This window comes from Phenylobacterium sp. (genome assembly GCF_016793285.1).
In the GTDB taxonomy this organism is placed as follows: domain Bacteria; phylum Pseudomonadota; class Alphaproteobacteria; order Caulobacterales; family Caulobacteraceae; genus Phenylobacterium.
Window position 1 is genome coordinate 1 of record NZ_JAEUMO010000064.1, and the last position, 55,731, is coordinate 55,731.

A 55,731-nucleotide genomic window follows, 5' to 3' on the forward strand; every position below is an offset into this window, starting at 1 on the left:
TCTGCGCCGCAGACGATCTCGCCGCCGGCGCCGCCGCCGTCCGCGACAGGGCGCTTGCCGACTCCACCGCCTGGGACGTGACCGAGTCCCTGACGTCCGAGGTGGGCGCCCGCATGGTCGGCTCGCCCGCCATGACGCGGGCCAGGGACTGGGGCGTGGCCAAGCTGAAGGCCATGGGCTTCGAGAACATCAAGGTCGAGCCCTTCACCACGCCGGCGTGGTCGCGCGGGACGGAGTCCGCAGAGGTGGTCGGGCCCTGGCCGCAGAAGCTGGCGATCCTCGGCCTGGGTGGCTCGTCGCCCACGCCCGCCGGCGGGATCACGGCGCCGGTGGCCGTGTTCCGGAGCTACCAGGCGATGCTGGACCAGCCGCCGGGCTCGCTCGCCGGCAAGATCGCCGTCGTCACCCAGGCCATGGGGCGCACGCAGGACGGCTCCAGCTACGGCGCGGTCGGCATCCAGCGCCGCAGCGGCGCGGCTGAGGCGGCAAGGCGCGGCGCCGTCGGCTATCTCGTCCGCTCGCTCTCCACCGACGACACCCGCCTGCCGCACACCGGCGGCGGCGCGGCGGCGGGCATTCCCGCCGCCGCGCTCTCGCCGCCCGACGCGGAGTTGCTGGAGCGGCTCGCCGCCCGCGGCCAGCCGGTCAGCGTCAGGCTCGACATGCAGTCGTCGACCGACCCCGCCGCCCAGGCCTGGAACATCTCGGGCGAAATCCGCGGCCGGGAGAAGCCCGACGAGGTCCTGATCGTCGGCGGCCACCTCGACAGTTGGGATCCCGGCACGGGCGCGATCGACGACGCGGCCGGCATCGCCATCGCCGCGGCCTCGGCCAGGCTCGTGGGCCAGCAGGGCAAGCCGCGGCGCACGATCCGTGTCGTCATGTGGGGCTCGGAAGAGCAGGGCGGGTCGTCGGGCGCCTACCTGGCCGCGCACCGGGACGAGGTCGCGAGGATGATCGTGGCGGGCGAGAGCGACGGCGGCGCCGGACGCATCTGGAGCCTCAGCCTGCCCCGGGTCGGGGCCGACCATCCGGCCATGACCGCGTTCAGGGCGACCCTGCCCAGGCTGAACGTCACCGTCAGCCGCGCCGCGCCGTCCAGCGGCGGGGCCGACATCTCGGGCCTGATCGGCGTCGGCGTCCCGTTCGTCGACTTCAATCAGGACATGAGCCGCTACTTCGACCTGCACCATTCGGCCGACGACACGCTGGACAAGATCGACCCGGCGGCGCTGGCCCAGAACGTGGCGGTCTGGGCGGCCTTCCTCTACACGGTCGCCAATTCCGACATCGACTTCCGGGCCAGGCCCGCGACGGAGACCTCCCAGAAGTGAGCAACGCGAGCCAGCCCCTCTCCGGCCATCACGTCGCCGTCCTGCTGGGCGGCCTCTCCTCGGAGCGGGAGGTCAGCCTCGTCTCCGGCCGCGAGTGCGCCGACGCGCTGGAGCGCCTGGGCGCCCGGGTCAGCCGCGTCGACGCCGGGCGCGACCTGGCGCAGGTGCTGGCGGGGCTGAAGCCCGACGTCTGCTTCAATGCGCTGCACGGCGCGTGGGGCGAGGACGGCTGCGTCCAGGGCGTGCTCGAGACGCTGGGCGCGCCCTACACCCATTGCGGCGTGCTGGCGTCCGCGCTGGCCATGGACAAGGCCAAGGCCAAGGCGGTGCTGGCCGCGGCCGGCGTCGAGGTCCCCGGCGGCGGTCTCTTCAACCGCCACGCGGCCGCCCGCGACCACGTCATGGCGCCGCCCTACGTGGTGAAGCCGAACGCCGAGGGGTCTTCGGTCGGCGTCTTCCTGGTCTTCGACGGCGCCAACCGCCCGCCGCAGGAGATCGTGGCCCCCGACTGGACCTTCGGCGAGGAGGTCATGATCGAACCCTACATCCGCGGGCTGGAACTCGCCGTGGGCGTCATGGACGGCAAGGCCATGACCGTTACCGAAATCGTGCCGAAAACCGGCTTCTACGACTACGAGGCCAAGTACGGCGATGGCGGCTCGGAGCACATCGTGCCGGCCAGGATCCCGCCGCACGCCATTGAGAAGGCGAAGAAACTCTCGGAGATGGCCCACGCCGCGCTTGGTTGCCGGGGCGTTACCAGGTCGGACCTGCGTTATGACGACATTAACGATGTTCTGGTCCTTCTGGAGGTCAACACCCAGCCGGGGATGACGCCCACCTCGCTCGTACCCGAGCAGGCCGCGGCGGGCGGGGTGGATTTCGACCGGCTGGTGCTGTGGATCGTGGAGGACGCTTATGCCCGCGGCGGTGCGGGGGGGATCGCGAGTCGCGAGCCGGGGTAAGAGCCCCGCGGCTCCAGCCAAGGCCCAAGTCCAGGCGAAGGGCGGGAAGCGCGCCAAGGCGGAGGCCAACGGGGCGGCGAGGGTTTCTCCGAAGCAGATCTTGCTGATCGCCGCCGGCGTGCTCACCGCCGCGCTGGCGGCCACGCTCGCCACGGGCGGCCGCGGCCAGATGCTGGCGAGCGCCGTCGGGACGGGGATCGACGGCAAGTTCGGCGAGGCGGGTTTCCGCCTGAAGACCGTCCACGTGCAGGGCGCCTCGGCGCTGGCCACGGCCGACATCGTCAAGGCCGCCGCGATCTACAGGGACCAGCCGCTGCTGGGCCTCGACCTCGACGATCTCAGGACCCGCGTGGAGCACGTCGGCTGGGTGAAGGAAGCCCGGGTCGTGCGGCTGCTGCCCGACACCCTGATGATCGCCGTGAAGGAACGCCGCCAGCTCGCCGTCTGGCAGCACGGCGGCAGGAGCGAGGTCATCGACGACCAGGGCCAGGTGATCCGCGAGGCCGATCCCGCCCGCTTCACCAACCTGCCGCTCGTGGTCGGCGCCGGCGGCGCGCAGCATGCGGGCGAGGTCCTGCCGGTCATCGCCCAGCGGCCGAAGCTGATGGCCCGCCTCGAAGCGCTGATCCGCGTCGACGACCGTCGGTGGGACCTGCGGCTCAAGGACGGCTCGCTGATCCAGCTTCCCGCCGTGGAGGAGGAGGCCGCGCTCCTCCAGCTCGAACAGCTCGACCTGCGTTCGCGCATCCTCGAACTCGGCTTCGAGCGCATCGACCTGCGCAACCCCGACACGGTGGCGGTGCGACCGCGCGCCGCCGTCCCCACCGCGCCCGGCGTCCCCGTCGCCGAGGGCGTGTAACGTCCGCATCCAGTAGAGCCGCCGCCGATGTTGAAGTCCGCCGAACGTCCCGCCGAAGCCAAGGCCGCTCCCGCGAAGAAGGGCGAGAGGAAGGACGTCGCCCGGAAGGACGGGCGCGACGGCCTGAAGGCCGCGCTCGCGCCGCCCAAGATCATCGCCGCCGTCGACCTGGGCGCCGCCAAGGTGGCCTGCTTCATCATGAAGCCCGACGGCGTGCGGCGCGGTGACCGCACGCTCACCACCTGCGGCGTCGGCTACGTGCAGTCGCGGGGCATCCGCGGCGGCGCCATCGTCAACCTCGACGAGGCGTCGGCGGCCATCGCCCAGGCCGTCGAGCGCGCCGAGAACGTCGCCGGCGTGAACGTCCAGGGCGTCACCATCGCCACCGCCGGCGGCCAGCTCACCTCCAGCCGCGTGCAGGGCCGCGTCTCCATCGGCGCCCGCCCGATCGCCGACAACGACCTCGTCCGCGCCATCCAGAACGCCCTCAGCCAGATCAAGCTGCCGGGCCGCCGCGCCGTCCACATCCTGCCCATTGCCTGGGCCGTGGACGGGCAGGGCGGCGTGCGCGACCCGCGCGCCATGTTCGGCAAATGGCTGGGCGTCGAACTGCTCGTCGTCTCGGTGGCCGAGACCGTCTTCAACACCCTGGGCGCCTGCGTCGAGCGCGCCCACCTGCAGCTCGAAGGCGTCGTCGCCGCCCCCTTCGTCTCGGCCATGGCCGCGCTGGAAGAGGACGAGATGGACCTGGGATCGATCTGCATCGACATGGGCGGCGGCTCGACCTCGGCCTCGGTCTTCCGCGGCGGCTCCCTCGTCCACGTCGAGACCGTGCCGGTCGGCGGCCAGCATGTGACGCAGGACATCGCCCGCGGCCTTTCCACCTCCATCGCCGGCGCCGAGCGCATCAAGACCCTGCACGGCAGCGCCATCGCCTCGGCCAACGAGGACCGCGAGATGATCGAGGCCCCGCCTCGGGGAGACGACCCGGGCGCGGGCCCCGTCGTCGCTCCCCGCAGCCTGCTGAAGGGCATCATCGCCCCGCGCGTCGAGGAAACCCTCGAACTCCTGCGCGACCGCCTGAAGGCCGCCGGCGCCCCGGTGGAGCCCGGCGCGGGCATCGTGCTGACGGGCGGAGCCAGCCAGCTCGCCGGCGTCCGCGAAGTCGCCGTGCGTGTGTTCGACCGCCCCGTGCGTCTCGGCCGCCCGCGCCGCGTGCCGCACCTGGCCGACGCGGCGTCCGGTCCTGCGTTCACCGCCTGCGCCGGCATCCTGCACCGCGCCGCCTTCGGCCCGCGCGAGGCGGTCTCGACCAAGCAGCTCTCGTCGGCGAAGCTGCAACGCGCCCCGCTGGATCCCCGCGCCAACCCGGTCGCCAAGGCCGCCGCCTGGCTCCGCGACAACCTCTAGGCGGCTACGCCGGCGGCTTGATGAAGAGGCCCTGGCCCGTCGGCAGGGGGAACACGTTCAGGCCCCGCGCCTGGAACCACGCCATCTCGGCCCGGTACTGGGCGTGCGAGGTGCTCCAGCAGAAGTCGTCGAACACGATCACGCCGCCGGGCGACAGGCGGTCGTAGAGCGCGTCCAGCGCGCCGATCTCCGCGGCGGCGTTGTTCAGGTCGATGTGGATGAAGGCGATCCGCCCGGGACTGCCTTGCGCGAAGACGTCGGGCACCCGGCCCTTGATCACCCGGATGTTGCCATAGGTCGCGAAGCGGTCGCGCACCTCCTCGAAGGTGAAGCTCTCGCCGTAGACCGTCGCGGTCATGCCTTCGCGGCCCGGATCGCGCTGGTCGGCCGGCACGCCCTCGAAAGTGTCGTAGAGCCACCAGTTCCGGTCCCAGGTCGCGAAGTCGAGGTAGTCGGCGAGGAACTTGGTCGTGTGGCCCTTGTAGACGCCCAGTTCGACGTAGTCGCCCGGGATGGCCTTCGCCTGCTGGGCGGCGTTCAGCATCACCTGCAGGTTCCAGTGCCAGTTGAAGACGCCCGACGGCGCGATCGCCTCGTCCTGCGCGGCGAGCGTCATGAACTTCGCGTCGGCCGCGAACGGCGGGTTCTTGAACCAGGTGGCGATGCCCTCGCCGACGAAGGCCTGCGCGCCGGGGACGGACTCCAGCAACTGGAGCACCTCCAGCAGCTTCGGCCGGCGCGCGTTGGGGCGGTGGGTCATGCCCTGGCGGACCATCGGGCCCACCGCGCCCGGCTGGGCCCGGGCCAGCGCGCCGTAGAAGCCGCGCGCAAGGCCGAGGTTGCCGGCCTTGAACGCCGCGTCGCCCAGCATCGCCAGTTGTTCGGGCGTGGCGTCCTTGATCGTGATGTCGGCCATCGGCTGGCGGCGCCTTCGCGGTTCGTGGAGGCCGCACACCTATCCGCCTTCCAGCGGTGGCGCCATCCCGGCGGGATGGTCTATCTGCGCCGCATGGACCTCCTCCACATCCGCACCTCGGGCGGCGTCTTCGGCTTCGTCGGCCAGGTGCATGGCGACCGGCGCCGGCCGGCGCTGCTGGCGGTGAACGGAGCCTTCCCGGCGAAGGGTTACCTGCACGACCTCGTCGCCGCCTTTCCGGGCGCGAACGTGCTCGTCGCCTACACGCCCGGGATGGGGCCGCCGTGGAGTGCGCCGGGCGGGTCCGGCGCAGGCGGACTCACCGTACCCGACATGACACGCGGCCTGGGGGAGGCCGTCCAGCGCCTCGTCGGCGACGACCCGCTGGTGGTGTTCGCGGCCTCGACGGGCAACCTGATGGCGCTCGGCCTCACCCTGCCGGCCATCGTCCGCTTCGTCGCCGCCGAGCCCTTCTTCCGCACGGCGGGCCTCGCCCCCTTCATCGCCTTCGCCCGCCGCTATCTGGCCGACAGCCCGCCCGGCACGGGCCAGGAGGCCTATCTCGCCACCCTGTTCGGCATCCATGCCGACGGCCGCCTCGACGATCGGGACTACAGCCACCTCGCCGGCGGCATCCGCGTACCTGCCGACGTGATCGTCGGCAGCCGCCTCGACGCCTGGGACGGGGAGGGGACGCCTTGGCCGTCGCTCACCTCCGCCGAGGATCGCGGCCGGCTGCAGGCCAACCCGAACGTCACCTTGCATGTGGTGGGCGAAGGCACCGGCCACGACGTGGCCGTCGCCGGCGCCGGCAAGGCCCTGGCCCACCGGCTTCTCCACCGGGCCCTGCTCGACGCTGCGGAGCGGTGCTGACGGCTTGACGCACGCCACGGCCGGGTCGAGTCACTCCGACGCAGCGTTACTGTTGATTCGCGGGACGTTCCTTGGCGGGGCCCTGGAAAATCCTGTTCGGCAAAGCTCGATCAGCTTCCGACTCAATGTATGCGGTTAACGCTCGCTTAACGGTGTCGGCGCGTACTTAACGCATCGTTACCTCCGGGTGCGCCGGGCGAGGGGTGTCAGGCGCGCTAGACCGCAAAATTGGGGAAGGACGAAGCGTCCCATGACCATCTCTCTGTCCGCGCCGAAGGCCACGGAATTGAAACCGCGCATCGTCGTGTTCGGCATCGGCGGGGCCGGCGGCAACGCCGTCAACAACATGATCGAGGCCGGTCTGGAGGGCGTCGAGTTCGTAGTCGGCAACACCGACGCGCAGCAGCTCCAGTTTGCCAAGACCGAGCGGCGGATCCAGCTCGGCGTGCAGGTGACGCAGGGCCTCGGCGCCGGCGCGCACCCGGAAGTCGGCATGAGCGCGGCCGAGGAGAGCATCCCCGAGATCGGTGAGCACCTGGACGGCGCCCACATGGTCTTCATCACCGCCGGCATGGGCGGCGGCACCGGAACCGGCGCGGCCCCGATCATCGCCAAGTGCGCCCGCGAGCGCGGCATCCTGACGGTGGGCGTGGTGACCAAGCCTTTCCACTTCGAAGGCCGCCACCGGATGCGCCTGGCCGACGCCGGCATCAGCGAACTGCAACGCTACGTCGACACCCTGATCGTCATCCCGAACCAGAACCTGTTCCGCGTGGCGAACGAGCGGACCACCTTCGCCGAAGCCTTCGGGATGGCCGACCAGGTCCTGCACTCGGGCGTGCGCTCGATCACCGACCTGATGGTGCTGCCGGGCCTGATCAACCTCGACTTCGCCGACGTCCGCACCGTCATGACCGAGATGGGCAAGGCGATGATGGGCACGGGCGAGGCCACGGGCGAGGACCGCGCCCTGATGGCGGCGCAGAACGCCATCCAGAACCCGCTGCTGGACGAGGTCTCGCTGAAGGGCGCCAAGGCGGTGCTGGTGAACGTCACCGGCGGCCTCGACATGACCCTGCTGGAAGTCGACGAGGCGGCCAACGCCATCTCGGAGCAGGTCGATCCGGAAGCCAACATCATCTTCGGCGCCGCGTTCGACCCGACCCTCGAAGGCAAGGTCCGCGTCTCGGTCGTGGCGACGGGCATGGACGGCGCGTCCATCGCGGCCATCGAGCCCAAGATCGAGCGCCGCTCGCTGCAGGTCGAGCCCCTGCGCGCCGCGGTGACGCCGAAGGCCGAGCCGATCCTGGAAGACGCCCCGGTGCTGGAGCCGGCGGCCGCGGCCGCCGCCTTCGAGCATGAGCCGGCCCGCGAGGAAGAGCAGCCCGACATCTTCGCCGCCCCCCTGGCTGCGCAGGCGCCGCTCGCCGCCGACCCCGCCGCAGCGCCCGTGACCCGGATCGTCGATCCGGCCGCTGCCGAGCAGGGCGGCGCCGACGACGCGCCGCTGTTCGCCGAGCCGGCCTTCGAGCCGCGCAAGCCGCGCGGCGGGTTCCTGTCGATCTTCGGCGCACGCCCGCGCTACGACGCGCCCCCGGCGCCCGCGCCGGTGGCGCGCGAGGCGGCTGCGCCCGCGCCGCGTCCGGCGGCGACGCCGGCTCCCGTCCGTGGCGGCGCCCAGCCGCTGGAGGCGCAGGCGCCCGAGGATGTCGCGGACCAGAACGAGGATCTGGAGATTCCGTCCTTCCTGCGGCGGCTGGCCAACTAGCGCCGTTATCGAAGTCGGAAAAACTCCACGAAATCGTCACGCCGCGCCGCGGCGCAGACTGCTAGAACCTCCCGGAGCCCACCTCCGGGAGGTTTTCTCATGAACGCCAGCCGCATCATCTGGGTCTCGCCGCTCGCCGACGGCTGGGCGGTGCTGGCCGTGGGTCTCGAGCCCCTGGTCTTCCGCTCCGGCGCCCGCGCCGAGGCCCAGGCCAAGCGTCTGGCCACGGTGCTGTCCAGGCTGGGCCGGGCGGTGCAGGTGCGCATCCTCGACCGCGCGCGGAACCTGGTCGGGACGCAGCTCTATCCGGCGGTGTGAGGTGTTCGCTACACCGTGGTGAAAACCTGCATTCCAGAGTCGCCGGCGGCGGGGGCGGAATGGCGTAAAAGGTGTGGGAAATCAGATAGTTGACGGCGATTCCCGCACTGGAGCGACCCTCCGAAACACTGTGAAACACGAAGTGCTTTGCTGCGGTGCATCAAGCAGCTTAGCTGCGCGTTGGGGGCAAGGTGCGGTCGTGCGCCGCTGTATCGCAGGAAGGTCCGCCTTGGCCGCGTTCCAACACACCGTCAGGTCGCCGGCGCTGTTCGCCGGGATCGGCGTGCATACCGGAGAATACACCCGCGTCGCGGTGCGCCCGGCCGCCGTGGGCGCCGGCGTCGTCTTCGTGCGCACCGACGTCAAGGACCGCGACAACGTGGTGCCGGTTTCGGGCGAGGCGGTCTGCAAGACCCAGCTCGGCACCGTGATCGCCAACGACGCGGGCGTGACGGTCTCGACCATCGAGCACCTGATGGCCGCGCTCGCGATGCTGGGCGTCGACAACGCGGTGGTCGAGGTCGACGGGCCCGAGATGCCGATCATGGACGGCTCGTCCCTGCCGTTCGTCCGGGTCCTGGACCGCGCGGGCCTGCGCCCGCAGGAGGCGCCGCGCGCCTTCATCGAGATCCTCGAGACCGTCGAGGCGGTCGAAGGCGACAAGCGCGCGACGCTGTCGCCGGCCGACGGCTTCGAAGTGGCCTTCACCATCGAGTTCCCGACCGCCGCCATCGGCCGCCAGACGGTGGACCTGGCGATGGACGAGGCCGCGTTCCGCGAGGAACTGGCCGACTGCCGCACCTTCGGCTTCCTGCGCGACGTCGAGGCGCTGCGCGCCATGGGCCTGGCCCGCGGCGGCACGATGGAGAACTGCGTCGTCATCGACGGCGACGCGATCCTGAACCCCGAGGGCCTGCGCCGCCCCGACGAGTTCGTGCGCCACAAGGCGCTGGACGCCATCGGCGACCTCTACGTGCTGGGCGCGCCGGTGCTGGGCCGGTTCGAAGGCGTCTGCGCGGGGCACAGCCTGAACAACGCCCTGGTCCGCGCGCTGCTGGCGCGGCCCGAAGCCTGGCGCATGACCACGCTGGTCGAGGACCTGCGCGAAGCCGTCTGACCGAGGGCGTATTGCGAACCGTTCGCAATCGTCGTCTAATGCCGGCAGGGAGGACGCCTCCATGCCCGACGACGCCTCGACGCCCCACGCCACCGAACAGCTCGACGCGCTCTACCTGAAGCCGCATCCGTTCACGGTCGCCAAGGACATCGGCTGGATCGACCCCCATGGGCGCCGCTTCATCGGGCTCTCGCCGTTCGTGGCCCTGGCGACGGTCGGACCGGCGGGCGGCGTCGACGTCTCGCCGCGGGGCGGCGGGCCGGGCTTCGTGCGCGTGGCCGAGGACGGGCGGAGCCTGATGCTGCCCGACCGGCCGGGCAACAACCGCCTGGATTCCCTGCGCAACATCGCCGAGGGCGCGGGCCAGGTCGGGCTGATGTTCATGATCCCCGGCGTCGACGACATCTACCGCGTCAACGGCCCGGCGACCCTGGTGGTGGACGACGCGCTGGCCGCGACGTTCGAGGAGTTCGGCAAGGTCCCGAAGACCCTGCTGCGCGTCGAGGTGCGCGAGGCCTACCTGCACTGCCCGAAGGCCCTCATGCGCTCCGACCTCTGGGGCGACAGCCACCGGATCGACCGCGCCACCCTGCCGTCGCTGTCGGAGATGGTCTCGGACCAGCTCAAGCTGCCCAAGCCGGAAGCCACGCACGAGCAGCAGGTGGCGGGGCTGCGCCAGACGCTCTGACCCGGCCTGCGACCGCGCCGCCGTTTGCTCGCCACAAGTGGTGGTGTAGAAGCGACTCTCTCGCGTGGGGGCCCGCGCCGGTCTTGAGGTGAAGGTGTACTCGGTTCGCAAATCCACCACGGAATCCGGAACGGATCTCGAGGGCTCTCCGTCGTCGAAGCCGGCCTCTCCGAGCGGGAGAGCCGGGCGCGTCGTCCTGGTGGCCGCCGCCTGCGCCCTGGCCCTTTCCGCCTGCGCCAGCAACAAGAAGAGCAAGCCGCGGCTGGCCTACGAGGAGCGGCCGGTCGAACTGCTCTACGCCACCGGCGCCAACCGGCTGGACCGCCGCCAGTGGGCCCAGGCCGTCGCCTACTTCCAGGAGGTGGAGCGCCAGCACCCGTATTCGGAGTGGTCGCGCCGCTCGATCCTGATGCAGGCCTACGCCCACTACGAGTCGAACGACTACGCCGAGGCCATCGCCGACGCCGACCGCTTCATCCAGCTCTATCCGGGCAACCCGACGGCGGCCTACGCGCACTACATCAAGTCGATCTGCTACTTCGAGCAGATCGTCGACGTGAACCGCGACCAGGCGGCGACCGGCCAGGCGCTGGAAAGCCTGCGCGACGTGGTCCAGCGCTATCCGCGCACCGAGTACGCCTCGGACGCGCGCCTGAAGATCGACATGGTCAACGACCAGTTGGCCGGCAAGGACATGACCATCGGCCGCTGGTATCTGCGCCAGGGCGACACCCTGGCCGCGGTGAACCGCTTCAAGACGGTGGTCGACCGCTACCAGACCACGACGCACACGCCGGAGGCGCTCTATCGGCTGGTCGAGAGCTATCTCACCCTGGGCCTGCTCGAGGAAGCCCGGCGGAACGGCGCGGTGCTCGGCTACAACTACCCCGGCGACCCCTGGTACAACGACGCCTACAAGCTGCTGACGTCAAAGGGCCTGCGTCCCGCGGTGGAGCCCAAGGCGGGCGGGCGCGGGTTCATGCGGCTGCCCTTCAGCAAGGACAAGCAGCAGACGGTCCGGCCGCCGGGCGCCGTGCTCGCGCCCGAGAAGCCGGCCGACGCCGCCACGACGTCGACCGAGGCGGCCGCCACGACGCAAGCCGCGCCGGGCCCGACCGCGCCGGCCGAAACTGCGTCGGCCGAGGTCCCCAGGAAGAAAAAGGGCTTGCGGCTCCCCTTCACCCGGAAGGACTAGCCTCGGCGTTTCGGGGTCGTTTGGGGGCGTTTCGGGGGACACGATGCCTGTCTCCGGAACCCCGTCGGCAGCCGGTCGGGGAATATTGCGCCTGTCCCTCTATTTACGAGTCCGGCTCCTCCTTCCTGAAAGCGCGAGGGCGATGAATAGTGAGCTCAGGCTCATGAGGATCGAAACTCCTGACAAGACGGGGAATACGGGGACAGGAGCAATGTACCCGGAAGGTTTCGGGGCCTGGAATACGAGGACAGGAGCAAGGGGAATACGGGGGGAATACGGGGACAGGAGCAATGTACCCCGTCTTCGCCGACTTACAGCAGGTTTCGGGGACAGGATACCTATCCCCAGAAGGAAGGTGGCCGCCGTCCGGTTGCCCTCGGCCTCGTCGTGTCCCCGAAATGCCCGCCACGCCGTCGGGCGGGGTTCTATGGTTGGAGGAATACGGGGACAGGAGCAATGTACCCGGAAGGTTTCGGGGACAAGATACCTATCCCCATAACCCCATCGGCATCTGGTCGGGGAATATTGCTCCTGTCCCCGCATTCGCGCCCGAGAAGCCGGCCGACGCCGCCACGACGTCGACCGAGGCGGCCGCCACGACGCAAGCCGCGCCGGGCCCGACCGCGCCGGGCGAAACTGCGTCGGCCGAGGTCCCCAGGAAGAAAAAGGGCTTGCGGCTCCCCTTCACCCGGAAGGACTAGGCTCGGCGTTTCGGGGGCGTTTGGGGGCGTTTCGGGGACACGATGCCTGTCCCCGGAACCCCGCCGGCAGCCGGTCGGGGAATATTGCTCCCGTCCCTCTGTTTACTCTCAGCTTGAACGACTTCACCGGCATCGCGCGGGTGCTTCGGGGACACGATACCTTCCTAACCTTCCTGAACCTTCCTGGGGTACATTGCTCCTGTCCCCGTATTCCCGCGGGAGGCGCAAGCTGCGAAGCGGGTGCGCCGCCGGCGACGCGGTGCGAGCGGCGCGTGGCTTGGGACGGCCGGGGCCAACAGTTCTCGATAGCGGCCGCTCAGGCGGTCGCATCTCGGAAGCCGTAGGGTCGCCGGAGAGGCCTACCGGATGAATACGTGAATACGGTGAATACGGGGACAGGAGAAATATTCCCCGACCGGATGCCGATGGGGTTATGGGGATAGTTATCGTGTCCCCGAAACCTTCCTAACCTTCCTGGGGTACATTGCTCCTGTCCCCGTATTCCCCTCCGTATTCCCCTCTGGTCCTTGAACTGCGACCACTAGCTTCGACGCGAACGGCGACGCCGCAACGCCACACCATACGCAAATTAAACCGATCGCAGCGACGATAAGAGTGTTCCTGATCTTGCGCTTGCTCATGATCGAACCGTTCCTGTGCTCAGAATACGGGGACAGGAGCAATGTACCCCGTCTTCGCCGACTTACAGCAGGGAATACGGGGACAGGAGCAATGTACCCCAGGAAGGTTCAGGAAGGTTTCGCGGACACGATACCTATCCCCATAACCCCATCGGCATCCGGTCGGGGAGTGTTGCTCCTGTCCCCGCATTTCCCGACATCTCAGCTTCCCTTCCTGGAGCTCGCTGCCGAGAGTGCACAGGTCCCCAAAATGGCGCATGCGAGTGCGAACTGCGCCACGATCAATATATCAACCTCTACGCGCCCAGTGGCCGAAATAGCCAGTAGCCCTGAAAGACCAAATACCCAATAAGCGGAAACAGCCCCGCAAATATAAAGTGGCCATGATCTTAATGGGAGAATGGCGGATGCAATAAGTAAGAGTCCAACTAATACTACGTCCCACCCAGATTTCCCGGGCACATTCGCAAACCCTTCGGGAATATCTCCAGACACGAGCGACGTATCGGAAGACGATAGATATATGATGCCGATCGTAATCCCCGCCAAGCCGAGGATACTTCGGAAAATTCTCACTATGTTGAAGGTCGTATGGCTCATTTGGGTTATTCCGCATAACACCATGCAACGCAATGACTAGCAAGCAAACGGATTGTCCTCGGGGAATACGGGGACAGGAGCAATGTACCCGGAAGGTTTCGGGGACAAGATACCTATCCCCATATCCCCATCGGCATCCGGTCGGGGAATATTGCTCCTGTCCCCGTATTCGCCGGAAGGTTTCGGGGACAAGATACCTATCCCCATATCCCCATCGGCATCCGGTCGGGGAATATTGCTCCTGTCCCCGTATTCGCCGCCGTATTCGCCGCCGTATTCGCCGTATTCGGCGTCAGGCCGCGAGCGGACGATTTCTATATCCGACCCTATTGGGTATGACGACGGAACGAAGATCTACCGAGATTTGCGGAACCTCAATCATCTTTACCGGATAGTACTGAATATACGACAAAAATGACGCCCGACCCACAAACGATTGCCAAACCGAATGTAGCGAATCTAGAAAACGGATGCACGTCCGCGGCGCGCAAAGCAATGGCGCCAACAGCGTAGATCAATATCCATGGAAAAATTAGGACGTAAAAACTTCGAAGATTCAATTTGCCGTCAATGAATCCGGATTTCTTACGAAGGTAAAGTTTATATTCATGAAGTAACTTCATCTTGTTCGAATTTACCTCGGGCCGGGCCTGACGGCGCTCACCGGCGAGACCGGCGCCGGCAAGTCGATCATCCAGAATACGGGGACAGGAGCAATGCACCCCGTCTTCGCCCGCTTACAGCAGGGCCGGTTGCTGAATGGCCGGCGCCTGCGGCTTTCGTCCTGGCGCCCGACGGGCGATGGGTCGGCCCAGCAGGCGTTCCAGGTCGGCGACGAAATCGGCGGCGCCCAGCGGCCGCCCGGTCTGCTCGGCGGCCCGGAGCGCGGTGAACGCCGCCTCGTCGCCGTCGTTCTCGATCAGGTCAGCGAACCGATCGACCCGCTCCAGGACCGGCGCGACGGTGACCAGACCGTCATCCGCGCCGGCGAGATGCGCGCGGACGCTGGACCAGGCCCAGTCCTGCGCGCGCGCCACCAGCCGCGCACGGACCGGGTTCAGCGCCACGTAACGCACCGCCGTCAGCATGTGCGCCTCGTCCATCGCCACCGACGCGAAGCGGCCGTCGAACAGGTGGCCCCGCCACCGGCCGCGCGCGTTGACGAAGTTCGCCCAGCGTCGGTGCGCCTGGCCCAGGGCGCGCGCCATGCCGTCCGCGGTCGCCGGACACAGGATCAAATGGACGTGGTTGGGCATCAGGCAGTAGGCCCAGACCTCTACGGCCGCCTTGCGCGCCGCCTCGGCGAGCATGTCGAGATATATGTCCTGGTCGCCGTCCTCGAAGAAGATCGGCTCACGCCGGTTGCCGCGCGCCGTTACGTGATGCGGCAGGCCGGGGGCGACGATGCGGGCGAGGCGGGCCATCGTGCATGGGTTACCACGGCCCGAACGAAAAGGGAACATTGCTCCTGCCCCCCGCATTCCGGGTCGGGGAATATTGCTCCTGTCCCCGTATTGGTATCGTGTCCCCGAAATCGTTGGGGCCTTCAACGGGCGGCGATTCCCGGCGACATTGCTTGCGATGCTGATCGGTCTGCAGATCCGCGACGTGGTGCTGATCGAGGCCCTGGACCTGTCCATCGGGCCGGGCCTGACGGCGCTCACCGGCGAGACCGGCGCCGGCAAGTCGATCATCCTGGATGCGCTGGGCCTGGCCACCGGCGCGCGCGGCGACGCCGGGCTCGTGCGCCGGGGCGCCGCCCAGGCCGTGGCGACGGCGGCCTTCGCGCTCGCGCCGGATCACCCCGTCTGGGACCTGCTGGAGGAGAAGGGGCTGGCCTACGCGCGCGACGAGGACCTGGTCCTGCGCCGCACGCTTTCCGCCGACGGCCGCAGCCGCGCCTTCGTCAACGACCAGGCGACCGGCGTCGGGGTGCTCAAGGACCTGGGCGAGGCGCTGCTGGAGGTCCACGGCCAGCACGAGACCGTGGGCCTGCTCGACGCGCGCACGCACCGGCCGCTGCTGGACGGCTACGGCGACCTGCGCGCCCCGCTGGGCCGGACGGCCGCCGCCTGGGGCGCCTGGCGCGACGCGCGCGAGCGGGCGGAGGCGCTGAAGGCGGAGGTGGCGCGATCGGCCGCGGACGTCGAGGAGCTGACGTTCCGCCTGTCCGAACTCGACCGGCTCGATCCCCGGGAAGGTGAGGAGACCGAACTCGCCGAACAGCGGGCGGTGCTGGGCGCGGCCGAGAAGGCCCTGGCCGACATCGGCGTGGCGCGCGACGCCTTCGACGGGCTGGGCGGCAGGGTGGCGTCCGCCATCCGCGCCCTGGACCGGGCCCGCGAGCGCGCGGCGACCGCCGGCGCGGCGGCCGACGGTCCGGCGGCGATGCGCCTCGCCGCCGCGGCCGAGGCGCTGGACCGGGTGCTGGTCGAGGCCGGCGAGGCCGAGGCCGCCATCGACAACGCCGCCCGGGCCTTCGACTTCGAACCCGACCGGCTGGAGAAGGCCGAGGAGCGCCTGTTCGACCTGCGCGGCCTGGCGCGGAAGCTGAACGTGGCGGTCGAGGCGCTGCCGTCGCTGCGCGTGCGGTTCGCCGAGCGCCTGCGGGCGGTGGAGTCCGCCGAGGACACGCTGAAGGCCGCGGACGCCGAGGCGGCGACGGCGCGCGCGGCCTACCTCGCCGCCGCCGACGCGCTGAGCCGCGCCCGCAAGGCGGCGGGCGACCTGCTGGCGGCGGCGGTGATGAGCGAGCTCTCGCCGCTGAAGCTGGACAAGGCCCGCTTCCGCGTCGCCGTCGAGCCGCTCGCCGAGGCGCGCGCGGGGCCGGCGGGGCTGGACCGCGTCGCCTTCGAGATCTCCACCAACCCCGGCGCGCCGTTCGGCGACCTGGGCGCGATCGCGTCGGGCGGCGAGCTGGCGCGCTTCGCGCTGGCGCTGAAGGCCGCCCTGGCCGGGCGCGGGACCGGCCCGCAGCCGCTGATGATCTTCGACGAGGTGGACCAGGGCGTGGGCGGCGCCGTCGCCGACGCGGTGGGCCTGCGCCTGAAGCGCCTGGCGGCCCCGACGGACGGAAGGCCGGGGGCGCAGGTGCTGGTCGTCACCCACAGCCCGCAGGTGGCCGCCCGCGCCGAGGCGCACTGGCGCATCGCCAAGGCCGGCGACGACGCCAAGGGGGACGGGCGCGTCCGCACCGCCGTGGAAGTCCTCTCGCCCGCCGACCGCGAGGAAGAGATCGCCCGCATGCTGGCCGGCGCCCGGATCACCGACGCCGCCCGCGCCGCGGCCCGGGCGCTGATGGACGCTTGATCCTCGCAGAGATGTTCGCGTAATGTTCCTTCCTTTCCCGCGGCGTGGGAAAGGAAGGGGGCCGCGGGCGGCGTCGTCCTGAGGGCTGAGGGGCGGATTTGCGCCGGCCAGGCCCTGCCGCGGCCTTGCGCTTTCCACACCCCGCTCTTCGCCGGGCGGGAGAGGAAGGGTTCCGTGGGGCGGGGCGCGCGGCTAGACGTGGAGGCATGGCGCCGACTCCTGTCTCCGATCTCTCCGAAGCCGAAGCCGTCGCCGAGCTGACGGCGCTGGCCGACGAGATCGCGCGGCACGACATCGCCTATCATCAGAACGACGACCCCACGATCACCGACGCCGAGTACGACGCGCTGAAGCGGCGCAACGGTGAGATCGAGGCCCGTTTCCCGCATCTGGTGCGCGAGAACTCGCCGTCGCTGAAGGTGGGCGCGGCGCGGTCGGAGAAGTTCAGGGCGGTCGAGCACGGCGTGCCGATGCTCAGTCTCGACAACGCGTTCTCCGACGGCGACGCGGCCGAGTTCGACGCGCGCATCCGCCGCTTCCTGCGGCTGTCGCCGGACGAGACGGTGGGCTACACCGCCGAGCCGAAGATCGACGGGCTGTCCTGCTCGATCCGCTACGAGAACGGCGAGCTGGTCCGGGCCGCGACCCGGGGCGACGGGCGGGTGGGCGAGGACGTCACCGCCAACGTGCGCACCATCGGCGAGATCCCGCACCGGCTGGCGGGCGCCGGCTGGCCCGACGCGATCGAGGTCCGCGGCGAGATCTACCTGGGCCACGAGGAGTTCGCCGCGCTCAACAAGGCCGCCGCCGCGGCCGGCCAGAAGACCTACGCCAACCCGAGGAACGCCGCGGCCGGGTCGCTGCGCCAGATCGACCCGACGATCACCGCGGCGCGGCCGCTGCGCTTCTTCGCCTACGCCTGGGGCTACCACTCGCAGGCCTTCGCCGGGACCCAGTGGGAGGCGCTGGGGAAGCTGAAGGCCTGGGGCTTCCGGACCACGCCCGAGAGCTGCCGCGTCGAGAACGCCGCCGGCCTGCTGGCGGCCTACGCGAAGATGGAGGCGGCCCGGCCGCACCTCGGCTACGACATCGACGGCGTCGTCTACAAGGTCGACCGCCTGGACTGGCAGCAGCGGCTGGGCTTCGTCAGCCGCGCCCCACGCTGGGGCGTCGCGCGCAAGTTCCCGGCCGAGCAGGCGCGCACGATCCTGGAGGCCATCGACATCCAGGTGGGCCGCACGGGCGCGATCACGCCGGTGGCGCGGCTGCATCCGGTGACGGTCGGCGGCGTGGTGGTGGTCAACGCCACCCTGCACAACGCCGACGAGATCGCGCGCAAGGACATCCGGGTGGGCGACACCGTCGTGCTCCAGCGCGCCGGGGACGTGATCCCGCAGGTCGTGGAGGTGGTGCTGGAGGAACGGCCGCAGGACTCGCAGCCGTTCGCCTTCCCGACCCACTGCCCGTGCCCGCTGCACACCGACCTCGTGCGCGAGACCACGGCGGCGGGCGCCGAGACGGTGGTGCGCCGCTGCTCGGGCGAGTTCGCGTGCCCGTTCCAGAAGCTGGCGCACCTGCGCCACTTCGTGAGCCGCCGCGCCTTCGACATCGAGGGGCTGGGCGAGAAGCAGCTCACCCTCTTCGCCGAGAAGGGCTGGCTGAACGCCCCGGCCGACATCTTCCGGCTGAAGGCCCGCCGCGCCGAGATCCTGGAACAGGACCGGTTCGGCGAGACCAGCGTGACGAACCTGCTGGCCAGCATCGAGGACCGCCGCCGCATCGACCTCGACCGCTTCATCTACGGCCTGGGCATCCGCCATATCGGCGAGACGACCTCGACGGCGCTCGCCCGCCACTTCGAGACGGCGAAGGACTTCCGGGAGAAGGCCGAGCTGGCGGCAGGCCAGATGGGCGGCCCGATGTATGCCGAGCTCTCCGACCTCGACGGCCTGGGCCCGACGGCGGTGTCGGCGGTGCTGGCGTTCGCCCGCGGCGGACAGGGGCTGCTCGTCCCGCCGGACCTGTCGCTCGACAGTCGCCTGAAGCTCGCCGTGCCGAGGCTGAACTCGAAGGCGCGCGCGGCGCTGGAGGCGCGGTTCGGCGACTGGGCGAGCTTCGAGGCGGCCGCGCGGCAGGCGGCGGCCGAGACGCCCGGCGACGCCTTCCTGGAGGTGGCCTCGGTGGACGCCGTGGGCGTGGTGGCCGCGCGGATGATCGCGGAGTTCTTCGGCGAGGACCACAACCGCGCGCTGGTCGACGACCTGCTGGGCGAACTGACGGTCATCCCCGCGGAGAAGCCCAAGACCGACACCGCCGTCGCCGGCAAGACCGTCGTCTTCACCGGCAGCCTGGAGCGGATGACCCGCGACGAGGCCAAGGCGCAGGCCGAGCGGCTGGGGGCCAAGGTCTCGGGCTCGGTGTCGAAGAAGACCGACCTCGTGGTCGCGGGGCCCGGGGCGGGCTCGAAGCTGAAGGACGCCGAGAAGCACGGCGTGAAGGTCCTGACCGAGGACGAATGGCTCGCGCTGGCGGGCGGCTGAGATGGCGGGCGGGGTCAGCAACGAGCAGCGCCTGCTGATCGGCTACGACCGGCTGCGCAGCCACCTGCTGAACCTGGCCGAGCTGATCTTCCTGAGCGTCCTGGAGACCGAGCCGGAGAACCCGACGGCGCTGCGGCTGCTGGGCGTCACCCGCTGCAAGCTCGGGCGGAGCGGGGAGGGCGCCGCGCTGCTGCGCGCCGCGGCCGAGCGCGCGCCGGGCGTCGAGGCGATCTGGAGCGACCTCGCCGCGGCGCTCCGGGACCACGGCGATCCGGCCGCGGCCGCCGAGGCCTACGACCGCGCCGTCGCGCTCCGCGACCCGGCCGCCTCGCCGCCGTTCCCGCTGGACGCCCTGGCGTTCGCCCACGAGCGGGCGACGCACGCCTTCGAGGCCTTCGACTACCCCTACGCCGCCACGATCCGCTACGGCGCGGGCCGCCCGGCGCACCCGGGGCTGGCGGCGATCGTCGGCGCGGGGCGCGAGCGCTACGCCATGCTGCTGCGCGAGCTGGGGGGCCTCCAGGCCGACCTCGCCGCCATCCCGCTCGGCGGCACGGTGGAGGGGCTGGGCCCCTTCTGGCTGAACGCCTGGTTCTCGAACCTCGACGCCATGGCCCTGATCGCGATGCTGCGGCGGCTGAACCCCGCCCGGATGGTCGAGATCGGCTCGGGCATGTCGACCAAGTTCGCGCGCCATGCGATCCGCACCTACGGCCTGCGCACCCGCGTCACCTCCATCGACCCCCAGCCGCGCGCCGACATCGACAAGCTGTGCGACGCGGTGATCCGCCGGCCGCTGGAACGCTGCGCGCCCGAGCTGTTCGACGCCCTGGAGCCCGGCGACCTGCTGTTCCTCGACAGCTCGCACAGGTCCTTCCAGAACTCGGACGTCACGGTCTTCTTCCTGGAGATCCTGCCGCGCCTGAAGCCCGGCGTGGTCGTCCACGTCCACGACATCTACCTGCCCGACGACTACATCGCCGGCCATGTCCATCGGATGTGGAACGAGCAGTACCTGCTGGCCACGGCGCTGCTGTTCGGCGCCGACCGGTTCGAGATCCTGTTCCCGTCCTGGTTCGTCGGCCAGGATCCGGACCTGCGCGCCCTGGCCCGGGCCGAGATCTGCAAGGGCCCGCTCGCCGGCCTCGACCCTTATGGCGCCTCGTTCTGGCTGACGAAGACGGGTTAGCGGCGCGCCTTCAGTTCGTCGCAGGCGGCCGGCTCCCGGGTCCAGGCCAGGCTGGCGATCTTCCAGGCGCCGCGGTCCTTCACCAGGGTGAAGACGTCGATACCGCAGTGGGTGGTCTTGCCGTCGAGCCGGAACTCGTAGGGCGTGGACAGGGTGGCGAGCATGTCGCCGCGCACGCTGACGCGGGGCGACCACATCCGCTCGTCGAGGCCGGGGCGCAGGTTCCGGGCGAAGTCCTCGACGCTGAAGCGGCTGGTCCCGGGCGATCCGTCGGCGGCCAGTTCGACGGCGGTGAACAGGGTCCCGGGGAGGACGACCTGGGCGAGGGCCGCGCGGTCCTCCCTCGCCATCGCGTCGAAGAACCGCTGGACCGCCTCGGTCACGGCGACCTCTCGCGGATCGGGCGCCGGCGCGGCGGCCATCGCCAACGCGGCGATCAGTCCGATGGGCATGGCCTCTCCTTCAGCCCGGCGCGCGGGCGGTGACGATCCAGGTGGCGGAGTCGAGCTTCAGCCCGTCGGGACCGACGTGCGGCGCGAGCGCCTCGCGGACGGCGCCGATGACGGCGTCGGCCTTGTCGGGGTGCTGGCGCAGCATCGCGCCCAGCGGGCCGACCTTGAGGGCGAGGTCCAGGCTGGCGTCGAGGTCGCCGCCGCCGATCTTCTCGGCGTGCGGCGCGATCGCGATGTCGGTGAAGCCGGCGGCCTCCAGGATGCCGCGCAGCCGCCCGGCGTCCGCGAAGGCGAAGGGGCCCGGCGCGGTCGGATCGGCCGGCGCGTCCGGCGGCGGCAGGTGGGCCAGGGCCGCCTGCATCGGCAGCGTCATGATCGGGTTCTCCGCCGGCGTGCGCCAGCAGACGAAGGCCAGGCGCCCGCCGGACTTCAGCGCGTGGCGCAGGTTGGTGAAGGCCGCGGTCGGGTCGGCGAAGAACATCACGCCGAAGCGCGAGAAGACCCCGTCGAAGCTGCCCGGCGCGAAGCCGTGGGTCTGGGCGTCGGCCTGGACGAAGTGGACGCCGGGCGCGCCCTCGCGGCGGCGGCGCGCGGCATCCAGGAGCGTCGCGGAGATGTCGACGCCGGTGACCTCGCCGCCGGGGGTGACCCGGCGCGCCAGCTCGAACACCGTCTCGCCGGCGCCGCAGCCGACGTCGAGGATGTCCTCGCCGGGCCGCGGGTCCAGCGCCGCCATGGCCGCGCGGCCCAGCGGTGCGAGCTGGCGGTCCAGCGGGCGTTGCAGCGCGGCCCAGGTGGGGCCGGCGCCGCTGTTCCAGTATTCGGCCTGCGCCGCGTTGGGTTCGCTCATCACAGGGCCGCCGTGACGTCGGCGAGCCAGGCGCGCACCTGCGGCTCGACCAGGGGCCCGACCGTCTCGCGGACCCGCGCGTGGTAGCCGTCGAGCTGGGCGCGCTCGTCGGGGGTGAGCATCGCGGCCACGATCAGGCGGCGGTCGATGGGGGCCAGCGTCAGGGTCTCGAAGCCGTGCATCGGACGTTCGCCGCCGGGGATGGGGGTCGCTTCGGTCACGACCTGCAGGTTCTCGATGCGGATGCCATAGCCGCCCTCCTTGTAGTAGCCGGGTTCGTTCGAGAGAATCATACCGGCGCGGAGCGCCACGTTGTTCGGCGCCTTGGCGATGCGCTGCGGGCCCTCGTGGACTCCCAGGTAGCTGCCGACGCCGTGGCCCGTGCCGTGGTCGTAGTCGAGCCCGTGCATCCAGAGCGCGGCGCGGGCGAGAACGTCGAGGGCCGAGCCGGTCGTGCCCGCCGGGAAGCGGATCGCCGCCAGCGCCAGGTGGCCCTTCAGCACCAGCGTGAAGCGCTCGCGCATCTCGTCCGAGGGCTCGCCGATGGCCACGGTACGGGTCACGTCGGTGGTGCCGTCGAGATACTGCGCGCCCGAGTCGATCAGCAGCAGCGAGCCCTTCTCGGTGCGCCGGTTGAGCCGTTGCGTCGGCCGGTAGTGGACGATGGCGCCGTTGGAGGCGGCGCCGGCGATGGTGTCGAACGACAGGTCCTTCAGCGCGCCGGTGGCCTCGCGGAAGGCTTCCAGGCGGCTGACCGCCTCGATCTCGTCGGGCGGGTCGGCCTGGCCTTCGGTGGCCACCCAGTGGAGGAAGCGGGTCAGCGCCGCGCCGTCGCGGACGTGGGCCTGGCGCGCGCCCTCGATCTCGACGGCGTTCTTGCAGGCGCGGGGAAGCGCGCAGGGATCGTCCGCGCGGATCACGCTCGCGCCCGCCCTGGCCAGGGTGTCGAAGTACCAGGCCGACGACTGCGCCGGGTCGATCAGGACGCTGCGGCCCCTGAGCTCGGCGAGCGCCGCCGGCATCTCGTCCGGGGTCTCGAGCCGCACCTGGTTGCCCAGCCAGGCGGGCAGGTCGGGCGTGACCTTGGCCGGGTCGAGGAAGAGCCGCGCCGTGCCGTCCTTGGCCAGGATCGCCTGGCCGATGGGGAGCGGCGAGCGGATGACGTCGCCGCCGCGGACGTTGAACAGCCAGGCAATGGAGGAGGGGGCCGTCAGCACCGCCGCGTCCGCGCCCCTGTCGGCCAGCGCCTGGCCGATGCGCGCGCGCTTGGCGCCGGAGTCCTCGCCGGAGAACCCGGCCGGGTGCGGCACGACGGGCGCCTGCGGCTGCGGCGGGCGCGAGCGGCCCCAGGCGCGGTCCAGCGGGTTGTCGTTCACGCCCACCAGCTCGGCGCCGGCCTTGGCGGCGGCCTCCTTCAGGCGGGTCAGGGCGTCGGGGCTGTGCAGGCGCGGGTCGTAGCCGATCTTCTGGCCGGCGCCCGTCGCGCTCTCCAGGTAGGCCGGCACGCCGCCCTCCACCAGGTCGCGGATCTCGAAGACGCCGGCGTCGACCTGGTCGCGGACCTGCAGGGTGTAGCGGCCGTCCACGAAGACGGCGGCCTTGTCCTGCAGGATGACCGCCGCGCCGGCCGAGCCGGTGAAGCCGGTCGCCCAGGCCAGCCGGTCGTTGGCGGCGGGCAGGTACTCGTTCTGGTGCTCGTCCTCGTGCGGCACAAGGAAGCCGTCGAGGCCCTGCCGCGCCATCGCCTCGCGGATCAGCGGGACGTGGCGGGGACCGAAGGAGGGATCGGTGCTTTCATCGAAGGTCTGACGCATGGCGAGCGATGTAAGCCGTCCCGCGCGCCAGGGCAAAGGGCGGCTGCGGGCTTATTTGATCCGGGTAAAATTGACAGCGCGCCGTGGCCGCTGTAGAGGGCCGCGCCATGGACAGGCAATCCCGCCGCGAACGCGTGCGCGACTTCAAGGAGAGGAAGACCGCCGCCGGCGTCTACGCGGTGCGCTGCGCGCCCAGCGGGCAGGTGTGGGTGGGCGGCTCGCGCAACATCGACCCGCAGCGGAACTCGATCTGGTTCTCCCTGAAGCAGGGCGCGCACATGAACCGCGCCATGCAGGCGGCGTGGACCGCGCACGGCGAGGGCGCCTTCGCCTACGAGGTGCTGGAACGCATCGAGCCCGGGGAGATGACGCCGCTCGGCCTCGCCGACCTCACCAGGACCCGAGAGCGCCACTGGATCGCGGCGCTGGGGGCGCAGAAGGCGGTAGGCTAGAGCCGGCGGCGCTCAGGCGCGGCGCAGCACCAGCGTGGCCCAGGCGTCGCGGTGCAGGCGGCGCACGAGCCGGAAACCCTTCGACGTGTAGGCGGCCAGCACGCGGCGCTCCTGCGTCCGCAGCAGGCCCGACAGGATCGCGATGCCGCCCGGCTTCAGCGCCAGCCCGATGTCTTGCGACAGCGCCACCAGCGGCGGCGCCAGGATGTTGGCGAAGGCGAGGTCGTAGGGGCCGTCGTCGCGGACCAGGCTGTGGTTCAGGCCCGAGGCGTGGACGAAGCGGGCGCCGGACCGGTTCAGCGCCGCGTTCTCGTTGGCGATGCGGACGGATGGCGCGTCGATGTCGGTGCCGAGCGCGATGCGCGAGCCGGTGCGCGCCGCCGCGATCGCCAGGACGCCGGTGCCGCAGCCCACGTCGAGGACGCGCTCGAACCGCCGGGCCTTCAGGAGGTCGTGGAACGCCTGCAGGCAGCCGACCGTGGTGCCGTGGTGGCCGGTGCCGAAGGCGGCGCCCGCTTCGATCCGCAGATTGACGGTGCTGGCCGGCGCCAGGCCGCGGTCGTGCGCGCCGTAGACGAAGAAGCGGCCCGCGCGCACCGGCGGCAGGCCGGAAAGCGCCATGGCCAGCCAGTCGGCGTCGGCCAGCTTCTCGATGACGACGCGCAGGCTGGGCCAGCCCTTCAGCGCCGCGCCGATGGCCGCCTGCTCGTCGGCGTCGGTGGGGAAGGCGTCGATGCGCCAGACGTCGCGGTCCTCGTCCTCCTCCAGGATGGAGAAGGTCAGCGCCTCGGTGGCCGGGTCGGCTTCGAGGGCCGCCGCGGCGGCTTCGGCGTCGGCGCGGGGGCCGCGGGCGATGATCTGGACGGCCTCGTCGCTCATGGGCGCGAGGCTCTAGCGGCTGCGACCGCGAAAGGCGAGGGGGATCAGCCGCCCATCGCCGGTTCGCCATCGACGTCGGCCGGCGGCGGCGGCGGCGGCGGGGCCGGGACGTTGGCCTCGTACTCGGCGTTGCCGCTCATCGACGGATAGCGCGGCGCGGGCCGCGGCTCGTCGACGTAGGTCGCGCGGGTCACCTCCGGGGGCGCCTCGTTCTCGTAGGCCATGACGTCGCCCGCATGCTCATCGACGGCGGCCGCCTCTTCGACGGCGGGCTCCTCGTGGGGGCGGGTCCAGTCGGAGCCGATCACGTAGTCCGGAACGTGGCCGGCGTAGGCGGCGAGGCCCGGGTCGGCGACGGCGACCACCTTCCGCGGCCCCGCGTCGCCCATCAGCATCTGCGGTCCGGCCGCATCGTGCGCGTCGAGATCGGGCCTGAACGCCGCGCCCATCAGGAGACCGGCGGCGGCGGCGACCGCGAGGCCCGCGCCGATGCGCTTCAGGTCGGTATGCGTGAACAGCCTCTCCATGATCGGCAAAGCGCGCCACGCGGCGATTGGTTTCAGCGCGGCCGGCTCAGAGCCACTTGGCGCGCTTGAACGTCAGGAACAGCGCCAGGCAGGTGATCGCCACGAAGCCCAGCACGGCGAAGTAGCCGTACTTCCAGTGGAGTTCGGGCAGGTACTCGAAGTTCATGCCGTAGATGCCGGCCACGGCCGTCGGGACGGCCAGGATCCCGGCCCAGGCGGCGAGCTGGCGCGTGATGACGCCCTGGCGCTGGCTCTCGAACAGGTTGGCGACCTCGAACACCGACGACAGCACGTCGCGCAACTGCTCGGTGGCGTTGGCCACCCGGCGTACATGGTCGCCCACGTCGCGGAAGTAGGGCCGCACCATCGGGTCCATGAACGGCAGGTGCAGGTGCTCCAGCCGGGCGCAGACCTCCTCCATCGGCCCGAGCACGCGGCGGAACCGCACGAGCGACTGGCGCAGGTTGAAGATGTGGGTCACGTCCTCGCGGCTGAGGAAGGCGTCCAGCGCCCGGCGCTCCATCTGGAGCACGTCCTCCTCGATGGCCTCGACGATGGGCTGGTAGCTGTCGACGATGAAGTCCAGCACCGAATAGAGGACGTAGGCGATGCCGTGGTTCAGCAGCGCCGGCGCGCCTTCCAGATGCCGGCGCACCTCGGTGTAGCCCTTCTCCGAACCCTTGCGGATGGTGATGACGGTGTTGCGGCAGAGGAAGATGCAGGTCTCGCCGTAGATGATCTCCTCGCCGTCCAGGCGCGCCGTCCGGGCGGCGACGAAGACCTGGTCGCCGTAGACGCTGACCTTCGGAAGCGGGTGCTCGCAGAGCACGTCCTCGATGATCAGCGGATGGAGGTTGAACCGCTCCTGCAGGATCGCGAGCTCGTCCCCGGACGGGTCGACCAGCCCGATCCAGGCGAACTGGTTCGCCTGCACGATCCGGTCCTCCGGCTCGTGCAGCCGCAGGTGCCGGAGCCGGTGCCCCTCGGCGTAGACCCTGGCCGCCGCGATCGCCACGCCCGAACGCTCCCCCTGAACTCGCGGGGATGAGACGCCAAGGCGGGCGGGATGGCAACCGATCGAGAATCCAAAACAAGGAACGTCATGGCCGGGCCTGTCCCGGCCATCCAGAGACGCCGATGGCGACGCAAGAGGCTCGGCTGCCGGCGCCTTCCGATCCGGAGGTCGGCGCGTCTGGATGGCCGGGACAGGCCCGGCCATGACGTCCTTATCTGGGCAGGGTTGGCGGTTGCAGGTGGGATAGCGGCCCCTCGGCACGGAAGAACCCGGGAAACAGATCGTCCCACTTCGGGTTCTCGGCTTCGATCAGATACACCTTCCACTCGCGTGGATACTTCTTCAGCGACTTCTCGCGTTGGATGGCGGCCTGGATGGTGTCGTGCGGCGCCCACCAAACGAGGCGCTTCACAGAATAGCGCTTGGTGAAGCCTCCAAGCAGGCCTTCCCGGTGCTGGTGGACGCGCTGAAGCAGGTCCGATGTGACGCCAATGTACAGCGTGCCATGCTGGCGGCTCGCCATGATGTACACCGCGTTTGGCCCGGTGGGCTTCACCCCTGCTTTTCGACGAAGCTGTCGATGACCTTCTTCTCGCCGGCCTTGTCGAAGGCGACGGTCAGCTTGTTGCCCTCGACGCCGCGGACGTCGCCGTAGCCGAACTTCATGTGGAAGACGCGGTCGCCGCGCCTGAAGTCGCTGCCGGCCGAGCTGTCGGAGGTGGCGACGAGGCGGCCGTCGCCCTCGATCGTCTGCTGCCGGCCCGGATGGCTGCCGCGGTACTGGTTGGCCTGGGCGCGGCGCCAACCGGGAGACTCATAGCCGCCGCCGAAGTTGGGGTCGGCGTCCCAGCGGCTGCCGTGCTGCTGCATGCCCGGACCGCCGCCGTAGTAGCCGGTCTCGGACGACGCCTCGACGTTGGCGTTCGGCAGCTCGTCGACGAAGCGGCTGGGAAGCTGCGACGTCCAGCGGCCGTAGACCTGACGGTTGGCGGCGAAGCTGATCCGCGCCTCCTCGCGGGCGCGGGTGATGCCCACGTAGGCCAGCCGGCGCTCCTCCTCGAGCCCCTTCTCGCCCTTCTCGTCCATCGAACGCTGCGAGGGAAAGACGCCTTCCTCCCAGCCGGGCAGAAAGACCAGCGGCCATTCCAGCCCCTTGGCCTGGTGCAGCGTCATGATCTGCACGCTGTCGGCGCTCGGCCCCCGCTCCAGCTCCATCACCAGCGAGACGTGCTCGAGGTAGGCTTCGAGCGTCTCGTAGCCGCTCATCGACTGGACCAGTTCCTTGAGGTTCTCGAGCCGGCCCTGCGCCTGCGGGGACTTATCCAGCTTGAGCATGTCGGTGTAGCCGCTCTCCTCCAGCACCGCCTCCATGATCCGGGCGTGGTGGACCTGGCCGGCCTGGCCGCGCCAGCGGTCGAGGTCGCGCAGGAAGTTGGAGAGCGCCGTGCGCGTGCGGGCCGGCAGTTCGTCGGTCAGCACGAGCTGGCGCGCCGCCACGGTCGCGGTGACCCCGTTCAACCGGGCGATCTGGAGGAGCTTCTGGACGGTGGTGTCGCCGATGCCGCGCTTGGGCTGGTTCACGATCCGCTCGAAGGCGAGGTCGTCGTCGGGCGACTGGATCAGGCGCAGGTAGGCGATGGCGTCGCGGATCTCGGCGCGCTCGAAGAAGCGCGGGCCGCCGATCACCACGTAGGGGATCTGGAGCATCACGAACCGCTCTTCGAAGGCCCGCATCTGGTGGGCGGCGCGCACCAGGATGGCCATGTCGGCATAGCGGCGCGGATCGCCCTTCGACGTGCCGCGCCTGGCCCGCTCGATCTCGTCGGCGATCAGGCGGCTCTCGCCTTCGCCGTCCCAGACGCCGCGCACCACGACCTTCTCGCCGCCCTCGGCCTCGGTCCACAGCGTCTTGCCCAGGCGGCTCTTGTTGGTGGCGATCAGGCCCGAGGCGGCGGCCAGGATGTGGCTGGTCGAGCGGTAGTTGCGCTCCAGCCGCACCACCTTGGCGCCCGGGAAGTCGCGCTCGAAGCGCAGGATGTTGTCCACCTCGGCGCCGCGCCAGCCGTAGATCGACTGGTCGTCGTCGCCCACGCAGCAGAGGTTCTGGCTCTTCTGCGCCAGCAGCCGCAGCCACAGGTACTGGGCGACGTTGGTGTCCTGGTACTCGTCGACCAGGAGGTACTTGAAGCGGTCGTGGTACTCGGCCAGCACGTCGGGCTGGCTGACGAAGATCGTCAGATTGTGCAGCAGGAGGTCGCCGAAGTCGCAGGCGTTCAGGATGCGCAGGCGCTCCTGGTAGAGCCGGTACAGCGCCTGCCCACGACCGTTGGCGAACTGCTGGCTCTCCGCGGGCGGCAACTGGTCCGGACGCCAGCCGCGGTTCTTCCAGTGGTCGATCAGGCCCGCCAGCATCTTCGCCGGCCAGCGCTTGGAATCGACGTTCTCGGCCTCCAGCACCTGCCTGAGCAGGCGCTCCTGATCGTCGGTGTCGAGGATGGTGTAGTTCGACTTCAGCCCCACCAGCTCGGCGTGGCGGCGCAGGATCTGGGCGGCCACCGAGTGGAACGTGCCCAGCCACCGCAGGCCCTCGGCCGACGGGCCGATGATGGCGGTGATCCGCTCGCGCATCTCGCGCGCGGCCTTGTTGGTGAAGGTGACGACCAGAAGCTCCCACGGCCGCGCCCGGCCGATGGTCAGGATGTGCGCCAGCCGCGTGGTCAGCACCTTGGTCTTGCCCGTGCCGGCGCCCGCCAGGACGAGCACGGGCCCCTCGATCGCCTCGACCGCGTCGCGCTGCTCGGGGTTCAACCCATCAAGATAGTTCGCCGGCCGCGCATCGGCGCGGGCCAAGTCGCTGATACGGGGGGCGGGCTGTAGTGAATCAGACACTCTTCGTTCCTACCGGAGTAGAACGAATGTAGCACGCGCGAGCCCGGATTTAAGGCCTGAGTGGGACCGACGTCAGACCTTCGTGAAGACGATGACGAAGGCCTTTTCCAGAAGCCGGCGCTCGACGGCGTGCTGCCCGCCGGCGGCCGCGCCGTCTGCGCCGACGGCCCAGCCGCTCCATTTCTCCAGCACGAGGTCTTCGAACTGGGGCTGCGGCGCTGCGGCCTCGGCGTAGCCCTTCGCCGTCCAGTACTTCCTGGCCGCGACAACGTCCGCTGCGGTCGCGCATGCGGCGATCTTGATGACTTTGGCCATGGGTCCTCCTAGGGGCAGGTCGCGGCGAGCGCCTTTGCCACGTCGATGTTGTCGGCGAGGTAGTCCTGTCGATCGCCGAGGGTCTTCAGGCCCTGGAGCTTCGCCTCCACGGCCGGTCCGATGGGGGATGCCGGCGCGGCCTTCGCCGTGCCGATGGCGGCGGTCCACGCCGCGTCGGTCGCCGCGGCGCAGGTGGTCGCCTTGGCGAGGACCAATCGCTCGGAGTCGAGCATGGCGAGCGCGGACGTCTCAATGGCGGCCTTGTTCTCGGCCGAGAGCTTTCCGAGGGCGGTGTCGAGGTCGCCCGCCGCCGCAGCGACGGCCGTCGCCTGAGCTTTGGTCGCCGCATCGCTGTCCACCTTGAGGACGGTGACCAGGGCCTCGTTCTGCGTGACGCTGACCGCGGCGGCGCCTGTCGCGAAGAACTGCGCGATGCCCGCGCCCGCCTTCACCTCCGTGCCGGTCGCCCCGCTGTTGAACTTCGCGCCCAGGCTCGCGAACACCGAATAGGCGTCCTTCCGGGTGCTCGATCCCTGCGGAACCTCGGACTGGAAGAGCTGTCCGTCCCCCGCCGGCTCGCCGTCGCCCTGGCCCGCCTCCGGATTCACCCGCGGCGCCGCCTTCAGCGGCATCCAGACGCCCTCCCAGCGCTTGTAGCCGATCGACACGGCCGGAGCGCCGCCCTGCGAGGGCGCCGCCGACGCGTCCGCGCCGATCACGGTGCCGGTCCCGAAGACGAGGACGTCGTTGTGGGCCTGGCAGCCGGCCAGTCCTAGCGCGGCGACTGCGGCGAGTCCGAGATGGCGCATGCTTTTCCCTCCTTCACGATATCGAGCTGCAGCACCTGCTGGAGCGAAGCCTCGGTCGGGGCGACGATCACCAGCCGGCAATCCGCGGGAACATCGAGGCGCCGAGTGCGGCGGACGCCCACGCCTACGCTCTGCACCGGCGCGCCGCCTTCGGCCCACGCGCCCAGGGTCAGGGTCCGTTGCAGCCGGACGGCATCGTGGGCCGATGCGTCGAGTTGCGCGGGAGTCACCAGCCGCACCTCCCGTCGGTCGATGATCTGGACAGCGCAGCCGCTGCAGACCAGCGTGACGAGAAGGGCGCCAATTGCTCTCAAAGCGTGTGGATCCCCCATTTCCCTACTCCAAGATGTAGGGCGAACCGCGTTCCGTCAAGCCGCGGGACGACGAGGCTAGAGGATGGGGGCCTGGGCGTGCTTCAGCGCCGCCACGCGGCAGGCGCTGGCCAGGGGGCGGTCGCCGCGGCCGCGGTCGATGGAGACGATGAGGGCGGCGAAGCTGGAGCCGCGCTCCGCGGCCATGCTGTCCAGCACCGCCCAGAACTCCGGCTCCAGCGCGATCGAGGTCGCGTGGCCCGAGAGCAGGACGGAGCGTTTCTTCAGGCCGGCCATGGACCGTCCGTTTACGCATTGTAGCTAGACGAAAATAGCCCCTTGCAAAAAGATGACGGGGTCGTCATTTTATCCGAACAGTGTTCACATCAACCTGAGAGCATCCTCCCCGATGACCCTCGTCGCCGACGCCCAGACCGATTTCCGCCCCGCCGACGGGCCGCGCTGGAACTCCACGAAGATGCAGTGGGGCCATGCCTGGCGCTCGCTGCAGAAGCTGCTCGCCGACAAGGAAGACACCCGGCAGGTGTTCGAGATCATGCGCGCGCTCAACGGCCAGTCGACGGCCAGGGGCTACCAGAAGCTGCTGGAGACCCCGGAGGGCGGCCGCCTGGCCTACCGACGCGAGGAGTTCGCGGCGAAGCTGATGGACGACGCCTGGCTCGACAGCCTGCTCGAGGGCAGCGTCGGCGCCGCCTACCGGCACTTCATCCGCTCGGAGGACCTGTCGGCCGAGGGCCTCGCCGACGTCTCCCGCGAAGGCGGGGAGGGCATCGACGAGCAGCACCCCTACGCCTGGTTCGGCCGCCGCACCCGCGACGTCCACGACATCTGGCACATCCTGTCGGGTTATCATCGCGACGCCCTGGGGGAGGCCTGCCTCGTGGCCTTCTCCTACGCCCAGACCAAGGGCCTGGGCTGGGCGCTGATCGCGTTCGGCGCGGCGTCGCGCTCGCGCGGCACGGGCTATCCGGCGATCAAGGCGATCTGGCAGGGCTACAAGCGCGGCAAGGCCGCGACGTGGCTGCTGGGCCAGGACTACGAGCGCCTGATGGCCGAGCCGCTGGACGCCGCGAGGCTGCGCCTGGGCATCACGCCGGCCACGATTTACGACTCGATCCCGGCCGAGGTTCGCAACGGCGTCCTGCCGCAAGCGTAACCTCCCCCGCGAAGCGGCGGGCGGTCCCCTCCCGCCATCGCTGCCGCGATGGGGGAGGTCACTCGCGCTTCTTGCCTTCGAGCTCGCGGCGGGCGCGTTCCGCCTCGAGCTTCGAGGCCGTCTTCTCGAGCTTCGTCCGGCCGAACGCGACGCGGTTCTCCGCGGCCTGCGCCTTGCCGGCCGCCTTCGCCTTGGCCTTGCGCGCCCGGTTGAAGTTGATCGGCTCGGCCATGGAAACCTTCGCCTGCGCCCCCCGTTACCTCGCCCCACCCTATGACGAGGAGATGAGCATGATCCAGGCTTCGGAGATCCGCGAGCACATGGAAGTCGTCGGTTCCGACGGCGGGCATGTCGGCAAGGTCGACCACGTCCACGGCGCCGACATCGAACTGGCCAAGTTCGACATGGGCTCGGGCTTCAAGCACCACATGATCCCGATCACATGGGTCGACCACATCGAAGACGACAAGGTCTGCCTCAACCGGACGAAGGACGCGGCCAAGGCCGGCTGGCGCGAGAAGCACTAGCGGAGCGGCCCGCGGGTCTGCCATGAGAGCCTGACCCGCGTCCGGAGCCCCCGGCCGCAAGAGGGTTGGGGGTGCGCCGGTTTGAAGGTCCTGGTTTCGATGGCGGCGGCGCTCTCGGTCGCCGCGACGCCCGCGGTCTCCGCGCCGGCGCGGGCGGGCACGGCCGGGCCGGGCAAGGTGGCGGCGGGCAAGGTCTGCGCCGACTGCGTGAAGGCCACGATGCAGCGGCTGGTCGCGCCCGACATGAAGGGCCGCGCCTGCGGGACGACCGAGGAGAACGCCGCCGCGCGATATCTCGCCGACCGGCTGAAGGCCTACCGCGCGAAGGGCGCCGCGCCCGGCGGGGGATTCCTCCAGGCCGTCCGGTTCCGCACCCCCACCTACGCGGCGCCGCCGAGCCTCGCGGTCGGCGGCCTGACCCTGACCCAGGGCCGCGAGATCGTCGCGCTGGACCCGGGCGAGGCGGCGGCGGGCCCGTTGGCGCTCGTCGGTCTCGCCGCGCCGGAAGCCGCCGCCGGCAAGATCGCCGTCTATGACGCCCCCTACGATCCGAAGGCGGTCGCCGCCTTCGTGCGGGCCGGCGCCGCGGCGGTGGTCGTGCCGGCGCCCGACCGGATCCTGCGCGCCTGGGACCAACTGGCGGCCCGCGCGCCCGGCGGCGTCGAGATCGTCGGCGCCGAGAGCGTCGGCGTCGGGCAGCCGCCGTCGCCCCGCCAGGTCGTGATCTTCGCGCGGCCGGAGACCCTCGCGCAGCTCAGGGGTCTGGAGGGCCGGCCCGCCCGGTTCGCGGCGCCCCGCGGCCAGCCGGTGCTCGAGACCAGCTACAACGTCCTGGGCGTGATCCCCGGGACCGCCCCCGACGCCGACCGCCAGGCGGTCCTGCTCAGCGCCCACTACGACCACGTCGGGGTCCGGAACGGCGTCGTCTATCCCGGCGCCAACGACGACGCCTCGGGCACGGCGGCGGTGCTGGAGTTCGCCCGCCTGCTCGGCGCGCGCAAGGCGCCGAAGCGCACCGTCCACTTCGCGCTCTTCGGCTGCGAGGAGGCGGGCGGCCACGGCGCGAAGGTGTTCCTCGCCCATCCGCCCACGCCGCTCGCCGACCTGGTCGCGAACCTCGAGTTCGAGATGATCGGCGTGCCCGATCCGGCCGACCGGACGCGGCTGATGCTGACCGGCTGGGAGCGCACGAACCTGGGCCCCGCGCTCCGGGACCACGGCGCCTCGATCGGGCCCGACCGCTATCCGGAGGAGAACTTCTTCCAGAGGTCCGACAATTACGAGCTCGCGAAGAAGGGCGTGGTCGCCCAGACCATCAGCGCCTGGCCCGTGCCGCCGACCTACCACCAGCCCACGGACGATCTCGACCACGTCGACCTGACCTTCATGGCCGAGGTGATCCAGTCGCTGGCCGAGCCGGTGAAATGGCTGCTGAACAGCGACTTCCGGCCCGAGTGGACGCCGGGCGGAAAGCCCTGAGGCGCTATTTCACGTTGGCGCAGAAGCGCTGGATGCGCTGGCAGGCGTCCTCGAGCACGCTGTTGGCGGTCGCGTAGCTGATGCGGAAGTGCGGCGAGAGGCCGAACGCGGCGCCATGCACCACGGCCACGCCCTCGGTCTCCAGCAGTTCGGCCGCGAAGTCGGCGTCCGACGCGATCACCTTGCCGCTGGGCGCCGTCCTGCCGATCAGCTCCTGGCACGACGGATAGACGTAGAAGGCGCCCTCGGGCGTCGGGCACCGGATGCCGCGGGCCTGGTTCAGCATCGCGACCACGAGATCGCGCCGCTGCTCGAACAGCCTGGCGTTCGGCTTGATGAACGCCTGCGTGCCGTTCAGCGCCTCGACCGCGGCGTACTGCGAGATCGACGCCGGGTTCGACGTGGTCTGGCTCATCACCTTGCGCATGGCGTTGATCAGCGGCTCCGGCCCGGCGGCGTAGCCGATGCGCCAGCCGGTCATCGCGTAGGCCTTCGAGACGCCGTTCATCGTGAGCGTGCGGTCGTAGAGCCCCGGCTCCACCTGGGCGATGGTCGAGAACTCGAAGTCGCCGAACACCAGGTGCTCGTACATGTCGTCGGTGAGGATCCAGACCTGCGGATGCTTCAGCAGCACGTCGGCCAGCGCCTTCAGCTCGGCGCGCGTGTAGGCCGCGCCCGACGGGTTCGACGGCGAGTTCAGGATGATCCACCTGGTCTTCGGCGTGATCGCGCGTTCGAGGTCGGCCGGCCGGACCTTGAAGTTCGTCTCGGCGCTCGTCGCCAACGCCACGGGCGCGCCGCCGGCCAGCAGCACGATGTCCCAGTAGCTCACCCAGTAGGGCGTGGGCACGATCACCTCGTCGCCGGGGTTCAGCGTGGCGAGCAGCGCGTTCCAGATCACCGGCTTGCCGCCCGGCGAGACGTTCACCTGGCTGGGCTTGTAGCTGAGGCCGTTCTCACGGCTGAACTTGGCGCAGACAGCCTCCTTCAGCTCCGGGATGCCGTCGACGTTGGTGTACTTGGTCTTGCCGTCGCGGATCGCCTTGATGGCGGCGTCCTTGATGTTGTCGGGCGTGTCGAAGTCGGGCTCGCCGGCGGCCAGGCCGATGACGTCCTTGCCCTGGGCTTTCAGCTCGCGGGCCTTCGCGTCGGCCGCGAGGGTCGCGGACGGCTTCACGCGGGCAAGCGCGGCGGATTCCAGGGACATGACTTGCGGGCTCCCGACTGAGGTTGGACGGGCGCGGACATACCCCTTTGCTGCGCCGCATTCAAACCGCCGGTTCCGCGAAGGTGGCCTTGGGCCGCGCTGACGGCGTCGGGGGCGCCTCGCGCTTGACCGCCGCGGCCGAACACGCGACCCCTCGGCGCGCCATGCGCCGGCTCCTCGCCTTCCTGTCGAACATGGACGCCCAGGCGTGGCGGACGCTGGCGGTGTCGTTCGTGCTGTTCGGCGGGGTGGGCGTGGTGTTCGTCTTCGGGGCGCAGGCGCTGGGGATCGATTCGGAGCGCACGCTGGAAGGCTGGCTGGCGGCCGCGCGGGGGCCCTGGTCGCTGCCGGTGGCGGTGGCGGCGTTCGCGGTCCTGGCCTTCATCGGCACGCCGCAGATCGTGCTGATCGCCGCGGCGGTGGTGGCGTTCGGGCCGTGGGCCGGGGCGGCCTATAGCTGGGTCGGCACGATGGTCTCGGCGCTGGTGGGCTTCTACCTGGGCCGCGGCGCCGGCGCGCGGGTGCTGGAGCGGTTCCAGGGCGAGGGCGTCCGGCGGTTCATGACGCTCGTCGGCCGGAACGGCTTCCTGGCCAGCCTGATCGTGCGCCTGGTGCCGTCCGCGCCCTTCATCGTGGTCAACATGGCGGCCGGCGTCACCCCGATGCAGGCGCGCGACTTCGTGGCCGGAACCGGCATCGGCATCGTGCCCAAGATCGCGCTCACCGCCTTCGCCGGGGCCTCGATCGTGCAGCTCATGCGCGGCGAGATCGGCCGCCACTGGGTCGAACTGGCGGCGGTCGCGGTCCTGTGGCTGGCGCTCGGCTGGTACGCCCGCCGCTGGCTGGCGCGGCGGGCTGACAAGGACGGGGGCCAGGACTAGATTCGGCGCATGACGAAGCACCTCACCATCGCGTTGTCGGACGCCGAGGCGGAACATCTGCGGGAGGCTGCGGCGCGCGAAGACGTCTCGGTCGGCGACATCGTCTCGCGGCTCGTCCAGCAGCAGATCGACTACGACGCCTGGGTGCGCCGCAAGGTCCAGAACGCGATCGATGAACTCGAACGCGGCGAAGGGGTCCCGCACGAGGGTGTGGTCGCGAGGATGGACGAGCTGCGCGCGGAGTTGCTCGCGAAGAAGGCCGCGGCCGGGTGAGGGTCACCTGGGCTCCGCGAGCCCGCGACGATCTCGAGGACATCCTGCGTTACATCGCCCAGGACGATGTCGCCGCTGCATTCCGCCAGACGCGTCGCATCGAGAGCGCTGTCGAGAATCTGGCCCGCCATCCCGCCATGGGAAGGGGCGGACGCAAGCCCGGCTGGAGGGAGCTGGTCGTCGCGGCGACCCCCTACGTCGTGATGTGTCGGGTGCTGGACGACGGTGTGGAGATCACCGCCGTCGTGCATGGCGCGCGCGCCTGGCCTCCGGACGGAGGCGCCGCGTGATGAACGGGGTCCCCAGCCCGCCGGCGCGCCGCGAAGGCGTGCGCGCGCTGACCCGCGGTCGCGCAAGGTTCTTGCCCGGCTCGCGGTCCGAGGCGGCTCCCAGCGCATCAAGCTTGCGGCGAAGCGCCCCTTTCGGTAGAGACGGCGCCATGCGCACGCGGCTCGACAGCCTGCTTCTTCTCTCGCTGGGGCTTAGCCGCCCCTGGGCGCCTCTCTAGGCACGCGCTTCCTCGCGGCCGGGCGACCAGGGGTCATTCCGCACCTTCGCCCAGCACAGAACACCGCGAGTAAGACCATGACCGACCCCGTTTCCCCGACCGCCGCCGCCGAGCGCGACCGCGTCATCATCTTCGACACCACCATGCGCGACGGCGAGCAGTCGCCCGGCGCCTCGATGAGCCACGACGAGAAGCTCGAACTGGCCAAGATCCTGGAAGACATGCGCGTCGACGTGATCGAGGCCGGCTTCCCGATCGCCTCGAACGGCGACTTCGAGGCCGTCCGCGCCATCTCCGAGATCGTGACCGAGAGCGTCGTCTGCGGCCTGGCGCGCGCCGGCATGGCCGACATCGAGCGCTGCGCCGAGGCGGTGAAGAAGGCCAGGCGCGGCCGCATCCACACCTTCCTGTCCACCAGCCCGAGCCACCGCGACCACATCCTGCACGCCAGCCAGGAAGACATCCTGGAGATGATCACCAAGTCGGTGACCCACGCGCGCAACCTGTGCGGCGACGTGGAGTGGTCGGCCCAGGACGCGACGCGGACCGAGCAGGACTTCCTGCGCCGCTGCGTCGACGCCGCCATCAAGGCCGGCGCCCAGACGATCAACCTGCCCGACACGGTCGGCTACAGCTATCCGTCGGAATACGCCGACATGTTCCGCGACATCATCGAGAACGTGGACGGCGCCGACCGGGTGATCTTCTCCACCCACTGCCACAACGACCTGGGCCTGGCGGTGGCCAACTCCATCGCCGGCGTCCAGGGCGGCGCGCGGCAGGTCGAGTGCGCGATCAACGGCATCGGCGAGCGGGCCGGCAACGCGGCGCTGGAAGAGATCGTAATGGCGCTGAAGGTCCGTGGCGACCACCTGCGCTTCATGACCGGCATCGAGACCCAGCACATCACCCGCGCCAGCCGCTATGTCTCGGCGATCACCGGCTTCCCGGTGCAGTTCAACAAGGCCATCGTCGGCAAGAACGCCTTCGCCCACGAGAGCGGCATCCACCAGGACGGGATGCTGAAGGACCGCGGCACCTACGAGATCATGCAGCCCGAGGACGTCGGGCAGGGCGGCTCGAACCTGGTGATGGGCAAGCACTCGGGCCGCCACGCCTTCCGCGAGAAGCTGAAGGACCTGGGCTACGAGCTGGGCCAGAACGCGCTGAACGAGGCCTTCCAGCGCTTCAAGGACCTGGCCGACAAGAAGAAGCACGTCTTCGACGACGACATCATCGCGCTGGTCGACGACGCCCTGGCGAGCAGCGCCGACAAGGTCCAGGTCAAGCACCTGCGCGTCATCGCCGGCACCGAGGGGCCGCAGGAAGCCTTCCTGACGGTGACCATCGAAGGCGAGGAGAAGAGCGCCAACGCCCAGGGGGACGGCCCGGTGGACGCGGTGTTCAACGCCATCCACGCGGTGGTGCCGCACGACGCCATCCTGCGTCTCTTCCAGGTGCATGCGGTCACCGAGGGCACCGACGCCCAGGCGCAGGTCTCGGTGCGTCTCGAGGAGGACGGCCGGATCGCCACGGGTTCCGCGGCCGACACCGACACGCTGACGGCGTCGGCCAAGGCCTACGTCAACGCGCTGAACAACCTCTTCGCCCGCAAGGAGAAGAGCGCGCCGGGCAAGGTGGCGAGCGGGTTCTGACGCACCGACCCTAGGAACGTCGTGGCCGGGCTTGTCCCGGCCATCCGGAAACACCGGTCGTAGAGTGGGAGGGCGGCGCCCGCCGCCCAGGGCGTTCCTGCGCCGCCAGCGTGTCTGGATGGCCGGGCGCCCGGCCATGACGATCAGAGAGTGGGGCGCAATGCTCTGGATCTTCCTCACAGCGGCCGCGGCGCCGCTGCAGGTGGCGCGCAACGCGTTGCAGCGCGGGCTGGTGGGCGACGCCGGGCCGTGGGGCGCGACGCTGGTGCGCTTCCTGTTCGGCCTGCCGTTCTCGATCGCCATGTTCGCGATCGTGGCGGCGCTGACGCCCGATGCGCGCCCCGACCCCTCGCTGCGCTTCTGGCTCGGCGTCTCGGCCGGCGCGGCGGCGCAGATCGCGGCGACCGGCTGCCTGCTGCTGGCCATGCACCGGGCGGGCTTCGCGGTGGCGACCGTGATGCAGCAGTCGTCGCTGCCGCTGGGCGCGCTCCTGGGCTGGGTGGCGTTGGGCGACCGGCTGCATCCCGCCGCCTGGGTTGGCGTGGCGGTCGCCACGAGCGGTCTCGTCATCCTCTCTTGGCCCAAGCGCGCCGACCTGCGCGGCAGCCTGGCCGGCGCGACCCTGGGCCTGGCCTCGGGGGCCGCCTTCGCCGTCGCGCTGAACGGCTATCGGCAGGCGGGCCTGGCGCTCGAGCCGGCGCACCCGATCTACGCGGCGCTGGCCGGCGTGGTGGTGGCGCAGACCCTGCAGTCGGTGGGGCTGGGCGGCGCGCTCGCGGTCCTGCGGCCCAGGACCTGGGGGGCGGTCGGCGCGTCGTGGAAGGCGTCGCTGGGCGCGGGGCTGTTCGGTTCGGCGGCGTCGGCCTGCTGGTTCGGCGCGCTGGCGCTCGCGCCGGCGGGGCTCGTGCGCGCCGTGGGGGTGATCGAGACGCCGATCGCCGCGGCGGTCGGCCGCCGGCTCTTCCGCGAGCGGCTCTCGGCGCGGCAGTGGCTGGGCGGGGCGCTCACCAGCGTCGGCGTGGTCTTGACCGCGCTGGCCTGACGCGGCTGCCATGTGGCCATGATCGACCGTCGCACCCTCGTCGCCGCCGGGCTGGCCTCGGCCAGCGGCGCCGCCTCCGCCGCCGCCACCGCCCGCTGGCGCGCCTGCGCGCCCATCCCCTGGCCGGTGCAGGAAGTCTACGGCACCGCCTGGCGCGGGCTGGCGGTGGTCGCCGGCGGCATGGCCCCGGGCGTCGCGGGCTCGCGCGGCATCAACCCGCAGGACCGCGTGGGGCTCTACGACCCGCGCACGGACGCCTGGCGCGAGGGGCCGCGGTTGCCGTTCGCACGGCACCATCCGGCGCTGGCCACGGCCCGCGGCCGCGTCCATCTGTTCGGCGGCTACAAGGTGGCCGAGGGCGGCTGGATGGGCCTGACCGACGCCCTGGTCCTGGACGGCGACGGCTGGAAGCCGCTCCCGCCGATGCCGAAGCTCCAGTGCGAGACGGTGGCCGTGACCCTGGGCGAGCGCATCCACATCGCCAGCGGCCGCGCGCCGAAGGGCGGGCGAAACCTCGAATGGCCCGACCAGGGCGACATCGACCTGCACCAGGTGTTCGACGCCCGTGCCGGCAAGTGGGAGACGGCGCGCCCGTGCCCACAGGCCCGCAACAGCGCGACCGGCGCGGCGCTGGGCGGCCGGTTCTACCTGGCGGGCGGCCGGCAGGTCGGCGGCGGCAACTCGGCCCGGCTCGACGCCTACGACCCGAAGACCGACCGCTGGACGACGCTCAGGCCCATGCCCCGGCCCGCCGGCGGCCTGGCCGGCGCGGCGCTGGGCGGCAGGCTCTACGTCTTCGGCGGCGAGGGCGGGCCGGGCGTGATCCCCAGCGCCTGGTCCTACGACCCGAAGACCGACCGGTGGACCGCCGAGCCCGACATGGCCACCCCGCGCCACGGCCTGGCCGGCGTGGGAGTCGGCGGCCGCGTCCTGGCCCTGGGCGGCGGCGTCAAGGAAAGCGGCGGGCAGGTCACGGCGACGGTCGAGGCGCTGGCGCCGGGCTGACTCACATCATCCCCGCTCATCTCAAGCATGCGGGGGATGAGCGGGGATCGGGGATTAGAGCGGCTGGCCGCAGGCGGTCTGGGGGAGGGCGAAACGCGGGTCCTTCAGGAAGCCGGCGTCGGTGAGGCTGTCGAGGAACGCGCTCAGGTCGGCGATCTCGGCGCCGGTCGGGGCGTTCGGGTCGGCGGCGGCGAAATGGCGGCGGATCGCGTCGCGCAGGCTGGCGGCCGAGCCGTCGTGCAGGTAGGGGCCGCTCACCGCGACATTGCGCAGTCCGGGCGTGCGGAAGCGGGCCGTGTCGGCCGGCCGGCCGCTGACCTCGGCGAGGCCCTTGTCGTCCGTCGCGGCCTGTCCGGCGAGCGCGTGGTGGGCGCTGTCGCTGAACGCCGGTCCGCTGTGGCAGGCGGCGCACTTCAGCCGTTCGCCCTCGAAGAGGGCCCAGCCGCGCCGGGCGCCGGCCGACATCGCGCTGGCGTCGCCCGCGACGCTGCGGTCGTAGGGCGTGTCGAAGGCCAGCATCGTGCGCTGGAAGGCGGCGAGCGCCCTGGCGACGGCGGCCATCCCGATCTCGCCGCCGGCTTCGGGGAACGCCTCGGCGAACATCCGGCGATAGCACGCGTCCTTGGCGAGGCGGCGGACCAGTTCGGCCTCCTGGCCCTTCATCCCCATCTCGACCGGCGTCTCGCCCAGCAGGGGGATCAGCATCTGGCGCTCGAGGTCCGTCGCGCGCGGGTCGGCCCAGGTCAGCGGGTTGAGGTAGCCGACGCCGGCCAGGCTCATGATGTTGCGCCGGCCGGGCACGCCATGCACGCCGGGCCGGGTGCGGTTGGTGTCGGTGAAGCCGTGCCGCTGCTCGTGGCAGGTGGCGCACGAGATGGTGCCGTCGACGGAGAGGTCGGCGTCGTAGAACAGCCGGCGGCCCAGCTCGACCTTCGCCGCGCTCATCGGGTTGTCGGCCGGGACCGGCGGCGGCGCGACGCCCGGCGGCAGGCGCCAGTCGAAGGGCTCGGGCGCGGCGGCAAGGCCGCCCAGCATCACGCCGGCCGCGACCGCACAGGCCGCCGCGCAGACACGGATCGCACCCCCGATCATCGGCTCAGGGATTGGCGGCGACCATGATCCCGATCTTCGGTTCGGCGTTGGCCGAGATCTGGATCAGGTATCGGCCGGGCTGCATCGGGAACTGGACCATCTTGCGCAGGGTCGTACAGGCCGGCCCGCGGCCGTGGGCGCTCGACACCAGCGCCTTGCCGTCGCGGACCACGTCGATCCAGGCGGCGGTGGAGAGCGCCACCGTGTAGGTCCCCGCCTTGCGGATATCGACGCTGAAGAGACCGCCGTGGCTGACGCTGCCGCCGGGCTTTTCGGGCCGAAGCGCGAACTTCACGTCGCCGGTGGACGGCAGGGCGGCGTCGGCGGCCTGTCCCACCTTCAGCGCGGCCTTGCCGGCGTCGGCGGCGCTGGCCGCCGCGGCGAGCGCCGCGGGATGCGTCCAGCCCGTCAGATGGGCCGGGATCGGCTTTGCGTCGGCGGGGCAGGCGGGCTCGGCGTCCTGCGCGGCGGCGGGCGCGGCGAGGGCGAGGACGAGGGCGATGGGAACGAGAACAAGGCGCATGGCGGCTCCGCGAAGCGAACGGCAGCCAGAATACATAACGCCCGCGCGCTACTCCACAGCCAGGATCACATGCGGCGCCTTCACGAGCGCGGTGACCTCGTCGCCGACGGCGAGGTCCAGGGCGTCGGCGCTGTCGAGGGTGACCGTGGCGACCAGGGTCTTGCCGCCGCCGATGTCGAGGCCGATCTCGCTGTTCACCGCCCCGTCCTCGCGCGCGGTCACCACGCCCGGGATCTGGTTGCGCGCCGAGGTGCGCAGGTTCTCGCCCTTGGCCAGGATCACGAAGCTGGCCTTGATGAGCGCGATGGCCGGCTTGCCCACCTCGAGCCCCAGATCCTCGATGCTCTGCCGCGTGAGGATCGCGGTGATCGAGACGCCGCCTTGTTCGCCGTTCGGGGCCAGGCTCAGCGTCACCTCGCCGTTCACCGCGCCCGGCGTGATGTCGCTAATGGTGCCGCGAAGGGCGTTACGCGCGCTGGTCCGCATGCCGAGACTCCAGAACAGGTCCGCCGCGGGTTCGCCGGAAAGGCTGGCGTCCAGCTTGGCCAGCGCCGCGTCCAGTTCCTCCTGCACCCGCCGGAAGGCGGTGACAACCGCCCGCCCGCGCGGTGTCACCAGGGCCGCGCCGCCGGCCCTGCCGCCGGGCGCGGCTTCGATGATCGGCGTGTCGAACAGGTTGTTGAGCGCCTGCACCACGTCCCAGGCGCCCTTGTAGGAGAGGCCGAGCTTCCTGGCCGCGGCGCTGATCGAGCCCAGCTCGGCCACCGCCTCGATGAGGGCTACCCGTTCGAGGCCGACGCGGGCCAGCGCGCCTCTCCGCAGGACCAGGGAGGCGCTCAGGTCGTCGGCCATGGTGGGGTCCTCCGCGGTCAGTACCTCGCGCGCAGGCTCAGATAGAACGAGCGGCCCGCCTCGGGGAAGCCGTCGGTGAGCTGGTAGTCCTGGTCGCCCAGGTTCTGCACCGCGGCGGTCACCGTGAAGTTGTCGCTGACGGCATAGTCGGCCGAGAGGTTCACGATGAGGTACGAGCCGGTCTTGTACCAGGCCAGCGGCGTCGTGGTGGTGACCGTCCAGCGCTGGTCGGCGTACTCGACGTTGGGCCGGATGGTCAGCTTCTCGATGGGCCGCCAGTTGGCGTAGGCGAACAGCTTCCAGTCCGGCACGCCCTGTGGCCGGAACGCCGCGTTGGTCGGGTCGGTCAGCTTGCGGTGCATGTAGGTGAGGTTGCCGCCGAGGTCGAAGGCGTCGTTGACCGCCACCGCCGCGCTGGCCTCGAACCCGTAGTACTCGCCGTCGGCCGCGTTCCTGGTCTGGTTGACGTTGCCGAAGCCCGGCACCGCGACCGGGATCTGGATCAGGGCGTTCTTCAGGTCGGAGTAGAAGACCGCGCCGGTCAGCTTCATGCCCGCGACCGGCTCCGCGTCGAGGCCGACCTCGACGTTGGTCGCGCGCTCTTCCTTGACGTCAGGGTTCGGGATCGCCGTGCCCATCCGCGAGCTGAAGCGCTCGAACACGGTCGGGAAGCGGGCCCGGCTGGAGACGCTGGCGTGCAGCCTGGTGGTGTCGTCCAGGCGGTAGAGCACCGCGGCCTGCGCGTTGAAGGCCTGGTTGTCCTCGAGCGGATAGTTCACCGGCAGGAAGCTGATGACCGAGTTGGCGATCGTCGTGCCGGTGACCAGCACGTTCACGTCGTTGGCGGTCTTCAGGTCGGTCCAGTCGTAGGAGGCGCCGACCACCACCTCGAGGGCGTCGGACAGGCTCGTCGAATACTCGCCGGCCACCGAGTAGGTGTACTCGTTGTTGGTCTGCCGCGGCTCGGAGTAGGGCGCGTTCGCCGACGGGTTGATGGGGGTCGGCGGCGTGCGGACGAAGCCGTCCTGCCGCTCGTGGTGGACGTCCTGGCGCGCGTAGAAGACCCCCTTCAGCCGGCTCGTGTCGCCGATCGACCAGTCGAGCTCGACGTTCCCGCCGGCCGCATGGTCGTTGTAGTAGCTGTCGAAGGCCCGTGGCAGCGTCTGGGTGCTCTGGGTGTTGGCGTCGAACGACGAGAGCAGGTTGTCGAAGGTGTTGCGGTAGAGCCGCGTCTTCAGGGTCAACTGGTCGGTGAGCCGGGTGCGGCTCAGGAACGCCAGGCTGTCGATGTCCCAGTAGGGCCAGCTCCAGAAGCGCGTGTTGGCGGTGTCGCGCACGCTGTAGGGCGCGTTCTTCTCGCCTTCGCTCCGGGTGTAGTTGATCGAGTATTCGTCGGTGTCGTTCGGCTGCCACCCGGCCTTCAGGTTGATCCGCCAGTCCTGCGACTGCGAGTTGCCCCGCGGGCCGCCGTCTTCGAGCGTCGTCGGCTTGAACTTCTTCGAGAGCGTGAAGTGGTCGCGGTCGTTGAAGGCGCCGGACGCCTGCCAGTAGAAGCCGTTCTCGAACCGGCCCCCCAGGCGGCCCGAGACCAGGAACGCCTCGTTCGCGACGCGGCGGTTGAAGAAGGACGCGACCTGCGCGTCGGCCTCGACCGGGCGGCTGGGCTTGACGGTGACCAGGTTGATCGCGCCGCCCAGCCCGCCGGGGCCGTCCAGCACCGAGACGTAGCCCTTCGACACCTGCACCTCGGCGAGGTCGGCGGTCAGGAAGCGGGCGAAGTCGATGCGGTTGTCGGCCGGCAGGAACACCCGCACGCCGTCGATCGACAGCGTGGTCTGGAAGCGGTCGAAGCCGCGCACGTAGACGAGGCGCTCGTTGCGCGAGCCGCCGGTGTTCGACGCGTTGGTCCCGGGCACGAGCGCCAGGGCCTGGTCGACCGTCTGCTTGTTGTACGTCCTGAGCGTCTCGCCGGTGACCACCGCGCCGCCGATGGTCTCGCCCGCGGCGGTCTTGGCCGTCACGACCAGCTCGCCCAGGGTGTAGACGTCGGCGTCCGCATCGGCCGCATGCGCCTGGGCCGCGCCGACCGCGAGTCCGGCCGTCGCCATCAAAAGAGTTCTGTAGATCATCCCCGACCTCGTTATGTATCTTCGCTACATAACGGCGCCTGGGCCGTTCCTCCAAGGCGCGAAATGAGGAATGAAGGGCTATGCCGACGTCCGCGCGCCGTTCCGTCCTGACCGCACTGGCCGTGGGCGCCGTGCTGGCGCTCTCGGCGACCGCGGCGGCCGCCGCCGAGGTGAAAGTCGCCGTGGCCGCCAACTTCACCGAGCCGGCGAGGGAGATCGCCGCGCGGTTCAAGGCCCGCACCGGTCACGATGCGATCCTAGGCTTCGGCTCCTCGGGCCAGTTCTTCGCCCAGATCGCCAACGGCGCGCCTTACGAGGTGTTCCTGTCGGCCGACGTCGAGCGGCCGCAGAAGGCCGAGGCCGACGGCTTAGCGGTGGCGGGCAGCCGCTTTACCTACGCCACCGGCCGGCTGGTCCTCTATTCCACGACGCGGGGTCTGGTGGACGCCAGCGGCGCGGTGCTGAAGACCGACCGGTTCCGCAAGCTCGCCATCGCCGATCCGAAGACCGCGCCGTATGGTCTGGCCGCCGTCGAGACGATGCGCCGGCTGGGCGTCGAGGCGAGGCTGAAACCCCGGCTGGTGCAGGGCGCGTCGATCGCCCAGGCCTACCAGTTCGTCGACACCGGCGCCGCCGAGCTGGGCTTCGTGGCGCTCTCGCAACTGGCGGGCGTGACCGGCGGCTCGCGCTGGGTCGTCCCCGCCGGCCTGCACACGCCGATCGACCAGCAGGCGGTGCTGCTGAAGACCGGCGCGAACAACGCGGCGGCCACGGCCTTCCTGGCGTTCCTGAGGGGCGCCGAGGCCAGGGCCGTCATCCGCCGCTACGGCTACGAGGTCCCCCGCAACCCGTGAGCGAGCTCCTGCCCGTCGTCTGGCTCACGCTCAAGCTGGCGGGCGTCACCACCGCGATCCTGCTGGTGATCGCGACGCCGCTGGCGTGGTGGCTGGCGCGCACGCGCGGCGCGGCGGGCCAGATCGTCGGCGCGGTGGTCGCGTTGCCCATCGTGCTGCCCCCGACGGTGCTGGGCTTCTACCTGCTGATCGCGCTCGGCCCGAACAGCCCGCTGATGGCGCCGCTGCAGGCGCTGGGCGTGCGCACGCTCGCCTTCACCTTCACCGGCCTCGTCATCGGCTCGCTGGTCTACTCGCTGCCGTTCGCGGTGCAGCCGCTCCGCAACGCCTTTGCGGCGGTGGGCGACGACAACATCGACGCGGCCGCCACCCTGGGCGCCAGCGGCCTGCAGACGTTCTTCCGCGTCGTCCTGCCGCTCTCTGCGCCGGGCTACGCGGTCGGCGCGATCCTGACCTTCGCCCACACGATCGGCGAGTTCGGGGTGGTGCTGATGATCGGCGGCGCGATCCCGGGCGTCACCAACGTGCTCTCCATCGAGATCTTCAAGTCGGTCGAGGCCCTGGAATGGGGGCGCGCCCACGTACTGGCGGCGCTGCTCACCGCGTTCGGCTTTGCGGTGGTCCTGGGCCTGCTGCGGCTGGAGCATCGGTTCTCGGTGGCGCCACTCAACGAGCGGTAGACTGCGGCTTCGCCGCGCTGCGATGAAATTCGGGCGATTCCGCGGCGGTGCGCCGCAGCACACCTCGCGCGCGACGCGAACGCGCACACCGCTCTTTAAGCCTTGAAATGACAGTTTCGGCAGGGCAGAGGGACTTCAAAGCCCGCCAGACAAAGCGTAGCGACTCGACGCATCCTATCGTGTCAGGTCGGTCCGGCTTTGGGACCCTCTGTCGGACGCCTCTTCAGCCCCTATCCCTCAGGGCCTTGCATGATCTCTTCGCTCTTCGGCGCCATCTCGAACGATATCGCCATCGACCTCGGCACCGCGAACACGCTGATCTACATGAAGGGCAAGGGCATCGTGCTCAACGAGCCCTCGGTGGTGGCGCTGCGCAACGTCGGCGGCCGCAAGGTGGTCCACGCCGTCGGCATCGAGGCCAAGCAGATGCTGGGCCGCACGCCGGGGCACATGGAAGCGATCCGCCCGATGCGCGACGGCGTCATCGCCGACTTCGAAGTCGCCGAGGAGATGATCAAGTACTTCATCCGCAAGGTTCACAACCGCAAGGGCTTCGTGAACCCGAAGGTGATCGTGTGCGTGCCCTCCGGCGCGACCGCCGTGGAACGCCGCGCCATCAACGATTCCTGCCTCAATGCCGGCGGCCGCCGCGTGGGCCTGATCGACGAGCCGATGGCCGCGGCGATCGGGGCCGGCCTGCCGATCCACGAGCCCACCGGCTCGATGGTGGTCGACATCGGCGGCGGCACCACCGAGGTGGCCGTGCTCTCGCTGTCGGGCATCGTCTATTCGCGCTCGGTCCGCGTCGGCGGCGACAAGATGGACGAGGCGATCATCAGCTACATGCGCCGCAACCATAACCTCCTGATCGGCGAGACCACGGCCGAGCGGATCAAGAAGGAGATCGGCACCGCCCGCGCCCCGGCCGACGGCGAGGGCCTGTCCATCGAGGTCAAGGGCCGCGATCTGATGCAGGGGGTGCCGCGGGAAGTCCGCATCAGCGAGAAGCAGGCCTCTGACGCCCTGTCGGAGCCGGTCGGCCAGATCGTCGACGCGGTGAAGATGGCGCTGGAAGCCACGCCGCCGGAGCTCGCCTCCGACATCGCCGACAAGGGCATCATGCTGACCGGCGGCGGCGCGCTGCTGCGTGGCCTCGACGCCGAGATCCGCGACCACACCGGCCTGCCGGTGACCGTGGCCGACGACCCGCTCTCCTGCGTGGCGCTGGGCTGCGGCAAGGTGCTCGAGCATCCGAAGTGGATGAAGGGCGTCCTCGAAAGCACGCTGGCGTAAATTCACTGCGCGTCGGGGGGCGCTTAGGGGCGACTGTCTAGATGTCCTTGAGGGACAACCCGCTCGGCGAACTCAGGGTCCCGCTCACGTGGACCGCGGGGATCGTGTTCGTGGTCGTGCTGATCGCGTCCGTCGCGATCCTGCTCTCCGACCGGCGCGAGGCGTTCGACACCGACGAGTACGGCAACCCGCGGACCATGACCGACAAGGTGATGGCGCCGGTGGGCGACGCGCTCTCCACGCCGGGCCGGCTGACGGGGCAGGGCGTCGAGGGCGTTCGCGGCTACTTCTTCGCCGTCTCCGAGAACCGCCGCCTTAAGGCCGAGTTGGAGAACGCCCGCCAGTGGCGCGACGTGGCGATCGCGCTGCGCGACACCAACGAGCGCTACCGCCAGATCCTGGGCCTGAAGACGGACCCGCCGATCCCGATGGCGACGGCGCGCATCGTCACCGACAGCCGCGGTCCCTTCGCCAACTCGCGCCTGGCCAACGTCGGCCGCGAGGCCGGCGTGCATCCCGGCAACCCGGTGATGAGCGAGAACGGACTGGTCGGGCGCGTGGTCGGGGTGACGGACGGCGCGAGCCGCGTGCTGATGCTGACCGACGTGGCCTCGCGCACGCCGGTGATGATCGACCGCACCAATGCGCGGGCCATCCTGACCGGCGACGGCGGCCCCAACCCCAAGCTCGACTACCTGCGCGGCGTGAACGCGGTGAAGAGCGGCGACCGCGTGCTGACCTCCGGCGACGGCGGCGTCTTCCCGCGCGGCCTGCCGGTGGGCGTGGCGGTGAAGGGGCTCGACGGCCGCTGGCGTGTGGTGCTGGCCTCGGACAAGGCCGCGGTCGACTATGTCCGCATCCTGCTCTTCGAGGACTTCACGCAGATCGTGAACCGCGCCGCGCTCGACAAGGCGCAGGTGCCGCCGCCCACGCCCGGGGCCTCGACGCTGCCGCCGCCGGCGCCGCCCGCGCCGAAGCTCCAGGCGCCCGCCGCCGCGACGTCGGCCCCCCCGCCGCCGGCCGCCGCGACGTCGACCCCGCCGCCCAGGACGGCGACGCCGCCCGCGAAGGCCGCGGCGACGCCGGCGCCGAAGGCTCCGGTCGCGAAGGCTCCGGCCACGAAGACGCCGGCGCCCAAGGCCAGGGCGGAACCCGAATGACCGCCGGCGGCGCCCGGCCGCTCGCGCCCTGGCGCTGGCTGGGGCTGCCGATGCTGGCGGTGATGGCGGCGACGATCCTGTTCGCGCTGCCCATGCGCTTCTACGGCTACGGCCTGCCCGAGCCGATCTTCGCCCTGCCGGTGGCCTTCGCCTGGGCGGTGATCCGGCCGTCGATGCTGGGGCCCGTGTGCGTGATGCTGTTGGGCCTCTTCCTCGACCTCTTGTGGGGCGCGCCGACCGGCTTCTGGGCCGTCTGCTTGCTGCTGCCCTACGGGATCGTCCTGGGCGGCCGCACCATGCTGCAGGGCCAGAGCCAACTGATGATGATCATCTGGTACGCCGCCGCCACGATACTGACGATCGGCGCGGGCTACCTGCTCACCATGCTCGACACCCAGAGCTCGCCCGACCCGCTGTCGGTGTTCTGGCAATTCCTCGCCACGATCGTGCTCTATCCTTTCGCCAACCAGCTCATCGAGCGCTTCGAAGACGCCGACGTGAGGTTCCGCTAGCCAGATGACGCAGCCCGCCATCTTCTTCGAGGAAGTGAACGAGCGGCAGGGCGTGTTCCACCGCCGCGCGATCCTGTTGGGCGCCTTCGCGGGCCTTGGCCTGGCCGGCATGGGCTCGCGGCTCGCCTACCTCCAGCTCCTCGAGACGCGGCGCTACGAGAAGCTCGCCACCTCGAACCAGTTCAACTTCAAGCTCATGCCCGCGCCGCGCGGGCTGATCGTCGACCGCAACGGCGCGATCCTGGCCGCCAACCGCCCGAACTTCCGGCTGCTGGTCCACCGCGACAAGGACCTCGACACCGAGGCCACGCTGAAGCACCTGGCCGACTACGTCCCCCTGGACGAGACCCGCCAGCGGCGCCTGCTGAAGGACATCAACGCCGCCCCGAAGCGCGCGCCGGTCCAGGTGATCGAGGACATGAGCTGGGAGCAGTTCAGCGCGATCAAGCTGCGCGGTCCCGAACTCCCCGGCGTGACGGCCGACATGGGCGAGGTGCGGGTCTATCCGCACGGCGGGGCGTTCGCCCACGTGATCGGCTATGTGGCCAAAGTGAACAAGGAGGACGTCGACGAGGCCGGTCCCGACCGCGATCCGATCATGCTCCACCCCAGCTTCCGGGTCGGCAAGCAGGGCGTCGAGAAGGCGCTCGACGTCCCGCTGCGCGGCAAGGCCGGCGCCAAGAAGGTCGAGGTCGACGCCAACGGCCGCGAGGTCCGCGAGGATCCCGAAGGCGACATCCCCGCCACGCCCGGCGCCGAGGTGCAGCTCACCCTCGACGTCGACGTCCAGAACCGCGCGCTCGACGTGTTCGGCGAGGAGAGCGGCGGCGCCGTGATGATGGACTGCCGCACCGGCGACATCCTCTGCATGACGTCCGCGCCGTCGTTCGACGCCAACCGCTTCGTGCGCGGCCTGACGGGGCCCGAGTACCGGTCGCTGACCGCCTACGAGCGCAAGCCGCTGCTCGACAAGTGCCTGTCCGGCCTCTACCCGCCCGGCTCCACCTTCAAGACCATGACGGCGCTGGCCATCCTGATGGCCGGGATCGACCCCGACGAGACGGTCGGCTGCGGTGGCGGAATGCACTTCGGCGGCCGCTTCTTCCACTGCCACAAGCGCGGCGGGCACGGCTCGCAGAACCTGAACGACGCCATCAAGAACTCCTGCGACACCTACTTCTACTCGATGTCGCTGCGCGTCGGTCCCGACCGGATCGCCCAGGCGGCCCGCGCCTTCGGCCTGGGCCAGACCTTCGACATCGGCATTCCCGGCCAGAAGAAGGGCATCGTCCCGGACCGCGAGTGGAAGAAGCGCTACTTCAAGAAGAACAAGGAGATGCAGCCCTGGTGGCCGGGTGAGAACCTGTCCTACGCCATCGGGCAGGGCTATCTGCAGGTGAACGCGCTGCAGCTCGCGGTGATGACCGCGCGGCTGGCCAACGGGCAGAAGGCGCTGAACCCGCGGCTGATCCGATCGATCGGCGGCCAGGAGCTGGCGCGGGGCTCGGACGTGGCCGACCTGCCGTTCCCGCGCGAGCACATCGACCGCGTCCGCGCCGGCATGGCGGCGGTGACGGAGGTCGGCGGCACCGCCTGGCGGGCCAGCCAGCTCGGCCTGGGCGACGTGACCATGGCCGGCAAGACCGGCACGGCGCAGGTGCGCAACTACGACAGCGGCGGCTCGCGCGGGAAGGGTGGGGTCTGGCATCTGCGCGACCACGGCCTCTTCGTCGCATTCGCGCCGACCGATGCGCCGCGCTATGCCCTGGCCGTGATCGTGCAGCACGGCATGGGCGGATCGACCGCCGCGGCGCCGCGGGCCCGCGAGATCATGCGCACCGCGCTGCTCAAGGACCCCGAGATCGTGGCGCGCGTCCAGAAGCCGCTGCCGATGCCCGAACTGACGCCCGACCGGGAACTCGATATCGTCCCGGAAGTCTCCAACGTCGAGCGGCCGGCCTGAGCAGGATGACGCAACCCGCCATCTTCTTCGAGGAGGTCAACGAGCGGCAGGGCGTGTTCCACCGCCGCGCGATCCTCATGGGCGCCTTCGCGGGCCTCGGCGTGGGCGCGCTCGGGGCGCGGCTCGCCTACCTGCAGCTCTTCGAGACCCAGCGCTACGAGAAGCTGGCGACCTCCAACCAGTTCAACTTCAAGCTCATGCCGGCGCCGCGCGGCATCATCGTCGACCGCAACGGCGCGATCCTGGCGGCCAACCGCCCGAACTTCCGGCTGATGGTGGCGCGGGACAAGGGGATGGACCCCGAGGCGACCCTGCACACCCTGGCCGAATACGTGCCCCTCGACGAGGCCCGCCAGCGGCGGCTGCTGAAGGACATCAATTCCGCGCCCAAACGCGCGCCGGTGCAGGTCATGGAAGACATGAGCTGGGAACAGTTCAGCGCCATCAACGTCCGCGCGCCCGAGCTGCCGGGCGTCACCGCCGACATGGGCGAGGTGCGGGTCTATCCGCACGGCGGCGCCTTCGCCCATGTGATCGGCTACGTGGCCAAGGTGAACAAGGAGGACGTGGAGAAGGCCGGGCCGAACCCCGACCCGATCATGCTCCACCCCAGCTTCCGCATCGGCAAGCAGGGGGTCGAAAAGGCCTTCGACCTGGCTCTGCGCGGCCGGGCGGGCGCGAAGAAGGTCGAGGTCGACGCCAACGGCCGAGAGGTCCGCGAGGACGCCAAGGGGGACATCCCGGCGACGCCCGGCAAGGTGATCGAACTCACCCTCGACGCCGACGTGCAGTTGCGCGCCGAGGAGGTGTTCGGCGAGGAGAGCGGCGCGGCCGTGGTCATGGACGTGCGCAACGGCGACCTCCTCTGCCTGTTCTCGGGCCCGAGCTTCGACGCCAACCGCTTCGTCCGCGGCCTGACCGGCGTCGAGTATCGCGGGCTCGCGCAGTACGACCACAAGCCGCTGTTCAACAAGGCGCTGACGGCGACCTATCCGCCGGGCTCGACCTTCAAGACCATGGTGGCGCTGTCGGCCCTCGAGCATGGCTACGACCCCAAGACGGTCCACGTCTGCACGGGCCACTGGTATTTCGGGCGGATGTGGAAGTGCGACGCCGTCCACGGCGCGCAGGACCTGCACCACGCGGTCGCCACCTCGTGCGACATCTATTTCTACCAGACCGCCCTGTGGCTCGGCCCCGACCGCATCGCCGAGACGGCGCGCAAGTTCGGCCTGGGCGAGATCTTCGACATCGGCATCCCGGGCCAGAAGAAGGGCCTGGTGCCCGACACCGCCTACAAGAAGCGCCGCTTCCCCAAGGACCCGAAATGGCACCCCGGCGAGACGCCGAGCATGGGCATCGGCCAGGGCTACACCAACCTGAACCCGCTGCAGCTCTGCGTGATGACCGCGCGCATCGCCAACGGCCAGAAGTCGCTGCACCCGCGGCTGATCCGCTCCATCGGCGGCGTCGAGCAGAAGTCGGGCGCGGCCTGGGGCGACCTGCCGGTCAACAAGGACAACCTCCACTTCGTGCGCGAGGCCATGGCCGCCGTGACCACCATCGGCACCGCCGCCCGCGTGGCCGACCTGGGGCTGGGCGACGTCAAGATGGCCGGCAAGACGGGAACGGCGCAGGCCTACTCCTATGGCTCCGGCCGCGGCGTCCATGGGACGGCCGGCGCGTGGAAGCTGCGCGACCACGCCTGGTTCGTGGCCTTCGCCCCCTATGACGCCCCGCGCTATGCGATCAGCGTGCTGGTGGAGCACGGCGGCTTCGGCGCGGCGGCGGCGGCGCCGCGTGCGCGGGAGATCATGCGCACGGTCCTGCTGAAGGACCCCGAGGTCATGAAGCGCGTCGTGCGGCCCGCGCCGATGCCCGACCTCCCGCCCGAGATGCAGAACCAGCCCGACGCGGCCGACGGGATCGTCACCGCCCACGCGCCGACAGGAAAGCCCGCATGACCGTCTCGGCCCTCACGCGCCCCGGCGAACGCGACCGCCTGATCGTCAAGCTCAGCGAGATCGACTGGCTGTTCGTGCTCGTGCTCAGCCTGATCGCCGGCGCCGGCGCCCTGATGCTGTTCTCGATGGCGGGCTCGTCGTGGATGCCGTGGGCCGCGGCGCACCTCGGCCGCTTCACGCTGCTGCTGCTGGTGATGATCGTGCTGGCGGTGATCGACCTTCGGGTCTGGTTCGCCATCGCCTATCCGCTCTACGGCCTGGGCCTGCTGCTGCTGATCGCCGTGGAGGCGGTGGGCGACGTGCGCCTGGGCGCCCAGCGGTGGCTCGCCATCGGCTCGTTCAGCTTCCAGCCGTCCGAGGTCATGAAGCTGGGCATCGTGCTGGCGCTCGCGCGCCTCTACCACGGCGTCCCGGCCCAGCGGGCGCGGCTCTCGTGGTGGCTGTTCGTCCCGGCGACGATGATCGCGCTGCCCGTGCTGCTGGTGGCCCACCAGCCCGACCTCGGCACCGCCATGCTGATCGCGCTCACCGGCGCGGCGATCGTTGTGCTGGCCGGCCTGTCCTGGCGGCTGATCGCGATCTTCTCGGCGACCGCCATCGCCGCCGTGGTGCCGATGATCACCTTCGTGCTGCACGACTATCAGCGCGAGCGGATCTTCACCTTCCTGAACCCCGAGAGCGACCCCTCCGGTTCGGGCTACCACATCCTGCAGTCGATGATCGCGCTCGGCTCCGGCGGCTTGCTCGGCAAGGGCTATGGCCTCGGATCCCAGAGCCAGCTCAACTTCCTGCCCGAGAAACAGACCGACTTCGCCTTCGCCGCGCTGGCCGAGGAGTTCGGCTTCCTGGGCTGCGTCTCGATCCTGGCGCTCTACGCCGCGGTGATCTTCATGGCGCTGCGCACAGCCTACCTCAGCCACAGCCACTTCGGCCGCCTGGCGGCCTCGGGCGCCACCGCCACCTTCACGCTCTACGTGCTCATCAACGGCGCGATGGTGATGGGTCTGGCCCCGGTGGTCGGCGTGCCGATGCCGCTGCTCAGCTACGGCGGCACGGTCATGGTGACGGTGATGGCGGGCTTCGGCCTCGTCCAGTGCGTCCGCGTCCACCGCTACGCCGAAGTCACCAGCGGCAAGGGCAGCTTCGTGTGATTTGACGCGCATCACGCATCTGATGCATGATGCGCCATGCGCACGACGCTTTCGATAGATGACGACGTCCTGGAGGCCGCCCGTTTCATGGCGGAGGTCCAGAAGCGATCCCTGGGCGAGGTCGTGTCCGATCTGGTGCGTCGGGCCCTGGATCCACCGGCAGACCCCACACCGCACTATCGAAACGGCATTCTGCTCCTGCCTCGACGGGACGGGCCTCCGACGACTCTCGAAATGATCAGGCAGATCGACGAAGAGACGCCGTGATCCACCTGCTGGACGTCAGCGTGCTGATCGCGTTGCTCGACACGCGGCATGTCCAGCATGAAAACGCGCACCGGTGGTTCGCGGAGAGGGGGCGTCGAGGCTTTGCGACGTGCCCGATCGTTGAGAATGGGGCGCTCAGGATACTCGGTAATCCGCGCTATGCGGGGTCGCCGGGATCTCCTGCGGCGGTCATTCCGTCTCTGAATTCGCTCCGTGCGATCGGGGACCACAGTTTCTGGCCCGACGAGCTCAGCCTGCTCGACAGCCCACATGTCGACGCGGCCAAACTCGGCGCCGCTGGACAGGTGACGGACACCTATCTGCTGGCCCTGGCCGTTTCACGGGGCGGGCGCCTTGCTACACTTGATCGAAAGCTCGGAACGGGCGCGGTGGTCGGCGGCGCTGCCGCACTGGACGTCATCGCCTAGAACATTCGGCTTACCGACCCCGGATCTACCAAGCGCCGAATGCCCTGGCGGCGGGTGCGCCGGCTCAGAAGGGTTCGAAGCAGTCGTAGTTGCGTTGGCGGCGGATCTTGTCGCCCTTGAACTCGAAGAAGACGGCGAAGCGGGCCTTCATGGCGTCGCCGGGCTTCAGCGTGCGGAGCGGCACGGCGAGCACGCCGCGCCACAGCACCTCGCAGGCGACCGTATCGCCCGCTTCGACCAGGGTGACGATCTCGTAGCTCTCGGAGCTGAGCACGCCCCGGCCCCGGACGTCGGCCGCGCGCAGGTCGGCCACGGTGCGCCGCGCGCCGGCCGGGACCAGCGCGTTCGGGAACTCCTCCTGCACCGCGTCGTC

54 protein-coding genes (1 of these 54 only partly in view) are annotated in these 55,731 nt (G+C 70.6%); 33 read left to right on the forward strand and 21 right to left on the reverse strand.

Annotated elements, in window-relative coordinates; all coding sequences use genetic code 11:
* The 4 genes from JNL41_RS06390 to ftsA form a co-directional block, all read left to right on the forward strand.
* On the forward strand, positions 1-1,334 hold a 1,334-nt coding region (locus JNL41_RS06390), incomplete at its 5' end, for a M20/M25/M40 family metallo-hydrolase (RefSeq protein ID WP_293473443.1).
* Complete coding sequence (locus JNL41_RS06395) at positions 1,331-2,299, forward strand: D-alanine--D-alanine ligase (RefSeq protein WP_293473444.1); 969 nt, start codon at positions 1,331-1,333, stop codon at positions 2,297-2,299. The genes JNL41_RS06390 and JNL41_RS06395, both read left to right, overlap by 4 nt.
* The gene (locus JNL41_RS06400; RefSeq protein ID WP_293473445.1) at positions 2,253-3,158 is read left to right on the forward strand and encodes a cell division protein FtsQ/DivIB; all 906 of its coding nucleotides are present in this window, start codon (positions 2,253-2,255) and stop codon (positions 3,156-3,158) included. Before JNL41_RS06395 ends, JNL41_RS06400 begins: the two co-directional genes overlap by 47 nt.
* 27 nt (positions 3,159-3,185) lie before the next feature.
* A complete protein-coding gene (gene ftsA / locus JNL41_RS06405) occupies positions 3,186-4,568 on the forward strand; it encodes a cell division protein FtsA (RefSeq protein WP_293473446.1) in 1,383 nt (460 codons plus the stop codon).
* Positions 4,569-4,572: 4 nt separating this feature from the next.
* Here ftsA and JNL41_RS06410 read toward each other — a convergent pair whose 3' ends face one another.
* Positions 4,573-5,484 carry a TylF/MycF/NovP-related O-methyltransferase gene (locus tag JNL41_RS06410; RefSeq protein WP_293473447.1) on the reverse strand — a complete coding sequence of 304 codons (912 nt, stop codon included), beginning with the start codon at positions 5,482-5,484 and terminating at the stop codon, positions 4,573-4,575.
* Positions 5,485-5,559: 75 nt separating this feature from the next.
* Here JNL41_RS06410 and JNL41_RS06415 point away from each other — a divergent pair, with 75 nt between their 5' ends.
* From JNL41_RS06415 to JNL41_RS06440, 6 genes are all read left to right on the forward strand, one after another.
* Positions 5,560-6,357, forward strand: coding sequence for a hypothetical protein (locus JNL41_RS06415; protein ID WP_293473448.1), 798 nt, complete (start codon positions 5,560-5,562; stop codon positions 6,355-6,357).
* A gap of 250 nt (positions 6,358-6,607) precedes the next feature.
* The gene (gene ftsZ, locus JNL41_RS06420; RefSeq protein WP_293473449.1) at positions 6,608-8,125 is read left to right on the forward strand and encodes a cell division protein FtsZ; all 1,518 of its coding nucleotides are present in this window, start codon (positions 6,608-6,610) and stop codon (positions 8,123-8,125) included.
* Positions 8,126-8,224: 99 nt separating this feature from the next.
* Positions 8,225-8,443 carry a hypothetical protein gene (locus JNL41_RS06425; protein WP_293473450.1) on the forward strand — a complete coding sequence of 73 codons (219 nt, stop codon included), beginning with the start codon at positions 8,225-8,227 and terminating at the stop codon, positions 8,441-8,443.
* Between the two features lie 229 nt (positions 8,444-8,672).
* Positions 8,673-9,560 carry a UDP-3-O-acyl-N-acetylglucosamine deacetylase gene (gene lpxC, locus JNL41_RS06430; protein WP_293473451.1) on the forward strand — a complete coding sequence of 296 codons (888 nt, stop codon included), beginning with the start codon at positions 8,673-8,675 and terminating at the stop codon, positions 9,558-9,560.
* A gap of 61 nt (positions 9,561-9,621) precedes the next feature.
* Complete coding sequence (locus JNL41_RS06435) at positions 9,622-10,248, forward strand: MSMEG_1061 family FMN-dependent PPOX-type flavoprotein (protein ID WP_293473452.1); 627 nt, start codon at positions 9,622-9,624, stop codon at positions 10,246-10,248.
* Between the two features lie 199 nt (positions 10,249-10,447).
* Positions 10,448-11,443 (forward strand): outer membrane protein assembly factor BamD, encoded by a 996-nt coding sequence (locus tag JNL41_RS06440; protein ID WP_293473453.1) that lies wholly within the window; start codon positions 10,448-10,450, stop codon positions 11,441-11,443.
* A gap of 2,679 nt (positions 11,444-14,122) precedes the next feature.
* Here the strand turns inward: JNL41_RS06440 and JNL41_RS06445 are convergent.
* Positions 14,123-14,809 carry a transposase gene (locus tag JNL41_RS06445; RefSeq protein ID WP_293473454.1) on the reverse strand — a complete coding sequence of 229 codons (687 nt, stop codon included), beginning with the start codon at positions 14,807-14,809 and terminating at the stop codon, positions 14,123-14,125.
* Positions 14,810-14,966: 157 nt separating this feature from the next.
* Here JNL41_RS06445 and JNL41_RS06450 point away from each other — a divergent pair, with 157 nt between their 5' ends.
* From JNL41_RS06450 to JNL41_RS06460, 3 genes are all read left to right on the forward strand, one after another.
* Positions 14,967-16,694 carry a DNA repair protein RecN gene (locus JNL41_RS06450; protein ID WP_293473455.1) on the forward strand — a complete coding sequence of 576 codons (1,728 nt, stop codon included), beginning with the start codon at positions 14,967-14,969 and terminating at the stop codon, positions 16,692-16,694.
* Between the two features lie 206 nt (positions 16,695-16,900).
* Positions 16,901-19,234 (forward strand): NAD-dependent DNA ligase LigA, encoded by a 2,334-nt coding sequence (gene ligA, locus JNL41_RS06455; RefSeq protein WP_293473456.1) that lies wholly within the window; start codon positions 16,901-16,903, stop codon positions 19,232-19,234.
* Between the two features lies 1 nt (position 19,235).
* Entirely contained in the window at positions 19,236-20,423 is a 1,188-nt protein-coding gene (locus JNL41_RS06460; protein ID WP_293473457.1) for a class I SAM-dependent methyltransferase, read from the forward strand.
* Here JNL41_RS06460 and JNL41_RS06465 read toward each other — a convergent pair.
* Genes JNL41_RS06465 through JNL41_RS06475 form a run of 3 tightly spaced genes read right to left on the reverse strand, consistent with a single transcriptional unit; the run spans position 20,420 to position 23,539 of the window.
* On the reverse strand, positions 20,420-20,875 hold the full coding sequence (locus JNL41_RS06465) for a DUF4440 domain-containing protein (protein WP_293473458.1): 456 nt from the start codon (positions 20,873-20,875) through the stop codon (positions 20,420-20,422). The genes JNL41_RS06460 and JNL41_RS06465 overlap by 4 nt on opposite strands.
* A 10-nt stretch (positions 20,876-20,885) precedes the next feature.
* Positions 20,886-21,725, reverse strand: coding sequence for a methyltransferase domain-containing protein (locus JNL41_RS06470; protein WP_293473459.1), 840 nt, complete (start codon positions 21,723-21,725; stop codon positions 20,886-20,888).
* Positions 21,725-23,539 carry an aminopeptidase P family protein gene (locus JNL41_RS06475; protein WP_293473460.1) on the reverse strand — a complete coding sequence of 605 codons (1,815 nt, stop codon included), beginning with the start codon at positions 23,537-23,539 and terminating at the stop codon, positions 21,725-21,727. The genes JNL41_RS06470 and JNL41_RS06475 overlap by 1 nt, the downstream gene beginning before the upstream one ends.
* Before the next feature lie 107 nt (positions 23,540-23,646).
* Between JNL41_RS06475 and JNL41_RS06480 the strand changes: the two genes are divergently transcribed.
* Positions 23,647-23,991: a GIY-YIG nuclease family protein gene (locus tag JNL41_RS06480; protein ID WP_293473461.1), complete on the forward strand. Its 345-nt coding sequence runs from the start codon at positions 23,647-23,649 to the stop codon at positions 23,989-23,991.
* 12 nt (positions 23,992-24,003) lie between these two features.
* Here JNL41_RS06480 and JNL41_RS06485 read toward each other — a convergent pair whose 3' ends face one another.
* The 9 genes from JNL41_RS06485 to JNL41_RS06525 form a co-directional block, all read right to left on the reverse strand.
* Positions 24,004-24,870 carry a 50S ribosomal protein L11 methyltransferase gene (locus tag JNL41_RS06485; RefSeq protein WP_293473462.1) on the reverse strand — a complete coding sequence of 289 codons (867 nt, stop codon included), beginning with the start codon at positions 24,868-24,870 and terminating at the stop codon, positions 24,004-24,006.
* A 44-nt stretch (positions 24,871-24,914) separates the two neighbouring features.
* A complete protein-coding gene (locus JNL41_RS06490) occupies positions 24,915-25,397 on the reverse strand; it encodes a hypothetical protein (RefSeq protein WP_293473463.1) in 483 nt (160 codons plus the stop codon).
* Positions 25,398-25,443: 46 nt separating this feature from the next.
* Positions 25,444-26,412: a magnesium/cobalt transporter CorA gene (gene corA, locus JNL41_RS06495; protein WP_293473464.1), complete on the reverse strand. Its 969-nt coding sequence runs from the start codon at positions 26,410-26,412 to the stop codon at positions 25,444-25,446.
* Positions 26,413-26,623: 211 nt separating this feature from the next.
* On the reverse strand, positions 26,624-26,968 hold the full coding sequence (locus tag JNL41_RS06500) for a GIY-YIG nuclease family protein (protein ID WP_293473465.1): 345 nt from the start codon (positions 26,966-26,968) through the stop codon (positions 26,624-26,626).
* Positions 26,965-29,301, reverse strand: a complete 2,337-nt coding sequence (locus tag JNL41_RS06505) for a UvrD-helicase domain-containing protein (RefSeq protein ID WP_293473466.1) — start codon at positions 29,299-29,301, stop codon at positions 26,965-26,967. The genes JNL41_RS06500 and JNL41_RS06505 overlap by 4 nt, the downstream gene beginning before the upstream one ends.
* Before the next feature lie 72 nt (positions 29,302-29,373).
* Positions 29,374-29,616, reverse strand: a complete 243-nt coding sequence (locus JNL41_RS06510; RefSeq protein ID WP_293473467.1) for a hypothetical protein — start codon at positions 29,614-29,616, stop codon at positions 29,374-29,376.
* 8 nt (positions 29,617-29,624) lie between these two features.
* Positions 29,625-30,425 carry a hypothetical protein gene (locus JNL41_RS06515; protein WP_293473468.1) on the reverse strand — a complete coding sequence of 267 codons (801 nt, stop codon included), beginning with the start codon at positions 30,423-30,425 and terminating at the stop codon, positions 29,625-29,627.
* Positions 30,389-30,757 carry a hypothetical protein gene (locus JNL41_RS06520; RefSeq protein WP_293473469.1) on the reverse strand — a complete coding sequence of 123 codons (369 nt, stop codon included), beginning with the start codon at positions 30,755-30,757 and terminating at the stop codon, positions 30,389-30,391. Before JNL41_RS06520 ends, JNL41_RS06515 begins: the two co-directional genes overlap by 37 nt.
* Before the next feature lie 57 nt (positions 30,758-30,814).
* The gene (locus JNL41_RS06525; RefSeq protein ID WP_293473470.1) at positions 30,815-31,033 is read right to left on the reverse strand and encodes a ribbon-helix-helix domain-containing protein; all 219 of its coding nucleotides are present in this window, start codon (positions 31,031-31,033) and stop codon (positions 30,815-30,817) included.
* A gap of 112 nt (positions 31,034-31,145) precedes the next feature.
* Here JNL41_RS06525 and JNL41_RS06530 point away from each other — a divergent pair, with 112 nt between their 5' ends.
* Positions 31,146-31,913 (forward strand): Coq4 family protein, encoded by a 768-nt coding sequence (locus JNL41_RS06530; protein ID WP_293473471.1) that lies wholly within the window; start codon positions 31,146-31,148, stop codon positions 31,911-31,913.
* A 58-nt stretch (positions 31,914-31,971) separates the two neighbouring features.
* Here JNL41_RS06530 and JNL41_RS06535 read toward each other — a convergent pair whose 3' ends face one another.
* Positions 31,972-32,145 carry a DUF4169 family protein gene (locus JNL41_RS06535; protein ID WP_293473472.1) on the reverse strand — a complete coding sequence of 58 codons (174 nt, stop codon included), beginning with the start codon at positions 32,143-32,145 and terminating at the stop codon, positions 31,972-31,974.
* Between the two features lie 58 nt (positions 32,146-32,203).
* Here JNL41_RS06535 and JNL41_RS06540 point away from each other — a divergent pair, with 58 nt between their 5' ends.
* Both JNL41_RS06540 and JNL41_RS06545 read left to right on the forward strand, forming a co-directional pair.
* Positions 32,204-32,440: a DUF2171 domain-containing protein gene (locus JNL41_RS06540; protein ID WP_293473473.1), complete on the forward strand. Its 237-nt coding sequence runs from the start codon at positions 32,204-32,206 to the stop codon at positions 32,438-32,440.
* Positions 32,441-32,521: 81 nt separating this feature from the next.
* Positions 32,522-33,919, forward strand: coding sequence for a M20/M25/M40 family metallo-hydrolase (locus tag JNL41_RS06545; protein ID WP_293473474.1), 1,398 nt, complete (start codon positions 32,522-32,524; stop codon positions 33,917-33,919).
* Positions 33,920-33,923: 4 nt separating this feature from the next.
* Here JNL41_RS06545 and JNL41_RS06550 read toward each other — a convergent pair whose 3' ends face one another.
* Positions 33,924-35,126 (reverse strand): pyridoxal phosphate-dependent aminotransferase, encoded by a 1,203-nt coding sequence (locus JNL41_RS06550; protein ID WP_293473475.1) that lies wholly within the window; start codon positions 35,124-35,126, stop codon positions 33,924-33,926.
* 164 nt (positions 35,127-35,290) lie between these two features.
* Between JNL41_RS06550 and JNL41_RS06555 the strand changes: the two genes are divergently transcribed.
* The 6 genes from JNL41_RS06555 (at position 35,291) to JNL41_RS06580 (ending at position 40,490) form a co-directional block, all read left to right on the forward strand.
* Positions 35,291-36,007 carry a TVP38/TMEM64 family protein gene (locus JNL41_RS06555; RefSeq protein ID WP_293473476.1) on the forward strand — a complete coding sequence of 239 codons (717 nt, stop codon included), beginning with the start codon at positions 35,291-35,293 and terminating at the stop codon, positions 36,005-36,007.
* A gap of 9 nt (positions 36,008-36,016) precedes the next feature.
* Complete coding sequence (locus tag JNL41_RS06560) at positions 36,017-36,280, forward strand: hypothetical protein (RefSeq protein WP_293473477.1); 264 nt, start codon at positions 36,017-36,019, stop codon at positions 36,278-36,280.
* Positions 36,277-36,570, forward strand: coding sequence for a type II toxin-antitoxin system RelE/ParE family toxin (locus tag JNL41_RS06565; RefSeq protein WP_293473478.1), 294 nt, complete (start codon positions 36,277-36,279; stop codon positions 36,568-36,570). The genes JNL41_RS06560 and JNL41_RS06565 overlap by 4 nt, the downstream gene beginning before the upstream one ends.
* A gap of 295 nt (positions 36,571-36,865) precedes the next feature.
* Positions 36,866-38,443 (forward strand): 2-isopropylmalate synthase, encoded by a 1,578-nt coding sequence (locus JNL41_RS06570; RefSeq protein WP_293473479.1) that lies wholly within the window; start codon positions 36,866-36,868, stop codon positions 38,441-38,443.
* Between the two features lie 136 nt (positions 38,444-38,579).
* Positions 38,580-39,485: a DMT family transporter gene (locus tag JNL41_RS06575; protein ID WP_365697908.1), complete on the forward strand. Its 906-nt coding sequence runs from the start codon at positions 38,580-38,582 to the stop codon at positions 39,483-39,485.
* Between the two features lie 18 nt (positions 39,486-39,503).
* On the forward strand, positions 39,504-40,490 hold the full coding sequence (locus tag JNL41_RS06580; RefSeq protein WP_293473480.1) for a kelch repeat-containing protein: 987 nt from the start codon (positions 39,504-39,506) through the stop codon (positions 40,488-40,490).
* A gap of 54 nt (positions 40,491-40,544) precedes the next feature.
* On the opposite strand, the gene JNL41_RS06585 is transcribed toward JNL41_RS06580, so the two are convergent.
* From JNL41_RS06585 to JNL41_RS06600, 4 genes are read right to left on the reverse strand one after another with little or no spacing between them, the layout of a single operon-like run.
* Positions 40,545-41,582, reverse strand: coding sequence for a cytochrome c peroxidase (locus tag JNL41_RS06585; RefSeq protein WP_293473481.1), 1,038 nt, complete (start codon positions 41,580-41,582; stop codon positions 40,545-40,547).
* Between the two features lie 4 nt (positions 41,583-41,586).
* Complete coding sequence (locus tag JNL41_RS06590) at positions 41,587-42,105, reverse strand: homogentisate 1,2-dioxygenase (RefSeq protein WP_293473482.1); 519 nt, start codon at positions 42,103-42,105, stop codon at positions 41,587-41,589.
* A 48-nt stretch (positions 42,106-42,153) separates the two neighbouring features.
* Entirely contained in the window at positions 42,154-42,957 is an 804-nt protein-coding gene (locus tag JNL41_RS06595; RefSeq protein WP_293473483.1) for a TOBE domain-containing protein, read from the reverse strand.
* Between the two features lie 17 nt (positions 42,958-42,974).
* Entirely contained in the window at positions 42,975-45,065 is a 2,091-nt protein-coding gene (locus tag JNL41_RS06600; protein ID WP_293473484.1) for a TonB-dependent receptor, read from the reverse strand.
* Positions 45,066-45,166: 101 nt separating this feature from the next.
* On the opposite strand from JNL41_RS06600, the gene modA reads away from it, so the two are divergent.
* The 10 genes from modA (at position 45,167) to JNL41_RS06650 (ending at position 55,358) form a co-directional block, all read left to right on the forward strand.
* Positions 45,167-45,940, forward strand: coding sequence for a molybdate ABC transporter substrate-binding protein (modA, locus tag JNL41_RS06605; protein ID WP_293473485.1), 774 nt, complete (start codon positions 45,167-45,169; stop codon positions 45,938-45,940).
* Positions 45,937-46,620, forward strand: coding sequence for a molybdate ABC transporter permease subunit (gene modB, locus JNL41_RS06610; RefSeq protein WP_293473486.1), 684 nt, complete (start codon positions 45,937-45,939; stop codon positions 46,618-46,620). The genes modA and modB overlap by 4 nt, the downstream gene beginning before the upstream one ends.
* Positions 46,621-46,869: 249 nt before the next feature.
* Positions 46,870-47,913: a rod shape-determining protein gene (locus JNL41_RS06615; RefSeq protein ID WP_012522835.1), complete on the forward strand. Its 1,044-nt coding sequence runs from the start codon at positions 46,870-46,872 to the stop codon at positions 47,911-47,913.
* A gap of 41 nt (positions 47,914-47,954) precedes the next feature.
* On the forward strand, positions 47,955-49,073 hold the full coding sequence (gene mreC, locus JNL41_RS06620) for a rod shape-determining protein MreC (RefSeq protein ID WP_293473487.1): 1,119 nt from the start codon (positions 47,955-47,957) through the stop codon (positions 49,071-49,073).
* The gene (locus JNL41_RS06625) at positions 49,070-49,585 is read left to right on the forward strand and encodes a hypothetical protein (RefSeq protein WP_293473488.1); all 516 of its coding nucleotides are present in this window, start codon (positions 49,070-49,072) and stop codon (positions 49,583-49,585) included. Before mreC ends, JNL41_RS06625 begins: the two co-directional genes overlap by 4 nt.
* Before the next feature lie 4 nt (positions 49,586-49,589).
* On the forward strand, positions 49,590-51,548 hold the full coding sequence (gene mrdA / locus JNL41_RS06630; RefSeq protein WP_293473489.1) for a penicillin-binding protein 2: 1,959 nt from the start codon (positions 49,590-49,592) through the stop codon (positions 51,546-51,548).
* A 5-nt stretch (positions 51,549-51,553) separates the two neighbouring features.
* Positions 51,554-53,512, forward strand: coding sequence for a penicillin-binding protein 2 (gene mrdA / locus JNL41_RS06635; protein WP_293473490.1), 1,959 nt, complete (start codon positions 51,554-51,556; stop codon positions 53,510-53,512).
* Entirely contained in the window at positions 53,509-54,663 is a 1,155-nt protein-coding gene (gene rodA, locus JNL41_RS06640; protein ID WP_293473491.1) for a rod shape-determining protein RodA, read from the forward strand. Before mrdA (JNL41_RS06635) ends, rodA begins: the two co-directional genes overlap by 4 nt.
* A gap of 36 nt (positions 54,664-54,699) precedes the next feature.
* Complete coding sequence (locus JNL41_RS06645) at positions 54,700-54,930, forward strand: CopG family transcriptional regulator (RefSeq protein WP_293473492.1); 231 nt, start codon at positions 54,700-54,702, stop codon at positions 54,928-54,930.
* Positions 54,927-55,358: a TA system VapC family ribonuclease toxin gene (locus JNL41_RS06650; RefSeq protein ID WP_293473493.1), complete on the forward strand. Its 432-nt coding sequence runs from the start codon at positions 54,927-54,929 to the stop codon at positions 55,356-55,358. The genes JNL41_RS06645 and JNL41_RS06650 overlap by 4 nt, the downstream gene beginning before the upstream one ends.
* Positions 55,359-55,422: 64 nt before the next feature.
* On the opposite strand, the gene JNL41_RS06655 is transcribed toward JNL41_RS06650, so the two are convergent.
* Positions 55,423-55,731 carry the 3' portion of a nuclear transport factor 2 family protein gene (locus JNL41_RS06655; protein WP_293473494.1) on the reverse strand. It continues 75 nt past the right edge of the window, so only the last 309 of its 384 coding nucleotides appear in the window; the start codon falls outside the window, past its right edge; the stop codon is at positions 55,423-55,425.

Bases quoted from the DNA above. Each gene is read 5' to 3' on its own strand.
- JNL41_RS06475 (WP_293473460.1), bottom strand. From the start codon at position 23,539: ATGCGTCAGACCTTCGATGAAAGCACCGATCCCTCCTTCGGTCCCCGC.
- rodA (WP_293473491.1), top strand. From the start codon at position 53,509: ATGACCGTCTCGGCCCTCACGCGCCCCGGCGAACGCGACCGCCTGATC.
- JNL41_RS06410 (WP_293473447.1), bottom strand. From the start codon at position 5,484: ATGGCCGACATCACGATCAAGGACGCCACGCCCGAACAACTGGCGATG.
- JNL41_RS06540 (WP_293473473.1), top strand. From the start codon at position 32,204: ATGATCCAGGCTTCGGAGATCCGCGAGCACATGGAAGTCGTCGGTTCC.
- JNL41_RS06460 (WP_293473457.1), top strand. From the start codon at position 19,236: ATGGCGGGCGGGGTCAGCAACGAGCAGCGCCTGCTGATCGGCTACGAC.
- ftsZ (WP_293473449.1), top strand. From the start codon at position 6,608: ATGACCATCTCTCTGTCCGCGCCGAAGGCCACGGAATTGAAACCGCGC.
- JNL41_RS06570 (WP_293473479.1), top strand. From the start codon at position 36,866: ATGACCGACCCCGTTTCCCCGACCGCCGCCGCCGAGCGCGACCGCGTC.
- JNL41_RS06435 (WP_293473452.1), top strand. From the start codon at position 9,622: ATGCCCGACGACGCCTCGACGCCCCACGCCACCGAACAGCTCGACGCG.
- mreC (WP_293473487.1), top strand. From the start codon at position 47,955: ATGTCCTTGAGGGACAACCCGCTCGGCGAACTCAGGGTCCCGCTCACG.
- ligA (WP_293473456.1), top strand. From the start codon at position 16,901: ATGGCGCCGACTCCTGTCTCCGATCTCTCCGAAGCCGAAGCCGTCGCC.
- JNL41_RS06530 (WP_293473471.1), top strand. From the start codon at position 31,146: ATGACCCTCGTCGCCGACGCCCAGACCGATTTCCGCCCCGCCGACGGG.
- JNL41_RS06615 (WP_012522835.1), top strand. From the start codon at position 46,870: ATGATCTCTTCGCTCTTCGGCGCCATCTCGAACGATATCGCCATCGAC.
- JNL41_RS06550 (WP_293473475.1), bottom strand. From the start codon at position 35,126: ATGTCCCTGGAATCCGCCGCGCTTGCCCGCGTGAAGCCGTCCGCGACC.
- JNL41_RS06490 (WP_293473463.1), bottom strand. From the start codon at position 25,397: ATGGAGAGGCTGTTCACGCATACCGACCTGAAGCGCATCGGCGCGGGC.
- JNL41_RS06645 (WP_293473492.1), top strand. From the start codon at position 54,700: ATGCGCACGACGCTTTCGATAGATGACGACGTCCTGGAGGCCGCCCGT.
- JNL41_RS06625 (WP_293473488.1), top strand. From the start codon at position 49,070: ATGACCGCCGGCGGCGCCCGGCCGCTCGCGCCCTGGCGCTGGCTGGGG.
- JNL41_RS06600 (WP_293473484.1), bottom strand. From the start codon at position 45,065: ATGGCGACGGCCGGACTCGCGGTCGGCGCGGCCCAGGCGCATGCGGCC.
- JNL41_RS06480 (WP_293473461.1), top strand. From the start codon at position 23,647: ATGGACAGGCAATCCCGCCGCGAACGCGTGCGCGACTTCAAGGAGAGG.
- JNL41_RS06595 (WP_293473483.1), bottom strand. From the start codon at position 42,957: ATGGCCGACGACCTGAGCGCCTCCCTGGTCCTGCGGAGAGGCGCGCTG.
- mrdA (WP_293473490.1), top strand. From the start codon at position 51,554: ATGACGCAACCCGCCATCTTCTTCGAGGAGGTCAACGAGCGGCAGGGC.
- JNL41_RS06485 (WP_293473462.1), bottom strand. From the start codon at position 24,870: ATGAGCGACGAGGCCGTCCAGATCATCGCCCGCGGCCCCCGCGCCGAC.
- JNL41_RS06560 (WP_293473477.1), top strand. From the start codon at position 36,017: ATGACGAAGCACCTCACCATCGCGTTGTCGGACGCCGAGGCGGAACAT.
- JNL41_RS06585 (WP_293473481.1), bottom strand. From the start codon at position 41,582: ATGATCGGGGGTGCGATCCGTGTCTGCGCGGCGGCCTGTGCGGTCGCG.
- JNL41_RS06590 (WP_293473482.1), bottom strand. From the start codon at position 42,105: ATGCGCCTTGTTCTCGTTCCCATCGCCCTCGTCCTCGCCCTCGCCGCG.
- JNL41_RS06555 (WP_293473476.1), top strand. From the start codon at position 35,291: ATGCGCCGGCTCCTCGCCTTCCTGTCGAACATGGACGCCCAGGCGTGG.
- JNL41_RS06525 (WP_293473470.1), bottom strand. From the start codon at position 31,033: ATGGCCGGCCTGAAGAAACGCTCCGTCCTGCTCTCGGGCCACGCGACC.
- JNL41_RS06465 (WP_293473458.1), bottom strand. From the start codon at position 20,875: ATGCCCATCGGACTGATCGCCGCGTTGGCGATGGCCGCCGCGCCGGCG.
- JNL41_RS06425 (WP_293473450.1), top strand. From the start codon at position 8,225: ATGAACGCCAGCCGCATCATCTGGGTCTCGCCGCTCGCCGACGGCTGG.
- mrdA (WP_293473489.1), top strand. From the start codon at position 49,590: ATGACGCAGCCCGCCATCTTCTTCGAGGAAGTGAACGAGCGGCAGGGC.
- JNL41_RS06400 (WP_293473445.1), top strand. From the start codon at position 2,253: ATGCCCGCGGCGGTGCGGGGGGGATCGCGAGTCGCGAGCCGGGGTAAG.
- JNL41_RS06575 (WP_365697908.1), top strand. From the start codon at position 38,580: ATGACGATCAGAGAGTGGGGCGCAATGCTCTGGATCTTCCTCACAGCG.
- modA (WP_293473485.1), top strand. From the start codon at position 45,167: ATGCCGACGTCCGCGCGCCGTTCCGTCCTGACCGCACTGGCCGTGGGC.
- JNL41_RS06450 (WP_293473455.1), top strand. From the start codon at position 14,967: ATGCTGATCGGTCTGCAGATCCGCGACGTGGTGCTGATCGAGGCCCTG.
- JNL41_RS06515 (WP_293473468.1), bottom strand. From the start codon at position 30,425: ATGCGCCATCTCGGACTCGCCGCAGTCGCCGCGCTAGGACTGGCCGGC.
- JNL41_RS06580 (WP_293473480.1), top strand. From the start codon at position 39,504: ATGATCGACCGTCGCACCCTCGTCGCCGCCGGGCTGGCCTCGGCCAGC.
- JNL41_RS06510 (WP_293473467.1), bottom strand. From the start codon at position 29,616: ATGGCCAAAGTCATCAAGATCGCCGCATGCGCGACCGCAGCGGACGTT.
- JNL41_RS06470 (WP_293473459.1), bottom strand. From the start codon at position 21,725: ATGAGCGAACCCAACGCGGCGCAGGCCGAATACTGGAACAGCGGCGCC.
- JNL41_RS06535 (WP_293473472.1), bottom strand. From the start codon at position 32,145: ATGGCCGAGCCGATCAACTTCAACCGGGCGCGCAAGGCCAAGGCGAAG.
- JNL41_RS06520 (WP_293473469.1), bottom strand. From the start codon at position 30,757: ATGGGGGATCCACACGCTTTGAGAGCAATTGGCGCCCTTCTCGTCACG.
- JNL41_RS06445 (WP_293473454.1), bottom strand. From the start codon at position 14,809: ATGGCCCGCCTCGCCCGCATCGTCGCCCCCGGCCTGCCGCATCACGTA.
- ftsA (WP_293473446.1), top strand. From the start codon at position 3,186: ATGTTGAAGTCCGCCGAACGTCCCGCCGAAGCCAAGGCCGCTCCCGCG.
- JNL41_RS06415 (WP_293473448.1), top strand. From the start codon at position 5,560: ATGGTCTATCTGCGCCGCATGGACCTCCTCCACATCCGCACCTCGGGC.